The 55550-nt window shown below is 73.1% G+C and carries 59 protein-coding genes and 1 riboswitch (1 of these 60 running past the window's edge); of the genes, 10 read left to right on the forward strand and 49 right to left on the reverse strand.

Annotated features, from left to right (window positions below; translation table 11 throughout):
- Nucleotides 1-341: DNA-3-methyladenine glycosylase (locus tag ABZS66_RS17370; RefSeq protein WP_354758649.1), on the reverse strand; the 341-nt coding region annotated here is incomplete at its 3' end.
- Between the two features lie 24 nt (nucleotides 342-365).
- Entirely contained in the window at nucleotides 366-923 is a 558-nt protein-coding gene (locus ABZS66_RS17375) for an NAD(P)H-dependent oxidoreductase (protein ID WP_354758651.1), read from the reverse strand.
- A gap of 102 nt (nucleotides 924-1025) precedes the next feature.
- On the opposite strand from ABZS66_RS17375, the gene ABZS66_RS17380 reads away from it, so the two are divergent.
- Complete coding sequence (locus ABZS66_RS17380; protein WP_354758653.1) at nucleotides 1026-1379, forward strand: helix-turn-helix domain-containing protein; 354 nt, start codon at nucleotides 1026-1028, stop codon at nucleotides 1377-1379.
- On the opposite strand, the gene ABZS66_RS17385 is transcribed toward ABZS66_RS17380, so the two are convergent.
- The 5 genes from ABZS66_RS17385 to ABZS66_RS17405 all read right to left on the reverse strand — a co-directional run bounded on the left by ABZS66_RS17385 (nucleotide 1366) and on the right by ABZS66_RS17405 (nucleotide 6677).
- Nucleotides 1366-2025, reverse strand: coding sequence for a TetR/AcrR family transcriptional regulator (locus ABZS66_RS17385; RefSeq protein WP_354758655.1), 660 nt, complete (start codon nucleotides 2023-2025; stop codon nucleotides 1366-1368). The genes ABZS66_RS17380 and ABZS66_RS17385 overlap by 14 nt on opposite strands.
- Before the next feature lie 8 nt (nucleotides 2026-2033).
- Nucleotides 2034-3566, reverse strand: a complete 1533-nt coding sequence (locus ABZS66_RS17390; protein WP_354758657.1) for an MFS transporter — start codon at nucleotides 3564-3566, stop codon at nucleotides 2034-2036.
- A gap of 68 nt (nucleotides 3567-3634) precedes the next feature.
- Complete coding sequence (gene menC / locus ABZS66_RS17395) at nucleotides 3635-4741, reverse strand: o-succinylbenzoate synthase (protein WP_354758659.1); 1107 nt, start codon at nucleotides 4739-4741, stop codon at nucleotides 3635-3637.
- The gene (locus ABZS66_RS17400; protein ID WP_354758661.1) at nucleotides 4738-5565 is read right to left on the reverse strand and encodes a GNAT family N-acetyltransferase; all 828 of its coding nucleotides are present in this window, start codon (nucleotides 5563-5565) and stop codon (nucleotides 4738-4740) included. The genes menC and ABZS66_RS17400 overlap by 4 nt, the downstream gene beginning before the upstream one ends.
- Nucleotides 5562-6677 carry a M20/M25/M40 family metallo-hydrolase gene (locus tag ABZS66_RS17405; protein ID WP_354758663.1) on the reverse strand — a complete coding sequence of 372 codons (1116 nt, stop codon included), beginning with the start codon at nucleotides 6675-6677 and terminating at the stop codon, nucleotides 5562-5564. The genes ABZS66_RS17400 and ABZS66_RS17405 overlap by 4 nt, the downstream gene beginning before the upstream one ends.
- A gap of 64 nt (nucleotides 6678-6741) precedes the next feature.
- On the opposite strand from ABZS66_RS17405, the gene ABZS66_RS17410 reads away from it, so the two are divergent.
- A complete protein-coding gene (locus ABZS66_RS17410) occupies nucleotides 6742-7620 on the forward strand; it encodes a hypothetical protein (RefSeq protein ID WP_354758665.1) in 879 nt (292 codons plus the stop codon).
- On the opposite strand, the gene ABZS66_RS17415 is transcribed toward ABZS66_RS17410, so the two are convergent.
- From ABZS66_RS17415 to ABZS66_RS17445, 7 genes are all read right to left on the reverse strand, one after another.
- Nucleotides 7617-8657: an NlpC/P60 family protein gene (locus ABZS66_RS17415; RefSeq protein ID WP_354758667.1), complete on the reverse strand. Its 1041-nt coding sequence runs from the start codon at nucleotides 8655-8657 to the stop codon at nucleotides 7617-7619. The two genes, ABZS66_RS17410 and ABZS66_RS17415, sit on opposite strands and share 4 nt — an antisense overlap.
- Before the next feature lie 12 nt (nucleotides 8658-8669).
- Nucleotides 8670-9155 carry a poly-gamma-glutamate biosynthesis protein PgsC/CapC gene (locus ABZS66_RS17420; RefSeq protein WP_354758669.1) on the reverse strand — a complete coding sequence of 162 codons (486 nt, stop codon included), beginning with the start codon at nucleotides 9153-9155 and terminating at the stop codon, nucleotides 8670-8672.
- A complete protein-coding gene (gene pgsB, locus ABZS66_RS17425) occupies nucleotides 9152-10444 on the reverse strand; it encodes a poly-gamma-glutamate synthase PgsB (protein WP_354758671.1) in 1293 nt (430 codons plus the stop codon). Before pgsB ends, ABZS66_RS17420 begins: the two co-directional genes overlap by 4 nt.
- 4 nt (nucleotides 10445-10448) lie before the next feature.
- Nucleotides 10449-12596: a HAMP domain-containing protein gene (locus ABZS66_RS17430; RefSeq protein ID WP_354758673.1), complete on the reverse strand. Its 2148-nt coding sequence runs from the start codon at nucleotides 12594-12596 to the stop codon at nucleotides 10449-10451.
- A 26-nt stretch (nucleotides 12597-12622) separates the two neighbouring features.
- Nucleotides 12623-13966 (reverse strand): CapA family protein, encoded by a 1344-nt coding sequence (locus tag ABZS66_RS17435; RefSeq protein ID WP_354758675.1) that lies wholly within the window; start codon nucleotides 13964-13966, stop codon nucleotides 12623-12625.
- Between the two features lie 76 nt (nucleotides 13967-14042).
- Nucleotides 14043-14411 carry a PH domain-containing protein gene (locus tag ABZS66_RS17440; RefSeq protein ID WP_354758677.1) on the reverse strand — a complete coding sequence of 123 codons (369 nt, stop codon included), beginning with the start codon at nucleotides 14409-14411 and terminating at the stop codon, nucleotides 14043-14045.
- Nucleotides 14412-14445: 34 nt separating this feature from the next.
- Complete coding sequence (locus ABZS66_RS17445; RefSeq protein WP_354758679.1) at nucleotides 14446-15372, reverse strand: septum formation family protein; 927 nt, start codon at nucleotides 15370-15372, stop codon at nucleotides 14446-14448.
- 109 nt (nucleotides 15373-15481) lie between these two features.
- On the opposite strand from ABZS66_RS17445, the gene ABZS66_RS17450 reads away from it, so the two are divergent.
- Complete coding sequence (locus ABZS66_RS17450) at nucleotides 15482-15661, forward strand: DUF4236 domain-containing protein (RefSeq protein ID WP_190253140.1); 180 nt, start codon at nucleotides 15482-15484, stop codon at nucleotides 15659-15661.
- 22 nt (nucleotides 15662-15683) lie between these two features.
- On the opposite strand, the gene ABZS66_RS17455 is transcribed toward ABZS66_RS17450, so the two are convergent.
- Together ABZS66_RS17455 and ABZS66_RS17460 are read right to left on the reverse strand one after the other, a co-directional pair.
- Nucleotides 15684-16073, reverse strand: coding sequence for a ribonuclease domain-containing protein (locus tag ABZS66_RS17455; RefSeq protein ID WP_354758681.1), 390 nt, complete (start codon nucleotides 16071-16073; stop codon nucleotides 15684-15686).
- 65 nt (nucleotides 16074-16138) lie between these two features.
- Complete coding sequence (locus ABZS66_RS17460; protein ID WP_354758683.1) at nucleotides 16139-16597, reverse strand: hypothetical protein; 459 nt, start codon at nucleotides 16595-16597, stop codon at nucleotides 16139-16141.
- Nucleotides 16598-16681: 84 nt separating this feature from the next.
- On the opposite strand from ABZS66_RS17460, the gene ABZS66_RS17465 reads away from it, so the two are divergent.
- The 3 genes from ABZS66_RS17465 to ABZS66_RS17475 are packed head-to-tail and all read left to right on the forward strand — an operon-like array spanning nucleotide 16682 to nucleotide 18602.
- Nucleotides 16682-17041 (forward strand): GntR family transcriptional regulator, encoded by a 360-nt coding sequence (locus ABZS66_RS17465; RefSeq protein WP_354758685.1) that lies wholly within the window; start codon nucleotides 16682-16684, stop codon nucleotides 17039-17041.
- On the forward strand, nucleotides 17038-17904 hold the full coding sequence (locus ABZS66_RS17470) for an ABC transporter ATP-binding protein (RefSeq protein WP_354758687.1): 867 nt from the start codon (nucleotides 17038-17040) through the stop codon (nucleotides 17902-17904). Before ABZS66_RS17465 ends, ABZS66_RS17470 begins: the two co-directional genes overlap by 4 nt.
- Nucleotides 17901-18602, forward strand: coding sequence for an ABC transporter permease (locus tag ABZS66_RS17475; RefSeq protein ID WP_354758689.1), 702 nt, complete (start codon nucleotides 17901-17903; stop codon nucleotides 18600-18602). The genes ABZS66_RS17470 and ABZS66_RS17475 overlap by 4 nt, the downstream gene beginning before the upstream one ends.
- A gap of 73 nt (nucleotides 18603-18675) precedes the next feature.
- Here the strand turns inward: ABZS66_RS17475 and ABZS66_RS17480 are convergent, their stop codons facing one another.
- From ABZS66_RS17480 to ABZS66_RS17595, 24 genes are all read right to left on the reverse strand, one after another.
- Nucleotides 18676-19581 (reverse strand): NADP-dependent oxidoreductase, encoded by a 906-nt coding sequence (locus ABZS66_RS17480; protein ID WP_354758691.1) that lies wholly within the window; start codon nucleotides 19579-19581, stop codon nucleotides 18676-18678.
- 9 nt (nucleotides 19582-19590) lie between these two features.
- Complete coding sequence (gene argH / locus ABZS66_RS17485) at nucleotides 19591-21030, reverse strand: argininosuccinate lyase (RefSeq protein WP_354758693.1); 1440 nt, start codon at nucleotides 21028-21030, stop codon at nucleotides 19591-19593.
- Between the two features lie 84 nt (nucleotides 21031-21114).
- On the reverse strand, nucleotides 21115-22314 hold the full coding sequence (locus ABZS66_RS17490) for an argininosuccinate synthase (RefSeq protein WP_354758695.1): 1200 nt from the start codon (nucleotides 22312-22314) through the stop codon (nucleotides 21115-21117).
- Nucleotides 22311-22832 carry an arginine repressor gene (argR, locus tag ABZS66_RS17495; RefSeq protein WP_354758697.1) on the reverse strand — a complete coding sequence of 174 codons (522 nt, stop codon included), beginning with the start codon at nucleotides 22830-22832 and terminating at the stop codon, nucleotides 22311-22313. The genes ABZS66_RS17490 and argR overlap by 4 nt, the downstream gene beginning before the upstream one ends.
- A gap of 7 nt (nucleotides 22833-22839) precedes the next feature.
- Complete coding sequence (gene argF / locus ABZS66_RS17500; protein WP_354758699.1) at nucleotides 22840-23760, reverse strand: ornithine carbamoyltransferase; 921 nt, start codon at nucleotides 23758-23760, stop codon at nucleotides 22840-22842.
- Nucleotides 23757-24926: an acetylornithine transaminase gene (locus ABZS66_RS17505; RefSeq protein ID WP_354758701.1), complete on the reverse strand. Its 1170-nt coding sequence runs from the start codon at nucleotides 24924-24926 to the stop codon at nucleotides 23757-23759. The genes argF and ABZS66_RS17505 overlap by 4 nt, the downstream gene beginning before the upstream one ends.
- Nucleotides 24923-25813, reverse strand: coding sequence for an acetylglutamate kinase (gene argB, locus ABZS66_RS17510; protein WP_354758703.1), 891 nt, complete (start codon nucleotides 25811-25813; stop codon nucleotides 24923-24925). Before argB ends, ABZS66_RS17505 begins: the two co-directional genes overlap by 4 nt.
- Nucleotides 25810-26982 carry a bifunctional glutamate N-acetyltransferase/amino-acid acetyltransferase ArgJ gene (gene argJ / locus ABZS66_RS17515; protein WP_354758705.1) on the reverse strand — a complete coding sequence of 391 codons (1173 nt, stop codon included), beginning with the start codon at nucleotides 26980-26982 and terminating at the stop codon, nucleotides 25810-25812. Before argJ ends, argB begins: the two co-directional genes overlap by 4 nt.
- On the reverse strand, nucleotides 26979-27983 hold the full coding sequence (argC, locus tag ABZS66_RS17520; RefSeq protein WP_354758707.1) for an N-acetyl-gamma-glutamyl-phosphate reductase: 1005 nt from the start codon (nucleotides 27981-27983) through the stop codon (nucleotides 26979-26981). Before argC ends, argJ begins: the two co-directional genes overlap by 4 nt.
- Nucleotides 27984-28235: 252 nt before the next feature.
- On the reverse strand, nucleotides 28236-30953 hold the full coding sequence (locus tag ABZS66_RS17525; RefSeq protein WP_354758709.1) for an AAA family ATPase: 2718 nt from the start codon (nucleotides 30951-30953) through the stop codon (nucleotides 28236-28238).
- 458 nt (nucleotides 30954-31411) lie between these two features.
- The gene (locus tag ABZS66_RS17530; RefSeq protein WP_354758711.1) at nucleotides 31412-32437 is read right to left on the reverse strand and encodes an NAD-dependent epimerase/dehydratase family protein; all 1026 of its coding nucleotides are present in this window, start codon (nucleotides 32435-32437) and stop codon (nucleotides 31412-31414) included.
- Between the two features lie 11 nt (nucleotides 32438-32448).
- Complete coding sequence (locus ABZS66_RS17535; protein ID WP_354758713.1) at nucleotides 32449-33255, reverse strand: glycosyltransferase family 2 protein; 807 nt, start codon at nucleotides 33253-33255, stop codon at nucleotides 32449-32451.
- Nucleotides 33256-33334: 79 nt separating this feature from the next.
- Nucleotides 33335-34537, reverse strand: a complete 1203-nt coding sequence (locus ABZS66_RS17540) for a nucleotide sugar dehydrogenase (protein ID WP_354758715.1) — start codon at nucleotides 34535-34537, stop codon at nucleotides 33335-33337.
- A 232-nt stretch (nucleotides 34538-34769) separates the two neighbouring features.
- A complete protein-coding gene (gene pheT, locus ABZS66_RS17545) occupies nucleotides 34770-37244 on the reverse strand; it encodes a phenylalanine--tRNA ligase subunit beta (protein ID WP_354758717.1) in 2475 nt (824 codons plus the stop codon).
- A 1-nt stretch (nucleotide 37245) separates the two neighbouring features.
- The gene (gene pheS, locus ABZS66_RS17550) at nucleotides 37246-38325 is read right to left on the reverse strand and encodes a phenylalanine--tRNA ligase subunit alpha (protein WP_354758719.1); all 1080 of its coding nucleotides are present in this window, start codon (nucleotides 38323-38325) and stop codon (nucleotides 37246-37248) included.
- A gap of 139 nt (nucleotides 38326-38464) precedes the next feature.
- Nucleotides 38465-39250, reverse strand: a complete 786-nt coding sequence (locus ABZS66_RS17555) for an RNA methyltransferase (RefSeq protein ID WP_354758721.1) — start codon at nucleotides 39248-39250, stop codon at nucleotides 38465-38467.
- Nucleotide 39251: 1 nt separating this feature from the next.
- Nucleotides 39252-39614: a 50S ribosomal protein L20 gene (rplT, locus tag ABZS66_RS17560; protein WP_033356865.1), complete on the reverse strand. Its 363-nt coding sequence runs from the start codon at nucleotides 39612-39614 to the stop codon at nucleotides 39252-39254.
- 128 nt (nucleotides 39615-39742) lie between these two features.
- Nucleotides 39743-39937, reverse strand: a complete 195-nt coding sequence (rpmI, locus tag ABZS66_RS17565; RefSeq protein WP_190253217.1) for a 50S ribosomal protein L35 — start codon at nucleotides 39935-39937, stop codon at nucleotides 39743-39745.
- Between the two features lie 144 nt (nucleotides 39938-40081).
- Nucleotides 40082-40699 carry a translation initiation factor IF-3 gene (gene infC, locus ABZS66_RS17570; RefSeq protein WP_354758798.1) on the reverse strand — a complete coding sequence of 206 codons (618 nt, stop codon included), beginning with the start codon at nucleotides 40697-40699 and terminating at the stop codon, nucleotides 40082-40084.
- Between the two features lie 233 nt (nucleotides 40700-40932).
- Nucleotides 40933-41388, reverse strand: coding sequence for a PH domain-containing protein (locus tag ABZS66_RS17575; RefSeq protein WP_354758723.1), 456 nt, complete (start codon nucleotides 41386-41388; stop codon nucleotides 40933-40935).
- A gap of 16 nt (nucleotides 41389-41404) precedes the next feature.
- Nucleotides 41405-42259, reverse strand: a complete 855-nt coding sequence (hisG, locus tag ABZS66_RS17580; RefSeq protein ID WP_354758725.1) for an ATP phosphoribosyltransferase — start codon at nucleotides 42257-42259, stop codon at nucleotides 41405-41407.
- Nucleotides 42260-42304: 45 nt separating this feature from the next.
- Nucleotides 42305-42574 (reverse strand): phosphoribosyl-ATP diphosphatase, encoded by a 270-nt coding sequence (locus ABZS66_RS17585; RefSeq protein WP_354758727.1) that lies wholly within the window; start codon nucleotides 42572-42574, stop codon nucleotides 42305-42307.
- Between the two features lie 108 nt (nucleotides 42575-42682).
- Nucleotides 42683-43699, reverse strand: a complete 1017-nt coding sequence (locus ABZS66_RS17590) for a GerMN domain-containing protein (protein ID WP_354758729.1) — start codon at nucleotides 43697-43699, stop codon at nucleotides 42683-42685.
- Nucleotides 43696-44226, reverse strand: a complete 531-nt coding sequence (locus ABZS66_RS17595) for a SigE family RNA polymerase sigma factor (protein ID WP_354758731.1) — start codon at nucleotides 44224-44226, stop codon at nucleotides 43696-43698. The genes ABZS66_RS17590 and ABZS66_RS17595 overlap by 4 nt, the downstream gene beginning before the upstream one ends.
- Nucleotides 44227-44333: 107 nt before the next feature.
- Between ABZS66_RS17595 and ABZS66_RS17600 the strand changes: the two genes are divergently transcribed.
- The gene (locus tag ABZS66_RS17600; RefSeq protein WP_354758733.1) at nucleotides 44334-44816 is read left to right on the forward strand and encodes a hypothetical protein; all 483 of its coding nucleotides are present in this window, start codon (nucleotides 44334-44336) and stop codon (nucleotides 44814-44816) included.
- Nucleotide 44817: 1 nt separating this feature from the next.
- Here ABZS66_RS17600 and ribH read toward each other — a convergent pair whose 3' ends face one another.
- The 6 genes from ribH to rpe all read right to left on the reverse strand — a co-directional run bounded on the left by ribH (nucleotide 44818) and on the right by rpe (nucleotide 50212).
- Nucleotides 44818-45294, reverse strand: coding sequence for a 6,7-dimethyl-8-ribityllumazine synthase (ribH, locus tag ABZS66_RS17605; protein WP_354758735.1), 477 nt, complete (start codon nucleotides 45292-45294; stop codon nucleotides 44818-44820).
- A 3-nt stretch (nucleotides 45295-45297) separates the two neighbouring features.
- Nucleotides 45298-46638 (reverse strand): bifunctional 3,4-dihydroxy-2-butanone-4-phosphate synthase/GTP cyclohydrolase II, encoded by a 1341-nt coding sequence (locus ABZS66_RS17610; RefSeq protein WP_354758737.1) that lies wholly within the window; start codon nucleotides 46636-46638, stop codon nucleotides 45298-45300.
- Entirely contained in the window at nucleotides 46635-47231 is a 597-nt protein-coding gene (locus ABZS66_RS17615; protein WP_354758739.1) for a riboflavin synthase, read from the reverse strand. The genes ABZS66_RS17610 and ABZS66_RS17615 overlap by 4 nt, the downstream gene beginning before the upstream one ends.
- Nucleotides 47232-47234: 3 nt before the next feature.
- Nucleotides 47235-48254, reverse strand: a complete 1020-nt coding sequence (gene ribD, locus ABZS66_RS17620; RefSeq protein WP_354758741.1) for a bifunctional diaminohydroxyphosphoribosylaminopyrimidine deaminase/5-amino-6-(5-phosphoribosylamino)uracil reductase RibD — start codon at nucleotides 48252-48254, stop codon at nucleotides 47235-47237.
- Nucleotides 48255-48360: 106 nt separating this feature from the next.
- Nucleotides 48361-48506, reverse strand: a riboswitch (FMN riboswitch).
- A 69-nt stretch (nucleotides 48507-48575) separates the two neighbouring features.
- The gene (locus ABZS66_RS17625; protein WP_354758800.1) at nucleotides 48576-49535 is read right to left on the reverse strand and encodes a response regulator; all 960 of its coding nucleotides are present in this window, start codon (nucleotides 49533-49535) and stop codon (nucleotides 48576-48578) included.
- Nucleotides 49532-50212 carry a ribulose-phosphate 3-epimerase gene (rpe, locus tag ABZS66_RS17630; protein WP_354758743.1) on the reverse strand — a complete coding sequence of 227 codons (681 nt, stop codon included), beginning with the start codon at nucleotides 50210-50212 and terminating at the stop codon, nucleotides 49532-49534. The genes ABZS66_RS17625 and rpe overlap by 4 nt, the downstream gene beginning before the upstream one ends.
- 51 nt (nucleotides 50213-50263) lie before the next feature.
- Here rpe and ABZS66_RS17635 point away from each other — a divergent pair, with 51 nt between their 5' ends.
- Nucleotides 50264-50794 (forward strand): hemerythrin domain-containing protein, encoded by a 531-nt coding sequence (locus ABZS66_RS17635; RefSeq protein ID WP_354758745.1) that lies wholly within the window; start codon nucleotides 50264-50266, stop codon nucleotides 50792-50794.
- Here ABZS66_RS17635 and ABZS66_RS17640 read toward each other — a convergent pair.
- Genes ABZS66_RS17640 through ABZS66_RS17650 form a run of 3 tightly spaced genes read right to left on the reverse strand, consistent with a single transcriptional unit; the run spans nucleotide 50774 to nucleotide 54195 of the window.
- Nucleotides 50774-51391: an AAA family ATPase gene (locus ABZS66_RS17640; RefSeq protein ID WP_354758747.1), complete on the reverse strand. Its 618-nt coding sequence runs from the start codon at nucleotides 51389-51391 to the stop codon at nucleotides 50774-50776. The two genes, ABZS66_RS17635 and ABZS66_RS17640, sit on opposite strands and share 21 nt — an antisense overlap.
- On the reverse strand, nucleotides 51388-53118 hold the full coding sequence (locus ABZS66_RS17645) for an ABC transporter ATP-binding protein (protein ID WP_354758749.1): 1731 nt from the start codon (nucleotides 53116-53118) through the stop codon (nucleotides 51388-51390). The genes ABZS66_RS17640 and ABZS66_RS17645 overlap by 4 nt, the downstream gene beginning before the upstream one ends.
- A 3-nt stretch (nucleotides 53119-53121) precedes the next feature.
- Complete coding sequence (locus ABZS66_RS17650) at nucleotides 53122-54195, reverse strand: amidohydrolase family protein (RefSeq protein ID WP_354758751.1); 1074 nt, start codon at nucleotides 54193-54195, stop codon at nucleotides 53122-53124.
- A 47-nt stretch (nucleotides 54196-54242) separates the two neighbouring features.
- On the opposite strand from ABZS66_RS17650, the gene def reads away from it, so the two are divergent.
- On the forward strand, nucleotides 54243-54791 hold the full coding sequence (gene def / locus ABZS66_RS17655; RefSeq protein WP_354758753.1) for a peptide deformylase: 549 nt from the start codon (nucleotides 54243-54245) through the stop codon (nucleotides 54789-54791).
- 7 nt (nucleotides 54792-54798) lie between these two features.
- Nucleotides 54799-55550, forward strand: partial view of a methionyl-tRNA formyltransferase gene (gene fmt / locus ABZS66_RS17660; protein WP_354758755.1) — the 5' portion only. The gene runs 193 nt beyond the window's last position; the window shows 752 of its 945 coding nt (coding positions 1-752); its start codon is at nucleotides 54799-54801; its stop codon lies off the right edge, out of view.

The raw sequence follows: 55550 nt of genomic DNA on the forward strand, positions 1-55550 counted from the left end.
GTGTCCCGGGTGCTCAACGACCATCCGAGTGTCAGCCCGTCGACCCGGGAGCGGGCCTCGCCGGCGCGCAGCAGGACCGCCGCCGCCTCTCCGGTAGCGCCGCACACGATGTTGAGGCACCAGTGGACGCCGAAGATGAAGTAGACGTAGGCGTGGCCGGCCGGGCCGAACATCACCTGCGTGCGCGGCGTCGGGCCGCGGTGGGCGTGGGAGGCGGGGTCCTCACCGGTGCCGGCGTACGCCTCGACCTCGGTGAGCCGGATCGTCACGCCGTTGGCGGACAGTTGCCAGCCCAGCAGCGACCGAGCCGTCTCCGCGATCGACGCCGCTGGGGCCCGCATCCACGCATAATCCACCGGTACAAGCTACTTCCGCAGTACCGCCAAGGCGTCGGACCAGGCGACAAGCTGGTCGAGCGTCGCCGTGAGCGCGTCGAACTGGTGCGCGCCCGGGGTCAGCGTCGTGAACTGCTCGAAGTCGGTGTAGAACGACAGCGCGACCTGCGAGCGGACGGTCGCCAGCTGCAGCTCCGCCGCGATGAGCCGCAGGTGCTCGACGGCCCGGGCGCCGCCGACGACGCCGTAGCTGACGAACCCGGCCGCCTTGTTGTTCCACTCCGCGTAGAGGTAGTCCAGCGCGTTCTTCAGCACGCCGGTCGTGGAGTGGTTGTACTCCGGGGTCACGAACACGTAGCCGTCGAATGACGCGATCCGCGTCGACCACGCCCGGGTGTGCTCGTTGGCGTACTGCCCAGCCGACGCCGGGATCGGCTCGTCCAGGTGCGGCAGCGGGTAGTCGGCGAGATCGACGATCTCGAACTTCGCGTCGCTGCGCTTGGACGCCTCGGCGTGCACCCAGTCGGCGACCTGCCGGCTGTACCGGCCGGGGCGGACGCTGCCGACGACGATGGCGATCTCTGTCATGAAGACGCTCCTCAGGAAACGGGTGGTGCTTGACGAACCGAGGAGCAACGGCGCGATACTGCAAATTCCCTATCGGAAATACGCACTTTAAGGTAACCGGCCATGACCGATACGTGCCAGGACGACGAGCTGCGCGCGGTGCTGCGCGGGCTGCTCACCACCATCGGCGACAAGTGGACGCTCGCGGTGGTCGCCGTGCTCGTGCAGCAGGAACAGCGGTTCACCGCGATCCAGCGGCAGATCGACGGCATCTCGCACCGGATGCTCGCCAAGACGCTGCACGACCTGGAGCGCGACGGGCTCGTGTCGCGCACCGCGCACGCCGAGATGCCGCCGCGGGTGGAGTACGCGCTGACACCGCTCGGGCGCACCCTGCTCGACCCGGTCGACGCGCTCATCCGCTGGGTGGACGAGCACGGTCACACGGTGCTGCGCAACCGGACTACGGCCGGATGAGCGCCAGCCGCCGCACCATCTCGTCGACGGCCTCCTCCACCGGCGGCCACGGGAAGCCCGGCACGAACTGGCGCATGACGACCGCGCCGTGCAGCGACGTCCACAGGGCGGTCGCGTCGGCGAACGGGTCGGTGCTGGCGGAGCGGCCGGCCTGCGCGCAGGCGGTGAGCCCGTCGACCATGACCATGAACGACTCGGTGCGCCGGCGCCACTCCGGCGGGAGGTCGGCGAGGCGCTGGGCCGAGGTGACGACCGGGCGGTTGGCCCGGCGGCGGCCGAAGAGGACGGTGTACCGCGCGGGCTCGTCGAACCCGAACCGGACGTACGCCCGGCAGCCGGCGAGCAGCGACTCGACCGGGTCGTCGAGCTCGGCGACCGCGGCGAGGACGTGCTGGCGCAGGCGCTCGAAGGCGATGTCGAGCACGGCGTCGAGGATCGCCTCGCGGTCGGCGAAGTGCCCGTAGATCGACGGTGCGGCGATGCCGGCCTCGCGGGCGACCGAGCGCAGGGTGAGCGCGTCCTCGTTCCCCTCGCGCTCCAGGATCCGCTCCGCCGCGGCGACGATCTCGTCGCGCAGCAGGCCGCCCTCACCACGACGGTTGCGGGTGCGGCCACCGCTGGCCGCACCCGACGGGTCCGTTGTCATGCGCTTCATCATGCCGTGCTGGCAGCCAGGACAGCCGCGGCGGGAGCAGGGGCGGGAGCCGGGGCGGGAGCCGGGGCAGCGACCCGCGGACGGACCAGGATGACCACCAGCGCCATCGCGAAGGCGATCGCCGCCGCCACCAGCGCCCCGCGGTCCATCGCCGAGGTGAACGCCGCGTCCGCCGTCGACAGCACCCGCTCGGCGGCCGGGGCCGGGAGCTGCGCCGCCACCGCGTGGGCGGTCGGCAGGTCGGTGCCGGCCGGGCCGAGGTCGGTGCCGACGCCGGACCGGTAGGCCGAGGAGACGACCGTGCCGAGGACCGCGATGCCGAGGACCCCGCCGAGCTCGCGGATGACGCTGTTCAGCGCGCTCGCCATCGAGGTGTACTGCACCGGCACCGAGCCGGAGATCTGCAGGCTGGCCGGCGCCATCATCATGCCCATGCCGAGGCCGATCACGCCGGTACCGATGGCGATCTTCCAGAACGGCGTCGTGACCCCGGTGGTGGCCAGGTCGAGCAGGCCGGCCGTGGCCAGTAGCAGGCCGACCGCGAGGGTGGCCCGCACGCCGATGCGGGCGGACAGCGGCGCCGACGTCGCCGAGGTGAGCGCCATGGCGACGGCGAACGGCATCGCGCCCAGGCCGGCGACGAGCGGGGTGAAGCCGTGGACCAGCTGGAGGTACTGCGACAGCTCGAACAGGGTCCCGAAGAGCACGAAGAACACCACCGCGAGGGACAGCGCGGCGACGAGGAAGGTGCGGTTGGCGAACAGGTCGAGGCGGACCAGCGGCGACGCGGCCCGGCGCTGCCGGAGCACGAAGCCGGCGGTGAGGAGCAGCGCCAGGGCGAACTCCCCGAGCGTCAGCGCGTCGGTCCAGCCGCGGGACGGCGCCTGGATGACGGCGTCGACCAGCGCGGCCACGGCCGCGGTGGACAGCAGCGCGCCGATGACGTCCAGCCGCCCGGTCGACACCGCGGGCACGGCCGGCACGAGGTACAACACGGCGATCAAGGCTCCGGCGACCAGCGGCACGTTGATCCAGAACGCGCTGCTCCAGGAGTAGTGCTCGAGCAGGGCGCCGCCGGTGACCGGCCCGATGAGCACGCCGATGCCGGCGGCGGCCGACCAGGCGCCGAACGCCTTCGGGCGCTCCGCGGGCGGGAAGATCCGGGTGATGATCGCGAGGGTCGCCGGCATGACGAACGCGGCACCGAGCCCCATCACCGCGCGCCAGGCGATGAGCTGCCCCGGCGAGTCGGAGAGCGCGGCGATCGCCGAACCGCCCCCGAAGACGGCCAGGCCGCCGATCAGCGCCCGGCGCGAGCCGATCCGGGCGCCGATGGTGCCGGCGAGGATCAGCGCCGAGGCGAAGACCAGCGTGTACGCGTCGGTGATCCACTGCAGGTCGGCTGTACCGGCCCGCAGCGCGTGGGCGAGGGACGGCAGGGCGGTGTTGAGGACGGAGTTGTCGAGGGTGACGGCGACGAGCGTCAGGCTCAGCACCGCCAGCGCGGCCCACCTGCGCGGGTACTCGGACATGACCGGGGCTCCTTACGGACGTTTGTTTACGCCCGTAAGGTTAGGCCCGTCAGTTAACAGCTGTAAAGTCAGTCGAGCTCGATCCATGCTGTGGCCGTGGTCACCTCGTCGAGCAGCTCCGGCACCGGCGTCACGCCGATCCCCGGGCCGCCGGGCACGGCCACGTGCCCGCCGTCGAGGACGAACGGGGCGGTGATGTCCCGGGCGTAGTAGCGGTTCGAGGCGGAGGTGTCGCCGGGCAGCGTGAACCCGGGCAGCGCGGCGAGCGCGACGTTGGCGGCCCGGCCCAGCCCGGTCTCGAGCATCCCGCCGGCCCACACCGGCACCCCGGCGGCGGCGCAGACGTCGTGGATGCGGCGGGCCTCCAGGTAGCCGCCGACCCGGCCGGGCTTGACGTTCACCACCGAGCACGCGCCGAGCGCGATCGCGTCGGCCGCCGCGCGGGCCGAGGTGATCGACTCGTCGAGGCAGACCGGCGTGCGCACGATCCGGGCCAGCTCGGCATGGCCGCGCAGGTCGTCCTCGTCGAGCGGCTGCTCGATGAGCAGCAGGTCGAACGGGTCGAGCCGGGCGAGGTGGCGGGCGTCGCGCAGCGTGTACGCGGTGTTGGCGTCGACCTGGAGCAGCACCGCGTCGCCGAAGCGCTCCCGCACCGCCCGCACCGGCTCGACGTCCCAGCCCGGCTCGATCTTCAGCTTGATCCGCAGGTAGCCGGCGTCGAGGTAGCCGGCGACGGCGTCGAGCAGCTCGCCGATCGAGTCCATGATGCCGACCGACACCCCGGCCGGGACGCGGTCCTTGACCGCCCCGAGGTACGCGCCGAGCGACATCCCGGCCGCCCGCAGCTGGGCGTCGAGGACCGCGGTCAGCACGGCGGCCTTCGCCATCGGGTGGCCCTTGAAGCGGGCGAACCGCGCCTCCAGCACGTGGGCGTCGACGTCCCCGCCGCCGATGACCGGGGCGAGGTACCGCCGGATCACCTCGGCGGCCCCGTCGACGTACTCGGCGGAATAGAGCGGCGCCGACATCGCGACGCACTCGCCCCACCCCTCGGCCTCGCCGCCGACCGCGCGCACCAGCAGCACGTCGCGCTCCCGTTCGACCCCGAACGAGGTGCGGAACGGCGCGACGAGCGGCATCGCGATGCGCCGCAACTCCAGCCCGGTGAGCTTCACGAGGGCCTCCGTAACAGGTAGCGCCCGTCGCGGGTGATGCCCTCGACCCGCCAGCCGCCGGCCAGCCGGTCGGTGAGCGCGGACCGCACGGCGTGCCGCCAGCGCAGCGCCAGCCCGCGGTCATGCCCCCGCAGGGCCTCGACATCCTCCGGTACCGCCACCGATATCTCCTCCTCGTCCACTGTGGACTCGATCGGCCCGCCGTCCGGGCCGGCCGCCACCGCCGCCACCGCCCGCGCCGGGTCGACCTCGGCCGGCGACCCCTGGGCGGCGGCCACCACGTGCGGCGCGTCGAGGCGCCACTCCACGTAGAGGCGGTCGCTCAGGTCGCCGCGGTTGATGCCGTCGGTCATCGGCCCGTAGAACTCCGGCAGGTACCCGGTGACGGTGACGCCGAGCTTCTGCAGGTTGAAGTACGCGTTGCGGAGGATGAGCGGATCGTACGTCCAATGGACCTCGGACACGCCGCGATCCAGCGTCCAGGCGCGCTGATGCTGCTTGAGGGCGAACCCGACGCCCTTGCCCAGCCGGCCGGGCGTCACCCCGGCGACGAACGAGTGCAGGTGCGCCCGGCCGTGGCGGAACCCGAAGAAGCCGGTCGCCGCGCCGATGAGCTGCCCGTCGCGGTAGGCGCCCGCGACGTACTCGCCGGCGTGCGCGTAGGTGCGCAGCAGCGACGCCGCCGCGATCTCGGCCGGGTGCTCGGCCCGCCAGACCTGTTGCAGCAGCGCGGAGGCGGCCTCGCACTCGTCCATCGTGGACAGTTCGGCGACGGTGACCCCGGCGCGGGCGGCGGCCTCGGCCGCGGCGTCGAGGGCGCTCATCGGCCGATCGCGCCGGCGAGCGCGCTCACCAGGGCGGCCCGGTCGGGCAGGCTGGACAGCTCGATCCACTCACCCTCGGCGTGGGCGTTGCCGCCGACCGCGCCGAGCCCGTCGAGGGTCGGCACGCCGATGCCGGCGGTGAGGTTGCCGTCGGAGCCGCCGCCGACCGCCTCGCCGACCAGCGGCGGCAGGCCCTGCCCGGCGACCAGGCCCTGGGCCAGCGCGAACAGGGCGGCCGACGCCGAGTCGGGCATCGCCGGCCGGGCCGGGCCGGGCTCGAGATGGACCTCCGCGCCCGGCAGGACCGGGGTCAGGCCGCGTAAGGCGGCGTCGACCCGGGCCAGCTCCTCCGGGTCGAAGGAGCGGGCGTCGACGCTGACCCGGGCCGACGCGGGGACGGTGTTGCTGGTGGTGCCGACGGTGGCGTCGGTCGGGGTGACGGTGGTGGTGCGCTCCGCGTCGCCGAGGGCGGCGATGCGCACGATCTGGTGGGCGAGCTCGACACCGGCGTTGACGCCGAGGTGCGGGGCAATGCCGGCGTGCGCGGCCCGGCCGGTGACCCGCACGGTGTAGTGCGCGATCCCCTTGCGGGCCAGCTTCAGCCGCCCGCCCGCGCTGCCCTCCAGCACCAGCGCGCCGGCCGCGCCGCGGGCGGTGTCCTCGATGAGCGCCGTCGAGGTCGGCGAGCCGATCTCCTCGTCGCTGTTGGCCAACACCGTGATCCCGTCGAGGTCGCCGCCGAGTGCGTGCAGGGCGTGGAACAGCATGACGATGCCGGCCTTCATGTCCACCACGCCCGGCCCGGTCGCCCGGTCACCCTCGGCGGCGAACGGCCAGCGGGCCAGGGTGCCCAGGGGCCAGACGGTGTCGAAGTGGCCGATGAGCACCACACGCGGCGTCCCGCCCCCGAACCGCCAGCGCAGGTGCGGGCGGCCACCGGTCACGATCCGCTCGGGCGCCTCCCCGGTGCACCGCCGCCCCAGCTCGGCCACCACGTCGGCGCAGCGGCCGACAGCGTCGACGTCGGCCGAGGGCGACTCGACGTGGACCAGCTCGGCGAGGTCGTCCAGCATGACCGGAGCCGCGGACCGCAGCTTCTGCAAGGCGCTCATACTGCCACCGTAGCTGTTGGGTAGTGTCGGCCCAGTGTCGCGCAACTCTTCGGCGGGTGGGCCGGTGCTGCTGCTGACAGCGGTGCTGCTGGCGGCCTGCGGCCACCACGTCGAGAGCTCACCGCCCCCGCCGCCGGCGGCCTCCGCCGACCCGGGCGCGCTCGTCGAGGCGCACACGGCCCGGGTCTCGCGCGACGGGCCCTATCGCGACCCCACCGATCACGAGCGGGCGCAGGCCCGCGACGCGGTCCGGCTGCTGCTCGACCGGCCCGACGACGGGGCGGCCCTCGGCGCGGCGTTCGGCGCGCTCGGCTACACCGCGGCGGAGGGCGCCGACCCGGCGACCGGCCGGCCCTACCGGATGTTCAGCATGAGCCCCACCGAGGAGCCGGCCTGGGGGATCCTCCTCGTCGACCGGTCGGCGCCGCCGAGCGTCGTCATCGAGGTACCGCATCCGGGCTTCGACACCAACACCGACAAGCTCGGCGTGGCCGTGCAGCGGCTCGTCCCCGGGGCCGTCCTCCTGGTGGCCGGCGCCCACCGCGCCGCCGCGGGCGGGGCGGCCGACGTGGCGCACAACAGCGCGTCGGCGTTCCACGTGCTCGCGACGGCGTTCGCGGAGCGCGGCCTGCCGCAGGTCCAGCTGCACGGCTTCGCCGACAAGAACCTGCCCGAGGCGCAGGTCGTCGTGTCGACCGGCGCGGGCGCGCCGACCCGGCTGGCCCGCGACCTGGCGACCGGCCTGGAGCAGGACGCCGGCATGGTCGTGTGCCGGGCCTGGGACCAGCGCTGCGGCCGGCTCGAGGGCACCGAGAACGACCAGGGCAAGGCCGCGGCGGCGCTCGGCGCCCAGTTCATCCACCTGGAGCTCGGCTGGGTGATCCGCCGCGACCCGCAGCAGCGCGCCGCGGTCGCCCGCACCCTCGCCGGGCTGCTCGGCTAGACGCGGCGCGCCGTCCGCCAGCGCAGCGCCCAGTAGCCGGTGCCGTCCAGCACCGACTCGCCGGCCAGGTCGCCCATCGTCGGACCGTTGGCCTGGCTGCGGCTGGAGATGAACCGCTGGTGCCCGCGGTCGTCGACGCCGAGATAGATACCCATGTGCTCGATGTTCGCCCCCTGCACCGGGCCGGCGTTGAAGAACAGCATGTCGCCGGGGAGCAGGCGCTCGAGCTCCCGGGCCCGCTTGCCGGTGTTGGGCATCAGCAGTACCCCTGGGCCCATGCTGGCGATCGCGTGCGCCTGCCGCGGCAGCCCCCCGCCGGGCTGGTTGGCGCCGCGCAGCGGGTAGCCCATGCGGTACCCGTAGACCATCCGCACGAACCCGGAGCAGTCCAGGCTGTACAGGTGGGTCGGCGACGGCTTCTCCTTGACCCCGTCCGGGAACGTCCACGACATGCCCAGGTAGTCGTAGAAGTCGGAGTTCTCGGCCCGGCCGTCCGGGTCGATGTCGGACAGCGGGCCGAAGGCCGCGTCCCCGCTGAACTGCACGCCCTTGTCGTCCTTGCGCGGCGGCGCGCCGTAGGTGTACTCCAGCGCGGTGGCGAGCAGGTCCGGCTTCGGGTCGGTGAGCGCCGCGGCGAACCAGGCGGTGAACCACGGCTCCTTCTCGGCGCCGGCCCGCCACTCCTGCGGGGCCATCCGCACGTACGTGTCGTTCTCGATCTTGGCGTTGGTGAAGCGCGGCTCGGCGAAGACGCGCACCGGCCCGGCCAGGTGCCCGGTCCGGGCGCCGTCGGTCATCACGGCGATGCGCTTGCCGGAGCGGTCACTGATCTCGGTGCGGGGCGGGTCGGTGTACCGCCGGTACGTGTAGCCGTCGGGGTTCGCCTCGGCGGCGGCCGCCGCCTCGCCGCCCAGGCTGATCTCGGCGATGCCCGGCTGGGCCAGCCGGACGGCGCTGTAGGCGATCGCGGTCGCCCCGACGATGAGCACGAACGCGGCGGAGGCGATACGGGCGGCGCTCCTGGTGTACGTCTGCACGGCGGACGCCCCTCAGGTGACCGGGACGAGCCCGGCGACGATGCCGCTGAACGTCACGCCGAACGTGATGGCGGTGACGATCGTCGTGGCCAGGATGGTGGCCGGCGGCGGCTGGCGGACGAGCTGGTAGGCGATGAGCCCGGGGGCCACGAAGCCCAGCGTCTGGTGCGCGAACAGCAGCGGCAGGTCGCGCTGCACGATGACGAAGAGCGTCAGTTGCAGGAAGACGCTGAGCAGCACGATGGCGGCGAAGAGGCGCTTGCCGTACAGGATCACGTACTTGCGCAGCAGCACCGTCAGGTAGTAGGTGACCACGGTCATCACCACCACGATCGCCGCCTGCAGCGGGTCCTCGATGAGCGCGAGCGCGATCCACCCGGGAGTGATCATCCCGCCCGGTGAGAGGTTGGTGGTCAGGTAGCACAGCAGCGCGAACACGAGCCCGATGCCGAGGCATGCGGTGGCGAGCTGGGCGCTCAGCTCCCCTCCGAAGATCATCGATGCACCCTTCTCGGTGGCGGGTTCCGTACGGGCGAGCGCCGCCCCGGCACGGCGGGTGCCTGGGCGGCGACGCGGATCATGGGCGGCAGCTCGCGCCGAACGTCGTCGGGCGACCAGCTCGGCAGGGCGGCGAGCTCGTGGAGGAGCACCTCGCCCTGGCCGTGGATGTTGCCGACGGCGACGATCGACGAGTCGGGGCCGGTCGCGGCCATGACGCCGTCGAGCAGCTCCTGCGGCGACAGCCGGCCGCCGAGGTCGACGACCCGGTCCTGCAGCGCCGGCGGGACGGTGGTGCGGGCGCTGCGGGTGGGCTCGCCGATGATGACGATCCGGTCGGGCTGGATCTCGCCGCACATCGTGCCCATCTGCCCGTTGCGCTCGACGCGGTCGGGCCGGCAGTTGATGACGACGGTGAGCGGGCGGGCGATGAGGCGCTGCCGCTCGAGCTGCCGGATGTTCATGAGCGTCGATTCCGGGTCGTTGGCGGCGAACACGTTGGCGAACCGGATCCGCTTGCTGCCGCCGGCGACCCGGACCACGGAGAGCACGCCCGGGTCGGGCGGCGCGTCCCACATCCCGGCCAGCGCGCTGCGCCGGTCGACGCCGAGCAGCTCGGCGACGGCGAGGGCGATCGCGACGTTCTCCTTGAAGGTGATCCAGCCGAAGCCGGCCATCTCGGCGTCGCTGACCGACTCGGGGTCGACCGCGATGAGGCGGCAGTCGCGCTTCGCGGCCTCCTTGCGCAGGATGGCCAGCCGGTCCCGCTCGGCGGTCACGCACACCCCGCCGGCCGGCATCGACAGGCTCAGCGACCGGGCGACGTCGTCGAGGGTCGGGCCCATCTCGGCCAGGTGGTCCTCGCGCACGTTGCACAGCACGCCGATGGTCGAGCGGATGAGCTTCGTCTGGTTGATCTCCTGGAGGGCCGGCATGACGGCCATGCACTCGATGACGAGCGCGTCCGGGTGGTACGTGGCGGCCCGGCGCACGATGCCGATCTGCTCGACGACGTTGGCGATGCCGAACTTGCGGTGGACCGGCTCCTCGCTGGCGTCGGGGAAGATGAACCGGGCGGCGGTACCGGTGGTCTTGCCCACGACGAGCAGGCCGCCGCCGCGCAGCGCGCCCGCGCAGAGCCGGGTGATCGAGCTCTTCCCGCGGATGCCGTTGACGAGCACGCGGTGCGGAATCTTCGCCAGGTTGCGGTAGTGGTTGCGCTGCTCGACGACGCCGGCGATGACCAGGGTCAGGCAGCACAGGCTGAAGATGACGTAGAGGTACAGCATCGGGTCAGACCTTCGTCCGCTGGCGGGGGAACTTCGGCATGACGGCGGTGTAGTCGTCCTCGGAGCCGCGCAGGCGGATGGCGCCCCCGAAGCGGGCCGACCCGGTGTGCCGGACCTGCCGGCAGATCTCCAGGCACATCGCGATGGCGCCGATGTCGTCGTGGCGCTGCGGCGGGACCGGGTCCTCGAACGAACCCGCGACGATCCGGTCGGCGCGCGCGGCGAGCCGGCGCAGCGGGTAGACGAAGACGAAGTACTGCCAGGCGAGCGTGAGCGCCACGACGCCCACGACGATGCCGGCCATGAGCAGCGTCCAGCGGTTCATGACGGCCTGCGGCAGGCGCAGCGACACCGGGTTGCGCTCGACCACGACGACCCACTCCAGGTGGGCCACGGTCGGCGGGCTGTTCAGCCCGGCCGCGGCGAGCAGGGCCGGCTGCCCGCCGGTGGTCTGCTTCCCGCGGACCGTGCCGCCCGCGAGCGCGTCGATCGCCACCGCGCGGGCGGCGGTGCCGGACAGCGGCTCGAACGCCTTGTAGCCGGTCGAGTCGAGCACGGTGCGCAGGTTGGCGTCGGCGACCCGGGCCCGGCCGTCGACCTGCCGCACGACGCCGAGCAGGTAGTCGATGTCGAACTCGCCGACGACCGCGTAGCCGTTGTCGGCGACCCGGAAGGCGTAGATGACCGGCAGCCGCTGCACTCCCGGGTCGATGCGCACGCCCGCCTCGCCGGGCAGCGGCTGCGCGGTGCGCAGCGAGTCCCGGCCGGCCGAACGCACCACGGCGCCCTTGGGGTCGACGAGGTACAGGCCGCGGAACCGGTACTCCTCGGCGAGGCCCTGCTTGAGGACCGGGTCGAACGCCCCGGGCTCGGTCCGGGCGTTGGCGAGGCTGATCCGCGAGACGGTCTGCATCCCGCTGTCCAGGGCGTTGCCGAGCACGGCGCCGACCGCCTCGGCGCGGCTCTCCTCGTCGTAGTACAGCTGCTCCGGGATGGCCGCCTGCGGGGCGTGCAGGGTGTTGACCACCGCGACGGCCGGCCAGACGAGGGCGACGACGGCGGCCACCGCGAGGCCCTGCATGGCCGTGGGCCGCCAGCGCCGCCCGCGCAGGCCGGCACCGGAGACGACGGCGAGGGCCTGGGCGATGCGGTAGGCCTCGGCGATGCGCAGCGAGCGGCGCTGCACGGTCGGCGCGCCGCACGCGTCGGCCTTGGCCTGGCGCAGCAACTCCTGCAGCGGCCCGACCAGCGACGTGCGCATGAGCGCGAAGCTCGCGACCGCGACGGCCAGCAGGGTCACGGCGAGCAGCAGCCCGTGACCGAGCGACGTGCCCTCGGTGACCACGGCGGTGATGACCGACACGACGACGATGCCGGTGTCGCCGATCGGCGCGGCCGAGACGACGAGCTGCCGGTCGGTCCACTCCTTGACCGCGACGGCCCGGCTCTCGCTGCGCTCGGCGCGGGCGAGGCCGCCGACGGCCTGCCGCAGGTGCGCGGTGTCGACGGCGCCGATGCCCTGCATGAGGGTCATGCTGCCGTCGGGGGTGACCATGAAGACGCCGTGCCGGGCCTCGGGGTTGAGCCGCAGGTTGCGCATGAGCAGCGGCTGCTGCACGACCATGGTCCGGGTCGCGTCGAGGGCCGCGACGCGCAGCAGCGCCGGCCCGTCGCTGGTGGTGACCGGCAGGGTGGCGTCGGCGGGCAGCGGGTTGGGCAGCAGCTCGAGCGGGATCGCGACGCCGTCGGCCGTGACCGGCTGCCGGGTGGCGGTCTGCACGATGGCCGCGCCGTTCCAGGTCGTCCGGTCGCCGACCAGCCGGGCGAGCACGTCGGCGTCGGGCGGGACCGGCGCGCGGCGCACGGCGGCGATGTCCCGGTCGAGCTCGGTCACCGCGCGGCCGGAGCTGATGCTGATCGTGCGGGCGACCTTCACCACGAGGTCGCGCTGCGAGTCGTGGACCGCGGCGGGGACGCCGCGGTGGTCGTAGACGGCGAAGCCGAGCACGCCGGCGGCCGCGACGACCATCATCACGACGAGGAACACCAGGGCGGGCGCGCTCGACCCGGCGGGGAACCCGGCGGCGGGCAGCTGCTGCTCGAGGGCGCGGCGCCGCCAGGCGATGAGCTCCGCGGGTGGTACGTCGCCCACGACGGCACCACCCCAACTCCGCGTCGTCACCGGATTGCCTCAAGATCGCGGCGACTGTACCAGCGGCGGCCGCTCCCGCGCGGACTCGCGGTGCGGCTGCGGCGGGTGGACGGGGCGCTACCGGGTGTGCTGGCCGGCGGCGGCCCGGAGCTGGGGCCGGGGCCGGCGGCCTGCGTCACGGCCGCGCGCACGACGAGCCCGTCGGTGCCGGCGCCGCGGGTCAGCAGGTGGCCCTGGATCCGGTCGACGGCGGCCTCGTAGATGCGCCGGCGGCCGGCGGGCACGCCGGGGTCGGCGAGGGCCCGCTCCAGGTCGACGACCCGGATGTCGGGGTTGAGGTCGACCCAGGTCGGGATGGCCTCGACCGCCGCGACCTTCCACCGCTTGGCGGTGCCGGCCGGGGTGAACGTCACCCGCACCATGGCGCCGTCGCGGTTCTGGTTGACCGGCTCCTCGTGGCGGGCGATCTGGTTGCCCAGGCCGTAGACGATCCACTTGCCGGACTGCTTCTCGACGGGCTGCACGACGTGTGCGTGGTGGCCGAGCACGACGTCGACGTTCGGCAGCGCGACGACCGCGCGGGCCCAGGTCTGCTGCTCGACGTCGGGCTCGTGCTCGTACTCGGTGCCCCAGTGCAGGCTCACGACGACGATCTCGGCGCCGGCGGTGCGGGCCGCGGCGGCATCGGTCTCGATCTTCTTCGGCTCGATGAGGTTCGCGACCCAGTCCTGCCCGGCGGGGCGGCTGAGCCCGTTGAAGCTCTTGGCGTAGCTCAGGTGCGCGACCTTCACGCCCTTGACGTCGTAGATCTTGGGCTTCTTCGCCTCGTCGGCGCTGCGATAGGTGCCGCTGTGGCCGAGTCCCGCCTGGTCGAAGGCGTCGAGGCTGCGCTTGATCCCCTCGTACCCCTGGTCGATCGAGTGGTTCGACGCCGTCGAGCAGCCGTCGTAGCCGATCGCCTTGATCGCGGGCACGACCTGTGGCGGGACGCTGAACTTGGGGAACCCGATGAACGGCCCGTCGGGCGCCGCCAGCGGCGTCTCCAGGTGACACAGCGCCAGGTCGGCGGCGGACACGGCCGCCTTCACACCCGCGAGCATCGGCGCGAAGTCCATCGTGCCGCCGCCGTCGCGGCGGGCCTGGTTCCACAGGTCGGGGTGGAGCAGGATGTCGCCGGCGCCGAGCACGCTGACCGACCGGCCGGAGACGGAGACCGGCGGCCCCATCGGCCGGGGCACGCTCGGCTCCGCCGCGGACGCCGTGGACCAGGGCCCGATGCGGTAGACGGCGGCCCCGGCGACGGCCAGCACCACGACGGCTCCGAGAACTCCCCACAACGGGCGGCGGTTTCCCGTGGGTTCGGTACGCACCGCGACAGGCTAGTGAACGAGTCGACAGCCGTTCGGGCACGCCCCGGTCAACCAATCGGTCATCGTCGCTGCATGGTCACCGTGCGGCGTAATGCAGGATGACATTGTGCACATGCTGGGTCTTCTCGACCCCGCGCAGCTCGACCTCGTAGGTGTGCGTGCCGACGTGCACGGCGATCGATCCACTGCTGAAGAAGCTGCCCGCCCACGACTTGTTGCTCACCACGGACACGGCGGTCACCTTGCCGTAGGGAATCGACGTGATGGCCACCCGTTTGCCCACGAACGAACGGTCCTGCAGGATCACCCGCTTGTCGGTGAGCCCGACGAAGCCGGTGCCCACGCCGACCGCGTCGTAGACCGCGATGACGCTCTCGCCGGGCAGCAGCCCGGACACGATCTGCTCGTACTGTTCCCGGCGGTCGTACTTCACCTGCTGTGCCATGCCCACCAACGTAGGCGGATGCCGCAAACGGCGCTCAGACCGGCAGCTTGCCCTTGCCGAGCCCCTTCAGGCTGGCCTTGACCTTCGTCCGGTACGACACGACCGCGAAGCAGCGCGCCGTGCGGTCGCCGGCCGTCCACTGGGCCTGCGAGATGCCGTCCCAGGTCACGCGGATGTCGCGGCGGGCGCTGAGCTGGTTCTCGGTGAGGCCGAGCAGCGACGCGGCCCGGCCCCAGCACTTGTTCAGCAGGGTGCCCTCCATGACCTGGTCGCTCGGGAACTGCCCGTCCGGCATCGTCGCGAGCCCGGCGTACTCGGTGTCGTGCGGCTGGGCGCAGTCGATCGCGGTGATCGCCGAGATGCCGTCGATGAAGCCCTCCGCACCCTGGGCGCCGACCTGGTCGAGGCAGCGCAGCGCGAGCGGGGCGGCGCCGGACAGCCCGTCGCGCAGGGTGCCGGAGCGGATGATCGTCGAGGCGCGGGTCACGTCGCTGATGACGAACGCCGCGCAGGTGTACGAGCGCAGGCCGCCGTCCCACTGCGCGTCGGTGGGCATGAGGACGTGGATGCCGAGCAGTCCGTTGTGCCAGTCGCCGCCGACGTAGGCGGTGACCGCCCTGCCGCACTCGGCGAACGCGGCGCGGTTCGCCTCGCTGCCCCACTCCGGCGGCTTCGAGCCGGCGGCCGCGGTGCCGGTGACGGTGCCGGTCAGGACGGTCTCGAGGGAGTGGCCCCGGTCGCATTCGATCGGCGTCGTGCGGTACCAGCGAGGCTCGAAGGCGAAATGTGCGCTCGCGTCGAGGCATGTGCCGGCGCTCGGCACGAGGAACGCCGGCTCGGCGAGCGGGGCCCAGTCGTCGACGAGGTTCCCGTCGGCGCCGGCCGGGCGGGCGGTGCAGGCGGCCAGCGCGATGGACGCGCAGGCCAGGAGCGCGGCGACGCGCAGGAGGGCCCGTGACATAGTTGATCAACATCGCAGCACCCCGGCCGGGCGTCAATGGACCCCTCGGACGATGGTGTGGCGCCCATGGGTCATGCTGGATGGCGAAGACCACCCCGAGGAGGACGCAGTGCCGATCCTGTTCCGCAAGGCGATGCGAATCGGCCCGCTCGTGCTGAACTTCACCCCGAAGGGGTTCTCCTCCTGGGGCCTGAAGATCGGTCGCTGGTCGTGGAACTCGCGCACCCGCGCCCACCGCTACGACCTGCCCGGCCCGTTCTCCTGGCGCAGCAAGGGCAAGCGGAGCTGACCCGCCTGCCCCGGCCGGCTGCCTAGAGGCGGTAGAAGTCGGTGTAGTGGTTCGGCGAGTACCAGGTGGCGCCCGTGCTGCGGTTGATGATGATGCGCTTCGCGTCGCGGGCCGCCCCCTGGTTGCGGGGGATCACGTCGTACTCGTAGTAGGTCGCGTTCGCCGGGAGCTCGCCCTCCCGGTTGTAGTAGCGGCCGCCCGCGAAGTTGTACTTGCCGGCGGGCCACTGGTACCAGGCGCGGGTCGTCGGGAAGCCGAGGCTGCTCCAGCCCGAGCGGGCGGCCCGCGCGTCGGCGCAGCCGGAGATGGTGCACGAGGAGTAGACCGACGCCTGTGCGGCGTCGACGGGGCCGGTGAGCAGGCCGGCGACGAGCACGGCGGCGACGGCGAGCCGGGACAGCAGACGGATCACGCAGGCCTCCAAGAGGATCGGTGAGCCTCAATCCTCTTGGAGAGACATCGACGTATGGAAGATTACTAGTTAACAGGTACCGCCGCGATATGTAACGTCGCGACCGGGAGCTTGCGGGGGTCGACGCTCCACTCCTGCGCCTTGGCGAAGACGTCGTGCTCGTCGACCAGGTCGTCCTCGGTGCCGCGGAACACGTCGGAGAGATCGCCGCGGTCGGCTCGCTCCCAGCGCTGCGTCAGGGTCCCGCGGTGCGTGGCGAAGTACTGCACCTCGGTCTCCAGCTTGGCCGACAGGCCGGCGGCGGGGTGCTCGCCGAAGAGCCAGCGGCCGGCGACCAGCACCCAGCCCGCGATCGGCCCGGTGACGACGACCCGGTCGTCGGTGAAGTGGGCCAGGTCGAGGCCGGCCCGCACGTCGACCTCGCCGAGGTCGCGCAGGCCGAGCGCCGCCATGACCGGCTCCGGGTCGTCCGCCCGCACGGCCAGCCAGCTCATCTTCGGCCCGAACCCAGCTGCTGCTGTCATCACTCGAACATAGCGCTTGACAGTGCGGTTCTTCGGTTGCATGGTTAGTTACATGAGTAATGAACCGATGAACCAGGACGACTGATGGACGACGGGCGGCCGATCTTCCTCCAGATCGCGGAGCAGATCGAAAACTCGATCATCGACGGCAGCCTGCCCGAGGAGACCCAGGTGCCGTCGACGAACGAGCTCGCCGCCTTCCACCGCATCAACCCCGCGACCGCCGCGAAGGGCGTCAACCAGCTCGTCGACGACGGCGTGCTCTACAAGAAGCGAGGCATCGGCATGTTCGTCTCCCCCGGCGCGCAGGCCAAGCTCCGGCAACGCCGCCGGGACCAGTTCTCCGAGCAGTTCCTGCAGCCGCTGCTGGCCGAGGCCGCCAAGCTCGGCATCCACCCCTCCGAACTGAAGTCGATGATCGACCGCTACGAGGAGAACCGATGAGCACGATCGTGACGGTGAGCGGCCTGTCGAAGCGGTTCCGGGACGTGACCGCGCTCGACGACGTCAGCTTCTCCCTGCGGCGCAACGGGATCTACGGCCTGCTCGGCCGCAACGGCGCCGGCAAGACGACCCTCATGCAGATCCTGACCGGGCAGCAGTTCGCCACGCACGGCAGCGTCGAGGTCTTCGGCGCCTCGCCGGTCGAGAACCCGGCGGTGCTGCGCCAGGTCGCGTTCGTCAAGGAGAGCCAGAAGTACCCCGAGACGTACCGCGTGCGCGACGCGCTCCTGGCCGGCCGGCTGCTGTTCGCCGAGTGGGACGAGCGGTTCGCCCGGGAGCTCGTGCACGACTTCCAGCTGCCGCTGCGCCGGCCGGTGAAGAAGCTGTCCCGCGGCATGCTGTCGGCCCTGGGCGTCACCATCGGGCTGGCCTCCCGCGCGCCGCTGACCTTCTTCGACGAGCCGTACCTCGGGCTCGACGCCGTCTCGCGGCAGCTCTTCTACGACCGGCTGCTCGCCGACTACGCCGAGTTCCCGCGCACGGTCGTGCTCTCCACCCACCTCATCGACGAGGTCAGCGACCTCATCGAGCACGTGCTGCTCATCGAGCGGGGCCGGATCGTCCTCGACGAGGACGCCGAGACCCTGCGCGGCCAGGTCGTCACGCTGACCGGTCCGGCGCCGGCCGTCGACGCGCTCACCGCCAACGCCGACGAGCTGCACCGGGAGCGGCTCGGCGGCCTGACCCGCGCGACGGTGCGCGGGCAGGTCGAGGCCGGCGACGCGCGGGCCGCCGGGGTCGAACTGCAGCCGGTGTCGCTGCAGCAGCTGGTCGTCCGGATCACGAGGAAGGAAACGTCATGAGCCGAATCCTCGCCATCGCCCGCCTGCAGGCCCTCGGCCGCCGCGACGGCCTGCTGTGGCCGCTGGTCATCGCCGCCATCGCGTTCTCGGTGAACCTGCTGGTCTTCGCCGCGATCGGCGACGAGGCCCTCGACGGCACCGAACCGATCACGGGCGGGCTGGCCAGCATCTACATCGCGGCGCTCGCGTTCGGGGCGGTCGCGATCAGCCAGCAGTTCCCGTTCGCGCTCGGCATGAGCGTCACCCGCCGCGAGTTCGCGGCCGGGCTCGGGGTGTTCGTGTTCGGGCAGAGCCTGCTGTACAGCGTGATCCTGACCGTCTGCCAGGCGATCGAGAACGCCACCGACGGCTGGGGCATGCGGCTGCGGTTCTTCGGCCTCGGCTTCATCGACGAGGTCGGCGTACCCGGCCAGCTGGCCGTCTACGGCGTGCCGATGCTGGCCATGTCGCTCATCGGGGTCACGCTCGGCACGATCCACATCCACTGGAAGGTCAACGGCGTCTTCGCCACGACGGCCGGGCTGATCCTGGTGCTGGGCGGGCTGGCGGCGCTGCTCACCTGGACCCGCAGCTGGCCCGCGATCTGGCGGTGGCTGGGCGACCAGCCGGTGCTGGTGCTCTTCGGGCTGCTGCCGCTGGGACTGGCGCTTGCGCTGACGCTGGCGTCCTGGGCCACGCTGCGGCGGGCGACCGCCTGATCCGATTTTTGTCGTACACCCGTTCTAAGGTGTCGGCATGAACGGGGTGCCGCGGCTGCTTCGCCGGCTGCTTTCATGGTGTCAGGATCAGTTTTCCCGTGGTGTGGCCGGCCTCGCCGACGCGGTGGGCCTCGGCGGCGTCGGCCAGCGGGAAGACCCGGTCGACGTGGACCCGCAACCGGCCCTGCAGGACCAGGGCGGCGAGGGCCTCCAGCCCGGCCCGGTCGGGCTCGGCCAGCAGGAAGACGCCCCCGGCGTCGGTGGCGGCCTGCACGTCGACGCCGTTGAGCGCGACGAGCAGGCCCTCCGGCCCGAGCATCTTCGCCAGGTCGGGCACCTGGCCGGCGACGGTGGCGACGGCCACGTCGATGCCGGTGATGCCGCCGAGGTCGTCGGTGCGGTAGTCGAGGACCTCGTCGGCCCCGAGCGACCGGACCAGGTCGTGCTTCGGGGCCGACGCGGTGCCGATGACGTGGGCCCCGCGGGACTTGGCGATCTGCACGGCGAGATGCCCGACGCCGCCGGCCGCGGCCGGGACGAAGACCCGCTGGCCGGGCAGCACGGCGGCGGTCTCGACGAGCACCTGCCAGGCGGTGAGCCCGGCCAGCGCCAGACCGGCCGCCTCGACGTGGGTCATCCCGTCGGGCTTGCGGGCGAACTGCCGGGCCGGCCCGGTGACGAACTCGGCGTAGGCGGCCGCCTCCCGCGGGAAGCGGGTCATCCCGAAGACCTCGTCACCGACCGCGAAACGGGTCACGCCGCTGCCGGTGGCGGCGACGACGCCCGAGACCTCCCAGCCGACGGTGAACGGCGGCGCGCCGAGGACCCCGCCGGAGGTGCGCACCTTCCAGTCGACCGGGTTGACCCCGATGCCGCGCACCTCGACGAGGATCTCGGTCGGGCCGGGCACCGGCACGTCCGCCTCGACCAGCCGCAGCACCGACGCGTCGCCGAGGACGTCCTGCATGATCTTCCGCACGGGGCCAGGCTACGCCGGGACGACACTCTCCGCGGACCAGTCCCGCCACCGGTCGAGCTTGTCCGAGGCGACCGCCAGCTGGTCGGCGACCGGGCCGGGGCCGGTCGAGCCGGGCGTGACGCGGGCCGCGAGTGCCCCCGGCACGGAGAAGACCTCTCGCACCGCTGGTGTCAGGTGCGGGCTCACGGCGACCAGATCCTCATCCGACACCTCATCAAGGCCGATGTCGCGCGCCGCGCAGATCACGACCAGCTTGCCCGTGATCTCATGCGCTTCGCGGAACGGCACGCCCTGACGCACCAGCCACTCCGCGACCTCGGTCGCGAGGGTGTAGCCGACCGGGGCCTGCGCCGCCAGCCGGTCCACCCGCACGGTCATCGTGGAGATCATGCCGGCCAGCGCGGGCAGCACCAGCTCCAGCGTGTCGACGGCGTCGAAGACCGGTTCCTTGTCCTCCTGGAGGTCCCGGTCGTAGGCGAGGGCGAGGCCCTTGAGCATCGTGAGCACGCCCGTCAGATGGCCGACGAGGCGGCCCGACTTGCCGCGGGCAAGCTCGGCGATGTCCGGGTTCTTCTTCTGCGGCATGATCGACGAACCGGTCGCGAACGCGTCGTCCAGCTGCACCCAGCCGAAGGCCGGCGTCGTCCACAGGACGACCTCCTCGCCCAGCCGCGACAGGTGCACGCCCGTCAGGGCCGCCACGAACAGGAACTCGGCGACGAAGTCGCGGTCGGCGACCGCGTCGATCGAGTTCGGGGCCGCCGAGGTGAAGCCGAGCTCCCGGGCGACCTGGGCCGGGTCCAGCGGCAGCGACGAACCGGCCAGCGCACCGGCGCCGAGCGGGCTCACCGCGGTCCGCGCGTCCCAGTCACGCAGCCGGTCCAGGTCGCGTAGCAGGGCCTGCACGTGGGCGAGCAGCTGGTGGCCGAAGGCGATCGGCTGGGCCGGCTGGAGGTGGGTGAAGCCCGGCGCGGGCGTGTCGACGTGCCGGGCCGCCTGCTCCACCAGCGCGTCGGCCAGCTCGACGATCCGGGCGGCGACGCCGCGGGCGTGGTCGCGCAGGTAGAGGCGCAGGTCCGTGGCGACCTGGTCGTTGCGTGAGCGGCCGGCCCGCAGCTTCCCGCCGAGCGTGCCGAGCCGCTCCAGCAGGCCGCGCTCCAGCGCGGTGTGGACGTCCTCGTCGTCGACCGTCGGGCGGAACTCGCCGGCCGCGCACGCCGACTCGAGGTCGTCGAGCGCGGCGAGCATCCGGCCGAGCTCCTCCGCGTCGAGCAGGCCGGCGCGGGCGAGCACGCGGGCGTGGGCGCGGGAGCCGGCGATGTCGTAGGGCGCGAGCCGCCAGTCGAACTGGACACTCACCGACAGCCGGGCCAGCGCCTCGGCGGGCCCGCCGGCGAACCGGCCACCCCACAGCCGCGTCGGCGTTTCAGAGGTCACCACGAACTCCATCCTTCCACAGGGACGACGAGCGCCGATCATGGCGTGACGGTCGCGGGCCGCCTCCGGCCGATCGGCGCGAGGAACAGTCGGGCATCAGCCCAGCCGGCGGTCCCGGGCCGCGGCGAGCCGCGACGGCAGCCCCCACAGCTCGACGAAGCCGTTCGCGAGCGACGGGTCGAACGTGTCGCCCGAGTCGTAGGTCGCCAGGCCGAAGTCGTAGAGGCTGGCCTCCGAACGGCGCCCCGTCACCACGGCCCGGCCGCCGTGCAGGACCAGACGGACCTCACCCGACACGTGCCGCTGGGTCTCGTCGATGAACGCGTCGAGCGCCTCGCGCAGCGGCGAGAACCACAGGCCGTCGTAGACGAGCTCGGCCCAGCGCTGGTCGACGGTGCGCTTGAAGCGGGCGGCGTCCCGCTCGACGGTGACGTTCTCCAGCTCCTGGTGCGCGGTGATGAGCGCGATCGCGCCCGGCGCCTCGTAGACCTCGCGGCTCTTGATGCCGACGACCCGGTCCTCGACCAGGTCGAGCCGGCCGACGCCGTGCTCGCCCGCGCGGCGGTTGAGCTCCCGGATCGCCTGCAGCGGCGTCACCGTCTCACCGTCGAGCGCGACCGGCACCCCCCGGTCGAACGTGATGACCACCGGGTCGGGGTCGCGCGGCAGGCCCGGGTCCTGCGTGTAGGAGTACACCTCCTCGATCGGCGCGCTCCAGATGTCCTCCAGGAAGCCGGTCTCCACGGCCCGGCCCCACAGGTTCTGGTCGACCGACCAGGGCGCGCGGTGCGTCACGCCGAGCGGCAGGCCGTGCTCCTCGGCGTAGGCCAGGGCCTTGCCCCGGGTCCAGCCGTGGTCGCGGACCGGGGCGACCACCCGCAGCCACGGCGCCAGCGCGCCGATGCCGGCCTCGAAGCGGACCTGGTCGTTGCCCTTGCCGGTGCAGCCGTGCGCGACGTGCGTCGCGTCGTGCCGCAGCGCCGCGTCGACGAGGTGCTTGACGATGAGCGGGCGGGACAGCGCCGACACGACCGGGTAGCGGTCCATGTAGAGCGCGTTGGCCCGCAGCGCCGGCATGCAGAACCCGGCGGCGAACTCGTCCCGCGCGTCGACCACCTCGGCCGCCACCGCGCCGCAGTCCAGCGCCCGCTGCCGGACGGCGGCCAGGTCCTCGCCGCCCTGGCCCACGTCGACCGTCACCGCGACCACCTCGGCGCCGGTCTGCCGCGCGATCCAGCCGATCGCGACCGAGGTGTCGAGCCCGCCGGAGTACGCGAGCACCACCCGGTCCGTCATTTCGCGTTCCCTTCCGCCTGGTCCTCGCCCGGCTGCCCCCACGCCGTCAGCTTCGCCGCCAGCAGCTCACCGGCCGACGGCGGCCGGGCCGGGTCGGGCGCCTCACGCGCGACGACCAGGATCGTGTCGTCGCCGGCGATCGTGCCGACGATGTCGGGCAGGCCGGTGCGGTCGATCGCGCTGGCCAGGAACTGCGCCGCCCCCGGCGGGGTGCGCAGCACCACGAGGTTGCCGGAGCAGTCGACACCGGTGAGCAGCTCCCGCAGCAGCCGGACCAGCCGGGTCGGCGGCTCCTCGGCCGGGCGCAGCACACGCTCGCCGTCCTCCGGGATGAGGTACGCGCCGCGGACCTTCACCGCCCGCAGCTCCTCCAGGTCGCGCGACAGCGTGGCCTGGGTGACCTGGATGCCGTCGCCGGCCAGCAGCTCGGCCAGCTCGGTCTGCGAACGCACGGCCGAGCCCCGGATCAGCGCCGAGATGCGGTCGTGCCGGGCGGCCTTGGTGGCCGGCGCGTTCATGCTGCGCTCACGAGTGATCCAGCAGCCAGGCCAGCAGCGCCTTCTGAGCGTGCAGACGGTTCTCCGCCTCGTCCCAGACCGCGCTCTGCGGGCCGTCCAGGACGTCGTCGGTGATCTCGTCGCCGCGGTGCGCGGGCAGGCAGTGCAGCACAATCGCGCCGGGCTTGGCGTTCATCAGGAGCGCGTCGTTGACCTGGTAGGGGCGGAAGGGCGTGATCCGGTCCAGCCCGTCGGCCTCCTGCCCCATCGACGTCCACGTGTCGGTGGCCACCACGTCGGCGTCCTTCACCGCCTCGGCCGGGTCGGCGACGACCTCGACGACGCCCCGCCTGCGGGCCGCCTCCAGCACCTCCGGCGCGGGGTCGAAGCCGGCCGGGCCGGACAGCCGCACCCGCATCCCGGCGGTCACGCCGGCCAGGGCGTAGGAGTGCGCCATGTTGTTCGCGGTGTCGCCGAGGTACACGAGCGTGCGCCCCTCGGTGCCACCCAGCCGCTCCCGCACGGTCTGCAGGTCGGCGAGCAGCTGACAGGGGTGGAAGCCGTCGGTGAGGGCGTTGACCACCGGCACCGTCGCGTGCTCGGCGAGCTCGCGGACGCGCTCGTCCGAGTTGGACCGGATGACGATCGCGTCGACGTAGCGCGACAGCACCCGGGCCGCGTCGCCGATCGCCTCGCCGCGGCCGAAGTGGGTGGACACCGCGTCGACGATGATCGGGGTTCCGCCGAGCTCGGAGATGCCGGTCTCGAACGACACGCGGGTCCGCAGCGACTGCTTCTCGAAGATGACAGCGACCGACCGCGGGCCCGCCAGGGGGCGGAAGCCGAAGCGGTCGGCCTTCATCGCGGCGGCGAGGTCGAGCACCTCCCGCTGCTCGGCGGCGGTCAGGTCGTCGTCACGGAGGAGATGCCGGGGGGAACGGCGGGTCATGACGGCTGGACGGCGTCGAGGGCGGGGCCGAGGGCGGCCAGGAACGCGTCGGCCTGCTCGTCGGTGAGGATCAGCGGCGGGGCGATCCGCAGCACGTCCGGCTGGGCCGCCTGGGCGAGGAAGCCCCGGTCCCGCAGCACGGCGGCGAGCGCGCCGGCGGCCGGGCCGCGCAGCGTGATGCCGAGCAGCAGGCCCGCGCCCCGCACCCCGGTGACGAGCGGGTGGCCGAGCGCCTCGACGCCGCGGCGGATCCGCTCGCTGAGCTGCTTGACGTGGTCGAGCAGGTCCTCCGACTCGATCGTGTCGATAACGGCGAGGCCGGCCGCGCAGCAGACCGGGTTGCCGCCGAACGTGGAGGCGTGCATGCCCGGGCCGAGCAGGGTCGCGGCGTCGTCGAAGGCGAGCATCGCGCCCAGCGGCAGCCCGCCGCCCAGGCCCTTCGCGAGCGTCACCACGTCGGGGCGCACGCCCTCGGCCTGGTGCGCGAACCAGTACCCGGTGCGGCCGGTGCCGGTCTGCACCTCGTCGAGCGCGAGCAGCGCGCCGTGGCGGGCGGTGATCTCGCGGGCCGCGGTGAGGTACCCGGCCGGCGGGACGACGACGCCCGACTCCCCCTGGATGGGCTCCAGCAGCACCATCGCGGTCCCGCCGTCGACGGCGGCCTCGAGCGCGGCCACGTCGCCGTACGGGACGTGGACCACCTCGCCCGGCAGCGGGCGGAACGGTTCGGCCTTGGCCGGCTGGCCGGTCAGGGCGAGGGCGCCCATCGTCCGGCCGTGGAAACCGGCCTGGGCCGCGACGACCTTGGTGCGGCCGGTGCGCCGGGACAGCTTGAACGCCGCCTCGTTCGCCTCCGCGCCCGAGTTGCAGAAGAAGACCGCGCCCTTGCGGCCGGCCAGCGACAGCAGCTTCTCGGCGAGCGCCACCGGCGGCGGCGACGCGTACAGGTTCGAGACATGACCCAGCGTCGAGATCTGCTGCGTCACCGCGGCCACGACGGCCGGGTGGGCGTGGCCGAGCAGGTTGACCGCGATACCGCCGAGCAGGTCCAGGTAGGACCGGCCGGACTCGTCGACGACCACCGCGCCCGCACCGCGCACCAGGCCCAGCTGCGGTGCGCCGTAGGTGTTCATCACCGACGTCTCGAACCGCTCAACGAGGCTCATGAGCTCACTACCATGGTCCCGAAACCCTCCGACGTGAAGACTTCCAGCAGTAACGAATGCGGCACCCGGCCGTCGACCACATGGGCGGCGGGGACTCCGCCCTTGACCGCCCGCAGGCAGGCCTCCATCTTCGGCACCATCCCGGCCTCCAGCGTCGGCAGCAGGTCCGCCAGCTGGTCGGTGGTCAGTTGCGAGATGAGCGATTCGGGGTCCGGATACCGCGCGTACAGGCCCTCGACGTCGGTAAGGACGACGAGCTTGCGCGCCTTGAGCGCCACGGCCAGCGCGCCCGCGGCCGTGTCGGCGTTGAGGTTGTGCAGCACTCCGTCGGCGTCGGGCGCGACCGTCGACACCACCGGGATCCGGCCGGCCGCGATGAGGTCCGCGACCGCGCCGACGTTCACGTGCTCGACGTCGCCGACCTGGCCGATGTCGACCGGGGCGCCGTCGACGATGGCCGGGCGGCGCACCGCGGTGAACAGCCCCGCGTCCTCGCCCGACATGCCGACCGCGTGCGGGCCGTGCTCGTTGATGAGCCCGACGAGCTCCCGCCCGACCTGCCCGACGAGCACCATCCGCACCACGTCGGCGGTCTCCGGCGTCGTGACGCGCAGGCCGCCCTTGAACTCGCTCGCGATGCCGAGCCGCTTGAGCATGGCCGAGATCTGCGGGCCGCCGCCGTGCACCACGACGGGCTTGATGCCCACGTGCCGCAGGAAGACCATGTCGGCCGCGAAGGCGCGCTTGAGCTCGTTGTCGATCATGGCGTTGCCGCCGTACTTCACCACGATCGTCGATCCCGAGAAGCGCTCCAGCCACGGCAGGGCCTCAATGAGCGTGTTCGCCTTGCCCAGCGCGATACCGAGGTCACGCACCCGCGCGCTCACGAGCTGTAGGCCGAGTTCTCGTGGACGTAGCCCATCGACAGGTCGTTGGTCCACACCGTCGCCTCCGCCTCCCCCGCGTGCAGGTCGACCGACACGGTCACGGAGCGGTCGGCGAGGTCCACCTTGGCCCGGTCCTCCCCCGCGGCGCCGCCCTTGCAGATCCACACGCCGTTGATCGCGACGTCGACCTCGTCCGGCTCGAACGCGGCCGCCGTCGTGCCGATCGCGGCCAGGATGCGGCCCCAGTTCGGGTCGTTGCCGAAGAACGCCGTCTTCACCAGGTTGTTGCGGGCGATCGACCGGCCGACCTCGACAGCGTCGTCCTCGCTCGCCGCGCCGGTGACCTCGATCGCGATCTCCTTCGTGGCGCCCTCCGCGTCGGCGACGAGCTGCAGCGCCAGGTCCCGGCAGACCGCGGTGACCGCCGCGGTCAGCTCCTCCGGCGTCGGCTCGATGCCCGACGCGCCGCTCGCCATGAGCAGCACCGTGTCGTTCGTCGACATGCAGCCGTCGGAGTCCACCCGGTCGAAGCTCTGCCGGGTCGCGGCCCGCAGCGCGCCGTCGAGCGTCGACGCGTCGGCGACCGCGTCGGTCGTCACCACGACGAGCATCGTCGCCAGGCCCGGCGCCAGCATGCCGGCGCCCTTCGCCATGCCGCCGACCGTGAAGCCCTGCCCACTGTGGACCGCGGTCTTCGAGACGGTGTCGGTCGTCATGATGGCCTTGGCCGCGGCCGCCCCGCCGTCGCGGGACAGCCCGCGGGCCGCCGCGTCGACGCCGGACAGCAGCTTCGCCATCGGCAGCCGCTCGCCGATCAGGCCGGTCGAGCACACCGCCACGTCGCCGGCGCCGACCGGGAAGCGCGACGCCCGCCCGGACAGCACGGCCGCCGTGTGCTCGGCGGTGGCGTGCGTGTCCTGGAAGCCGGCCGGCCCGGTGCAGGCGTTGGCGCCGCCCGAGTTGAGCACGACCGCCCGCACGATCCCGGCCCGCAGCACCTGCTGGCTCCACAGGACCGGCGCGGCCTTGATCCGGTTGCCGGTGAACACCGCCGCCGCGGTGGTGTCGGGCCCGTCGTTGACCACCAGGGCCACGTCGAGGGCGTTGCTCGCCTTGATCCCGGCGGCGACGCCGGCCGCCCGGAAGCCCTTCGGTGCCGTCACGCTCACGGTGCCACTCCGTCCACGGCGAGGCCTGCGGTCTCGGGCAGGCCCAGCATCAGGTTCGCGTTCTGGACGGCCTGCGCGGCCGCCCCCTTGCCCAGGTTGTCGATGGCGGACACGACGACGATCCGGCCGCTGTCGACGTCGATCGTCGCCTGCAGGTGCGCCGAGTTCGAGCCGAACGTGGCGCTGGTGTGCGGCCACTCGCCGGCCGGCAGCACGTGCACGAACGGCTCGTCGGCGTACGCGGCCCGCAGCACCTCGGCCGGGTCGGCGTCGCCGGCCGGCCGCGCGGTGACCGTCGCCAGGATGCCCCGCGGCATCGGCGCCAGCACCGGCGTGAACGACAGCGTCCGCGCGCCGGTCGCCTGCTTGATCTCGGGGACGTGCTGGTGGGCGCCGACCTTGTACGGCGACAGCGAGCCCATCACCTCGGAGGCGAGGAGGTGCTGCTTGGCCGCCCGGCCCGCGCCGGTCGTGCCGGACGCGGCCACGACGACGACGTCCTCGGGGTCCGCGACGCCGGCCGCGATGAGCGGCGCCAGCGCGAGCGTCGTGCTCACGGCGTAGCACCCGGTGCTGGCGACCCGGCTCGCGGCCGCGATCAGCTCCCGCTGCCCGGGCAGCTCCGGAAGGCCGTACGTCCAGGTGCCGGCGTGTTCGCCGGGGTAGTATCGCGACCAGGCCGCGGCATCCCGCAGCCGGAAGTCGGCACCGAGGTCGACGACCTTCACCGACTCGGGCAGCTGCGCCGCGATGGCCGCCGACTGCCCGTGCGGCAGCGCGAGGAAGACGAGGTCGAGGTCGGCGAGTGCGGCCGGCTCGGTCCTGGCCAGTACGACGTCGCGGAACGATCGCACGTGCGGATGGACGCTCCCGATCGTGGACCCGGCCTGTGCATGCCCGGTGGCCACCGCCAGCTCCAGATTCGGGTGCCCGGCGACGATGCGCAGCAGCTCACCGCCCGCGTACCCGGACGCACCCACCACAGCGACACGTATTCCCATGCGGTCGACTGTATCTCTATGCATCCGCACGTTTCAAGGAGATTGCGGCCAGGGTCACCCCGGCCGACCGGGATCTCACCCACCCCAGGCGAACCACTCACCCCTGCGAGCCCCCACGAGGCCCCGGCGAGGCCCCCACGAGGCCCCGGCGAGGGCGACGAGGCTCACCCCTCGACCCGCGAAGCTTCCTAGGAACCTAGTCTGTGTCGGCAGGCAAACGGACCGGAGCGCCCCGCACCGGACGGGGCGCGGCTACTCCGGGTCGAGGAAGCGCGCCAGCTGGGAGCGGTTGCGGACGTTCAGGCGGCGGTACAGGCGGGTCAGGTTCGCCTCGACGGCCTTGATCGAGAGGAACAGGGCGCGGGCGATCTCGCGGTTCGTGGCGCCCGCGCGGACCAGCTCCACGATGCGGCGCTCCGTCTCCGAGAGACCGGCGCCGCGGCCGCCGTCCAGGCGGGCCAGGTCGGCGGAGGCCACCTCGCGCCACGGGTCGGCCTCCGCCAGCGCGTAGCGGCGGACCGCCTCCGACAGCGCGGCCCGCGCGGCGCCCCGCCGGTGGGCCCGGCGCTCCAGGCCGCCCAGCGTGTAGTAGGCGCGGGCGACCTCCAGGGGGTACGGGTGGTCCTGCCACTCCTCGATCGCCCGGTGCAACGCCTCGGCGCCCTCGCGGGCCTCGCCCGTCGCGGCGGTGAGGACGGCGCGGGCGCGGGCCAGGCCCAGGAACACCACCCGGCGGTCCAGGTGGCGGGCGTGCTTCTCGACCTCCTCGAGGACCTCGGCGGCCTCGGCCCGCGCGCCCGCGCCGACCAGCGCCTCGATGAAGTCGGCGTGCCAGGGCAGGATGCCCGGGTCGAGGCGGCCCAGGCGGGTGTCGAGCGCGTAGGCCTCGCGCATCGCCTCGGCGGCGGCCACCGGGTCGCCGCGCAGGACGTGGACCAGGCCGCTCGTCGCGTACGCGAGCTTGATCCAGTCCTCGTCGCCGGCGGCCAGGCAGGCGACCAGGCCGCGCTCGGCGTAGCCGGCGGCGGCCGTGGCCGTGCCGCCGACGCTCTCGACGAGGGCCGCGACCAGGTAGCCGGGGCCGGGCGTGGTCTCGACGTCCACGTACAGGCGGACGCAGTCGCGACCTGCGGTCAGGGCGTCGGCGCAGCGGCCGGCGCGCCAGTAGATGCCGGCGACCGAGACGAGCACGGTGGCCAGGTCGCGGACGGTGCCGGCCCGCTCGACGGCGATGCGCAGGGCCTCGATGCGGCGCACGGCCTCGGCGGTCTCGCCCTTGAACAGGCGGCTCATCGCGGCCACCTGCCGGGCCGCGACGGTGGCCGGGGTGAGGGACAGGCCGCGGGCCAGCTTGCCGGCCCGTTCGAGGTACTCGTCGCCCTCGGTGCCGAGCAGGATGTTGCCGCGCCAGCTCAGCACCTCGACCAGGCGCTCCATGTCGCCGCACTGCTCGGCGGCCTCCTCGGCCCGCTTGAGCTCGGCGAGCGCGGCCTCGCTGTCGCCGTCGTAGTAGGCCTTGACGCCCTTGTACAGCCGCACGTGGGCGAGCAGGTCCGGGGTCTCGACGGCCTCGACGAACGCGGCGTCGAGCAGCGGGCCGGAGTTCGAGTGGTCCTCGCCGGACATCTCGACCAGCAGCAGCCGGGCGCCGACGCGGGTGCGGCGGTCGGCGGCGTCGCGCAGCGCGGCCGACGCGTGGCGGCGGGCGTCGACCGGGGAGCCGGCGGCGTAGGCGTACTGCGCCGCGCTCAGCCGGCGGACCGCGGCCACGCCTGGCGTGTCACGCGGGGTGCGCTCGGCGGCGAGGGCGGCCAGGTCGGCGGCCATCGCCGGGGCGCCGCGCAGGCGGGCGGCGGACGCGGCGTCGGCGAGGCACTCGGCGAGCGCCTCGTCGGGCTCGGGGCGGGCCGCGGCCAGGTGCCGGGCCCGGTCGACCGGGTCGGAGACGGTCTCGGCGAGCCGCTCGTGGGTCTCCCGCCGCGCGGGCACCGTGGCGTCGGCGTAGACCATCTCGCGCAGCAGCGGATGGCTGAACCTGATCGCCGTGTCCGGCTCGACCTGCAGTACACCGGCCGCCACCGCCGCCTCCAGGTTCGCCTCGGCGAGGCCGCACCGCTCCAGCAGGGCGAGGCTCGGGCGGGCCGCCGCGGCGACCGTGAGCAGCACCGGCCAGTCCTCGGCCGGCAGCGTGGCCAGGCGCGCCGCGAGCAGCTCGCGGAGGCGCTCCGGGACGGGGAGCGGGTCGGTCGCCGGGTACGGCGAGTTGCCCAGCGCCCGGCCCAGCTCGACGGCGTACAGCGGGTTGCCGGCGCTGGCGTCGTAGATGCGCTGGACGTGCGCCCGCCCGGCCTCGGCGCCGTAGCGGGCCCGCAGCAGGTCGGCGATGTCGCTCTGCGGCAGCGGCGGCACCGGCAGCGTGATGCTCGGCGGCGGGCACAGGTCCAGCCGCGTCGGGGCGCCGCCGTCGGGCAGCCGCTCGGCGGCGAGGACGCGCACCGGCACGTCGCCGAGGCGCCGCGCGACGAACCGCAGCACGCCGGCGCTGGGCTCGTCGATCCACTGGACGTCGTCGAGCACGAGCAGGACGGGCCGGTTGGCGGCCAGGCCGCGGAACAGCTCCAGCACCGCCAGCCGCACCGCGAGCTGGTCGTGCGGGGTGGCCGGCAGGGCGCTGCGCAGCAGGGCGCCGTCGAGCGCCGCGCGCAGATGGGGCGGCAGGTGCTCGGCCGCGTCGGGCGCGCCGTCGAAGAGGTCGACCAGCGCGAGGTACGGCAGGTCCGCCTCGGCCTCGGCGGCCGCCGCGCGCAGGACCAGCGCCTCGGTCTCGCCGGCCGCGAGCGCACCGAGGATTGTCGACTTGCCGATGCCCGCGGGCCCGCAGACCACCACGCTGCCGCCGCCCGCGAGCCGCTCCCGGGCGTGGGCCAGCAGGTCCGCGCGGCCGATCGGCGCGGCCGCACCGTTGCTCACCACGACCGTCTCACCACGACGCCGAGTCTCTAACGAACGCTTCCTCACCGCAACGGCTGACGAACGTCACCCGGCCGTCCGATGACAGCGGGGCGACGAGCGGTCAGCGAAAACGATCGCATGGGAGGACGGCCTGCCGGCCGATCTCCGGCCACTGCACGATGTGGACGGTTACCCAGGTCAATCCGGGCGCAGCACGGCATTCCGCCCGTGTCGCCGCCACCGCCGGGCCCCGCTCCGGGATGCCGTCGCGCGGGCCCGGGAGCCGCAGGTTCGCCGCGCACACCACGCACAGGAGTGTCGCGAACACGACAAGTGGCGTTCTGCCGGTTTCCGCATCTGTCGGCAAGTCCGCCACGCGGAGAACGACAAGCGCCCCGCCACGGGTCGTGGCGGGGCGCCGCTTGGCAACGCTGCTTGGATCGGGTCCAGAGCCGACAGGCCCCGACCAGAATCAGCTAGAGACGGCCTTCCTTGACCGCCTCGGTCACCCACGGGATGACCTCGTCGAGCATCTCGTCGAGCGACGTGGTCGCCTCGTAGCCCAGGACCGCCTTGGCCTTCGACACGTCCGGGACGCGCTTCTGCACGTCGTACTCGTACGGGTCGTCGGACACGACGCTGAACGGCACGTCCGGGCCCTTGATCTTGCGCCAGATCACCTCGGCGAGCTCGAGCACGTTGGTCGACTCGGCAGTGGAGATGTTGAAGTCCTCGTTGAAGGCCTTCTCGTGCTCCATCGCGGCGATGATGCCCTTGGCGAGGTCGCCGCCGTAGGTGTAGTGGCGGACCTGCTCGCCGGAGCCCAGGATGTGCAGCGGGTCCTGGCCCTTGACGATCTTCTGCACCAGGTCGGGCACGACGTGGGACATCGCCAGCTTGACGTTGCCGGAGAGCACCTCGACCTCGCCCAGCGCGCGGCCCTCGCCGACGCCGACGCAGTTGAACGGCCGCACGATCGTGTAGGGCAGCTTGTACTGGTCCCAGGCCGCCTTCGCGTAGTACTCGACGGCGAGCTTCTGGAAGCCGTAGGAGGACAGCGGCGGCGCGACCGTGCGCTCGTCGCCCTCCTTCGAGGGCCAGTGCGTGGTCGACTCGAACACCATCGAGGACGACAGGTACGTCATCTTCTTCAGGGTGCCGGACTGGTGCGCCTTGATCGCCGCGTCGCAGGACGAGGCCATGATCCGCTCGTTGGTGGCGAGCAGGTCGTAGGCGTAGGCGTGGAAGTAGGAGATGCCGCCGATCATCGCCGCGCCGGCGATGAAGTGGTCGCAACCGTCCAGCAGCTCGGTGACGAGGTCGACGTCACGCGCGTCGCCCTCGACGAAGCGGTAGTCGGGGTGGGAGTCGTAGCTCCGGGTGACCGGACCGTACTTCGAGTAGTTGTCCAGGCCGACCACCTGGTAGCCGCGGGACAGCAGCTCCTCGACGACGTATCCACCGATGAAGCCGGCCGAGCCGGTGACCAGGACCTTTGCCACAAACGCTCCTTCTAGCTCTGGACTGTCTGATTCTCGGACAAGTTGGCGCGTGCCGTCTGGGCGTCCGACCGGGCCGCCGAGGACGCGGGCCGCTTGGCCAGCTGCTCCATCGTGAGGCGGCGGCCGAAGGCGAAACGGAACCACTTCAGGTAGCTCGGCATGAACCGGCCGATGTCGAACCGGGACTCGCCGAGCTGGCGGTCGAGCCAGATCGTCGGGATCTCGGCGACCGGCAGGCGCAGCCGGGTGGCCTTCGCGGTGAGCTCGATGCCGATCTCGAAGCCGGTCTTCGACTCGATGCCGACCTGCCGGACGAAGTTCGTGGAGTAGGCCTTGAAGCTGTTCGTCGCGTCACGCGTGCCGACCCGGGCGAACATGTGCAGCGTGCGCCCGGCGGAGCGGGACAGCAGCCGCTTGAAGCGCGGGCCGCCGACCTGCTGCCCGCCCGGCATGTACCGCGAGGCCGCGGCGACGACGACACCGCGGTCGACGAGCCGGGCCAGGTCCTCGATCTGGCGCGGGTCGTCGGACCCGTCGGCCATGGTGACCACGGCGACGGGCGCCCGGGCGACGTCGATGCCGAAGCGGATCGCGTTGGCCGGGCCGCGGCCGTAGGTGTTGAGCACCGGGCGGACCCGCGGGTCGCGGGCCTGCACCTCCAGCGCGAACGGGACCGTCGTGTCCTCGGGCATGTCGTGCACCACGAGGACCTCGGCCGGCATCATGACCGCGCGCAGGATGCGCTCCAGGCACGGGACGATCGCGTCGCCCTCGTTGTACACCGGAATGACCACAGAGATCTGCGGCGTCAGGGTCATGCCGCCTCCGCTTCGCTCCGTCGGCACGCCTGCACACTGAGCCGATGATGAGCGGCCCCTCCGCTGCGCTCCGGACCGCTCATATGCGCACGCCCTTGTTGGTCACACCCCACATGTCCGCGACCGGGATGTCGGTCTGCAGGTCACGGTACTCCGGGTGCGGGGCGGCCACGATGAGCAGGTCGGCCCGCTGGAGCACCTCGTCGAGCGGGACGAACCGGTCGTCCTTCACGTACGGGTCGGTGCAGAGCGTCTCCTTGGCCCGCAGCATGACGACCTTGCGCAGCTTGTAGGCCAGGGACTCGCGGATGTCGTCGCTGCCGCCCTTGAACGCCATGCCCAGGATGCCGATCGTCATCTCCGACAGGTCGAAGCGCTCCTGCAGCTTCGACACCACGTAGAGCGGCAGGCCCTCGTTGATGAGCATCGCGCTGTGGCCCAGCACGAAGTTGTTGTTGTTGAACGCCGCGAGCTGCATCGTGTCCTTGAGCAGGCACGGGCCGGCGGCGAAGCCGGCGCCGGGCATGTCGGCGGCGCGCGGGTACTCGAACCGGATCGCGTGGCGGATCCGCTCGAAGTCGAGGCCGAAGTCGTTGGACATCATCCAGAACTGGTTCGCGGCCGCGAACTTGATGTACCGCCAGGTGTTGGTGAAGAGCTTGGCGAGCTCCGCCTCCTCCGGCTCCAGCACGACGATCTGGCTCGCGAGGTTGCGGAACAGCTTCTCGGCCCGCTGGGTCGCCTCGGGGGTGCGGGCGGCGACGATCTGGGGCAGCTCGAACAGCTCGGTCATGGCCTTGCCCTCGGCGATGCGCTCCGGGCAGAACGCGACGTCGGCGTTGACCCCGAGCCGCTTGAGCAGCTTCTCGGTCAGCGCGGTGACGCCCGGGTGAACGGTGCTGCGCAGGACGATGAGCTGTCCGTCACGCAGGAAGTCCGCGCAGCGCTCGATCGCCGCCGGCACCGCCGCGATGTTCGGGTTGAGGTGCTCGTCGACCGGTGTGCCCACGATCACGATGAGGTGCTCGGCCGTCGCGACGCTCGCCGGGTCGGTGGTCGCCTTGAGGCGGCCCTCCGCGACCGAGCCGGCCAGCGGCGCCGCCGCGCCCTCCTCGTCGAAGGGCAGCCGGCCCTCGTTGACCACGGCGACCGCGGCCGCGTTGATGTCGTACAGCGTCACCTGCAGTCCGCGGGAGGCGAGAGCGATGCCCAGGGGCAGCCCCACCCGGCCACACCCGCCGATCACCACGACGTCGGTGGTGAACCCCGCCGATGCACTCACTTCTGACACGCGCTGCCCCTCCAGGAAGCCGAGATTCGATACCGGCGCTTGGCGCGGGCCGAGCCTCTCATCGGGTCACGCCGCAGGTGCACGGCGGAAGTACGGCTCGGCGCCGTGACGGTACCACTTCCGCGACACCCGGACCGGACGGAGACGAAGGCCAACGGTCTGATATCTGACGCACAGCGACGGCGGCCAAACCCCCAGGGAATGGCCGCCGTCGATGCATTGATCAGGCCCCGCGCAGGGCCGCGCCGTGCCGTTCGGCGGCAAGGGCGACCGCGGCGTCACGCGCCGCGAGCGTCTCCTCACCGGTGAGCGTCCGGTCGGGTGCCCGGAACGTGAGTTTGTACGCGAGCGACCTGCGCCCCGCGCCGAGCTGCGCACCGGCGTAGACGTCGAACAGCCGCACCGATTCCAGCAGCGGGCCGGCCCCCTCGGCGAGGGTCGCCTCGACGTCGGCGGCCGGCGTCGTGACGTCGACGTCGAGCGCCACGTCGATGAGCGCGGTCGGGAACGACGACAGCCGCGGCGCCGGCCAGGCACCGGGGATCGGCAGCTGGTCGAGGTCGAGCTCCATCGCGACGGTGCGCCGCGGCAGGTCGAGATCGGCACAGACGGCCGGGTGGAGTTCACCCGCGTGGCCCACCACCGTGTCACCCACCAGGAGGGCGGCGCATCGCCCGGGATGCCAGGGTGCCTCGGCCGCCGGGCGGACGGTCAGCTCGACCCCGGCGGCGTCCGCCGCGAGGCGGGCCGCCTCGACCGCGTCGGCCCAGTCGGCCGGGCGGCCGGCGCCCCACCAGCCGGCGGGCTGGGCATCGCCGGCGATCACCGCGGCGACGTGCCACGGCTGGTGCGGCAGCAGCGCGTCGGCGGCGGCCAGCTCCTCGGCCGGCGGCGGGCCGGCGACCCCGGCGGCGGGCGCCACCGCGATCGGGCCGGTCGGCAGGAACACCATGCCGACCTCGAACAGCGCGACGTCGCGCTGACCGCGGCCCAGGTTACGGCGCAGGGCGGCGAGCAGCGGCGGCAGCAGCGTGGTGCGCATGCCGGGCTCCTCGTCGGACAGCGGGTTGCGCAGCAGCACCAGGTCGCGGCGCGGGTCGCCGTCGGGGATCCGCATCGCGTCGAGCGTCGTGGTGCCCACGAACGGGTAGTTCAGCGCCTCGACGAAGCCGGCGTCGGCGAGCGCCCGGCCGACGGTGCGGCGACGGCGCTGGGTCGCGCTGAGCCCGGTGCCGGGCGGCGCGATCGGCAGCTCGCTCGGGATCCGGTCGTAGCCGTCGAGCCGCAGCACCTCCTCGACCAGGTCGGCCGGGTCGTTGAGGTCGTGCCGCCAGCTCGGCGGGGTGACGGTGACCGTGCCCCCGCTGACCTCGGCCTGGGTGCCGATCATCGCCAGGACCTCGAGCACGCGCTCCGGCGTGTAGTCGATGCCGGCCAGCTCCGACGGGCGCGTCAAGGCCATCGTGATCGACGCGGGCGGCTGTACCGCATAGACGTCGGTAACCCTCGGCTCGATCGTCCCGCCGCCGTACTGCGCCAGCAGGGTCGCGGCGCGCGCGCAGGCCGCCGCGGTGATCTGCGGGTCGACGCCGCGCTCGTACCGCTTGCCGGCCTCGCTCGGCAGCTTGTGCCGGCGGATCGTGCGCGCGACCGACAGCGGGTCCCAGTGGGCCGCCTCCAGCAGCACGTCGACGGTCGTCGGCGACACCTCGGTCGTGGTGCCGCCCATGACGGCGGCGAGCGACACGACGCCGGTGTCGTCGGCGATGACGATGTCCTGCGGGTCGAGGGACCGCTTGACGCCGTCGAGCGTGGTGAGCTTCTCCCCCGCCGCCGCGCGGCGCACCACGAGCGGGCCGGTGAGCTGCTCGAGGTCCCAGGCGTGCATCGGCTGGCCGAGCTCGATCATCACGTAGTTGGTGATGTCGACGGGCAGCGAGATGGACCGGATGCCGGCCACCGCGAGCCGGTCCTTGATCCACTTCGGCGTGCCGGCGGCCGGGTCGACGCCGCGCACGGCGACGGCCGTGAACCGGTCGCAGGCGATGCTGTCGCGCACGTCGATGCGGTACGCCTCGGTGCCGTCGCCCTCCAGCGGGAGGATCGCCGCGACCGGGTCGCGGTAGGCGCCGCCGAGCGAGTGCGACAGCTCCCGCGCGATGCCGCGCACGGAGAAGCAGTACCCCCGGTCGGGCGTGACGTTGATCTCGACCACGACGTCGTCGAGCCCGACGAGCGGCCGCGCCTCGTCACCGGGCTTCGCCGTGTCTGCGGGCAGCACGATGATGCCGTCGTGGTCGTCGGAGACGCCCAGCTCGCGGCCGGAGCAGATCATGCCGTTGGAGACGTGGCCGTAGGTCTTGCGGGCCGCGATCGCGAACCCGCCGGGCAGCACGGCGCCGGGCAGGGCGACCACGACGAGGTCACCCTCGGCGAAGTTGCGGGCGCCGCAGATGATGCCCTGCGGCTGCTCCCCGCCGACGTCGACCAGGCAGTACCGGATCGGCTTCTTGAGGCCGGTCAGCTCCTCGATCGACTCGACCCGCCCGACGACGAGCGGGCCCTCGACGGCCGCGCCGGTGTCGGCCATCTCCTCGACCTCGAGGCCGACCTTGACGAGCGCCTTCTCCAGCCCGTCGGCGTCGAGGTCGGCCGGCAGGTCGACGTGCTCACGCAGCCAGGACAGCGTTACGCGCACCTCAGGCCTCCCATCCGAACGCCCGCGCGTACCGCACGTCGCCCTCCACCATGTCGCGCATGTCGCTCGCCTCGTTGCGGAACATCAGCGCGCGTTCGATCCCCATGCCGAACGCGAAGCCGGAGTACTCCTCCGGGTCGATGCCGCAGGCACGCAGCACCCGCGGGTTGACCATGCCGCAGCCGCCCCACTCGACCCAGCGCGGGCCGTCGCGGTGCTGCGGGAACCACAGGTCGATCTCGGCCCCCGGCTCGACGAACGGGAAGTACGACGGGCGCAGGCGGGTCCTCGCCTCGGGGCCGAACATGCCCTTGACGAAGTTGTCGAGGGTGCCCTTGAGGTGGCCCATCGTGATGCCCTTGTCCACGACCAGGCCCTCGACCTGGTGGAAGACGGGCGTGTGGGTGGCGTCGAGCTCGTCGGTGCGGTACACCCGCCCGGGGCAGATGACGTAGATCGGCGGCTTCCGGGTCGTCATCGTGCGCGCCTGCACCGGCGAGGTGTGGGTGCGCAGGACGATCCGCGAGTCCTCCTCGACCCCGGTGGCGGCGACGAAGAACGTGTCCATCATCGAGCGCGCCGGGTGGTCGGGGTGCATGTTGAGGGCGTCGAAGTTGTACCACTCCCACTCGACCTCGGGACCCTCGGCGACCTGGTAGCCCATGCCGACGAACAGGTCCTCGACCCGCTCCATGATCTTCGTCAGCGGGTGCTGGGCGCCGCGGGGCCGGCGGTCGGCCGGCAGCGTGACGTCGACGGCCTCCTCGACCAGGACCCGCTCCTCGCGCTCGGCGGTGAGGGTGGCGAGGCGCCCGTCGAAGGCGGCCTGCACGGCGACGCGGGCCACGTTGACCCGCTTGCCGGCGTCGGCCTTCGCGGCCGGCGGGAGGCTGCCGATCTCGCGGCGCGCCAGGGACACCGGGGCGCGGTCGCCCAGGTGCTGGTGCTTCAGCGCGGCGAGCGCGTCGAGGTCGCCCGCTCCCGCGAACGCCTTCTCGGCCGCGGCGACGGCGTCGTCGAGTGCGCCCTGGTCCAGCAGCGCGGCCTGTTTCGGATCGTACGGATCATTGCGGTACGTCATCAGACTCTTCCCACGCGAGATTGGCCTCGGACAGTGTAGTGAGGTCCGCCCGCCGGGTCGTGGGAGGCTTCAGGAGGCGTGCGAGAGCGCCTGTCGCCCACCGTCACCGGCGGGCCGCATAAACAGGACGCTCACGGATCTACTCCCTCATCGCTTTCGCGGAACTGTACAAGCATACCGCCGCCGCAGCAGCCAGATTGAGGCTCTCGGCGCCGCCCAGGAGGGGCACCCGGACGCGGGCGTCGGCGCGGGCCTTGGCGTCGTCGGGCAGGCCGTGGGCCTCGGAGCCGAACAGCCACGCGGTCGGCGCGGCCAGATCGTCCAGGTCGAACAGGTCGGTGTCGCCGTAGCCGTCGGCGGCGAGGATCCGCAGGCCGGCGGCGCGCAGCCCGGCGATCGCCACGGCGGTGTCGCGGGCACGGACGACGTCGACGTGGAACAGGCTGCCGGCGGAGGCGCGGACAGCCTTGCCGTTGTACGGATCGACGCTGTCGCCGGCGAGGACCACGGCGGCCGCGCCGGCGGCGTCGGCGGTGCGCAGGACGGTGCCGGCGTTGCCGGGGTCGCGGATCTCGACGCAGACGGCGACCAGGCGGGGCCCGCGCTCCAGCGCGGTGCTCAGGGGCACGTCGCGCTGCTTGCAGACGGCGACCATGCCCTGCGGGTTCACCGTCTCGGTGAGCGCGTCCAGGGCGGCGTCGTCGACGAGGCTCGCCTCGCCGGTCAGCTCGGGGTGGCGTTCCCGCGCGTCGGCCGTGCAGAACAGCTCGACGACGGCGCCGGCCCGCAGGGCCTCGCGGACCGCCTGCGGCCCCTCGGCCAGGAAGCGACCGGTCTCGTCGCGGTCGCGGCGGCGCTGCAGGCGCCGGGCAGCAACAACCCGGGGGGTCCGCGTGGTGAAGACCGCCCCGGGTTGCCGGATCACGTCAGGCTGCGGCAACGGCCGTCTTCGCCACCTGCACGAGACCGCTGAACGCCTTGGCGTCACTGACGGCGAGCTCGGCGAGGATCTTGCGGTCGACCTCGACGCCGGCGAGGCGCAGGCCCTGGATGAGCCGGTTGTAGGTCAGGCCGTTGGCGCGGGCCGCCGCGTTGATGCGCGTGATCCACAGCTGGCGGAAGTCGCCCTTGCGGTCACGGCGGTCACGGTAGGCGTACTGCATCGAGTGCAGCACCTGCTCCTTGGCCTTGCGGTAGAGCCGGGAGCGCTGACCACGGTAGCCGCTGGCGGTCTCCAGGACGGTGCGGCGCTTCTTCTGGGCGTTCACTGCCCGCTTCACGCGTGCCACGGTTCGTACTCCTCATGCGAGACCGGCCCGGGACAAGGGGCCGGCCGGAAAGAAACGGTCAAGGTCGGGGGGTTGTGGCGCAGCGGGTCGGGTCGGGTCCAGAGCCGAGAGGCCCCGACCGAACCGGGCTAGAGGCCGAGCAGCTTCTTGATCTTCCGGGTCTCGGTGCCGGCGAGCTCGACGTTGCCGCTCAGGCGGCGGGTGCGCTTGGTGGGCTTGACCTCGAGCAGGTGGCGCTTGCCGGCCGGCTCGGCGAGGAACTTGCCCTTGCCCGTGATCTTCACGCGCTTCTTCATCCCGGAGTGCGGCTTGAACTTCGGCATGCTGGTGTTGCCCTTCATGAGGTGCGCCGGCACCCTGATCTTGCAATGGTCAGGGTGCCGTGACGCGCCGGCGCGCAGCCGAGAGCCCCGCGTGGTGCAGGTCCCGCCCGCACGACGCGGTTGGTTGATATGTGACGGTGCTGGTTATGCCTGATCTGCGGTGACGACCTCGGGCACGGCGGCTGTTTCGCCCTCCGAGCTCGTGCCGCCGTCCGCCTTCGGCTCGCGCGACTGGGTCGCCGCGGCCTTGACGTTACGGTGCGGTGCCAAGACCATGATCATGTTGCGGCCGTCCTGCTTGGGCGCGGCCTCGACGAAGCCCAGCTCCTGGATCTCCTCCGAGAGCTTGCGCAGCAGCCGGAACCCCAGCTCCGGGCGGCTCTGCTCGCGGCCTCGGAACATGATCGTTACCTTGACCTTGTCGCCCGCCTTCAGGAACCGCACCACGTGACCCTTCTTGGTCTCGTAGTCGTGCGGATCGATCTTCGGGCGGAGCTTCATCTCCTTGATGACGGTCTGCTGCTGGTTACGCCGGGCTTCCCGGGCCTTGAGCGCGCTCTCGTACTTGAACTTGCCGAAGTCCATGAGCTTGCAGACGGGCGGGCGTGCCATGGGCGCAACTTCGACCAGGTCCAGGTCCACGTCGGCGGCCAGCTGCAGAGCGCGCTCCAGGGGGACGATGCCCACCTGCTCACCCTCCGGGCCGACCAGCCGGACCTCACGTGCCCGGATCTGCTCGTTGACGCGTGGCTCGACGCTGATGTGGCCTCCTCGATCGGTGGTTCAACTCCGGTGGTCGACCTGGGCCCAGCGGCGCTGGGTCTCCAAAACGGAAAAGCCCCGCCGCGCTATGCGCATGCGAGGGCCCTTCGACCGCCGCCAGCCTCTCGGCCGAGACGGTCAGACCGGACCCGGCCGCCTTGCGCCGCACGGGTGGGAGCCTGGTGCGCTCCGCTTCGAACATCCGCCCGAGAGCAGGATGCGGTCGACGTCGCCTACTCTACCACGCTCTTCGCGCGGCTCGCGGTGTGCAGGGCCCGCAGGCTGCGGGCGGCCTGCACCGCGTAGTCCTTGTCCGCCATCTGCACCGCCATCACCGCGATCCGCTCGTCGTCCTCCAGGTCGAGGGTGAGCCACGGGGTGCCCCGGCCGAACGTCACGGCCCGGACCACCTCCCAGGGCAGGTCGTACGACCCGATGATGTTGCGGACCCGCACGCCCCGCGCGTCGGCCACGACCCGGGGCCGGGTCATCAGCAGGATGCCGGCGGCGGCGCACAGGCCCAGGCCGATCATCGCGGCCTGGTCGCCGCGCTGGAAGTAGCCCGGGCCGTCGCCGGTCTTGCCGTGCAGGCCGAATGCGATGAGGGTGAAGACCACGACGACGACCGCCGCCAGGACGTAGGCGATGATGCGGGCCCGCTGCGGGCGTGCGGTGACGGTGCTGTTCACGGGATCGAGTGTGCCACTACAGCCGGCACGCGTGGATGTCGGTCACCAGGATGGCGCGCGCGCCCACCTCGTACAGCTCGTCCATGATCCGGTGCATCTCGTCCCGCAGGACCATCGCCTGCACCGCCACCCAGCCCTCGCGGTGCAGCGGGGAGATGGTCGGCGACTCGATGCCGGGGGTCAGCGCGACCGCGGCGTCGAGCGCGTCGGCCCGCACGTCGTAGGCGAGCATCACGTAGCGGCGGGCCACCAGGACACCCTGGAGGCGGCGCAGGAGCTGCTTGTAGCCGGCACCGTCGGTGTCCGAGCCGGCCCGGCGGATGAGCACGGCCGACGAGCGCAGGATCGGCTCGCCGAGCGTCTCCAGGCCGGCCTGGCGCAGCGTGGCGCCGGTCTCCACGACGTCGGCGATCACGTCGGCGACGCCCAGCCGGATGGCGTTCTCGACCGCGCCGTCCAGCCGGATCACCTCCGCGGTGACGCCGTGCTCGGTGAGGTACCGCTGCATCACCCCGGGATAGGCGGTGGCCACCCGCAGGCCGGCGAGGTCGCCCGGCTCCGACCCCTTCAGCGAGCCCGCCACCGCCGCGAAGCGGAACGTGGCCCGGCCGAAGCCGAGGTCGAGCACCTCCTCGGCGTCGCTCTCGGCGTCGATGAGCAGGTCCCGGCCGGTGATGCCGAGGTCGAGGTCGCCCGAGCCGACGTACGTGGCGATGTCGCGGGGGCGCAGGTAGAAGAACTCGACGTCGTTGGCGACGTCGCGGCAGAGCAGGTCCTTGGGGTCGCTCCGCTGGCGGTAGCCGGCCTCCTGCAGCATCTGGGCGGCGGGGCCGGAGAGGGTTCCTTTGTTGGGGACGGCGATGCGCAGCATCAACGGGCTCCTATGTTCTGTCGTGGGGAACGGGCGGGTCACCGACTAGAGATGTCGGTACACGTCCTCCAGCGACAGGCCGGTGGCCAGCATCAGGCACTGCACCTGGTAGAGCAGCTGGGACAGCTCCTCGGCGGTGCGCTCCGGCCCCTCGTGCTCGGCCGCCATCCAGCTCTCGGCGGCCTCCTCGACGACCTTCTTGCCGATGAAATGGACGCCCTTCTCCAGCGCCGCGACGGTGCCGGATCCCGGGGTGCCCGCCGCGGCCTTGGCGGCCAGCTCGGCGAACAGCTCGTCGAAGGTCTTCACGGGCACGCATTCTCGCAGGCTCCGACCCCGGGGCGGAATCCATATCTCGACAGGCGTGTCGTGCCTCACGCCACCGCTTCGACCGGCGCGTGGGCCGGCGCTTCAGCCGGCGCTTCAGCCGACCGTGAACTCGTGGTCGTCGACGGCCTGGATGCTGCCGTCCTTCATCGAGACGTACCACGACTCCACCGTGTAGCGGCCCGGTGGCAGCGTCACCGGCACCCGCGCCTCGCCGAGGGCCGGCGCGCCCGCGGTGAGCTGGACGGTCTGCTCGAACACGACCTTCCCGCCGGCGCCGCGGATCCGCAGCTGGACCGTGCCCTCGTGGACCACGCCGGCGAGGTACACGACGAAGCTGCGCCCGGCCTGCTGGTCCTGCTGCGGGTCGATCACCCAGACGGGGCCCTGGACGTCGGCCATCGGCGCCTGGCGCAGCGGGCCGCCGGCGTCGACGCTCCCCCACAGCTTCGCCACGGGTGCCCCGTCGACGACGACCCGGATCGCGTCGGCCTTCTTGATCGAGGTGTACGTGCCTGCGGCCGCGACCGTGTACACCAGCTGCTGCACGGCGAGGGCCCGGGCGCCGTCCCGCGCGTCGGTGCCGACGCTCCCGAGGTCGACCGCCACCGATTTCCCGTCGATCGACACGCCGTGGACCGTGACCCCCGGCGGCCAGGCGGTGCCGTAGTCGGGGTCGCGGGCCCGGCCCGACAGCGACTCCCGGACGGCGGCGGCGATGCGCTCGGCGTCGGTGTCGGCGGTGAGCGGGACGGCGTGGAACTCGCGGTACAGCATCCCGTTGCGGATGAAGTAGACCGGCAGCTGCACGCTCACCGGCGGCGACGGGGCCGCCGACGCGCTGGGGCCCGCCGGCGACGGCGTGGTGGGGCCGGCGGTGGCGGCCGGCTGCGGGCCGGGCTGCGGGCCCTGCTCCGGCGCGAACACGACGACGCCGGCCGCGATGGCGGCGGCCACCGCGGCGGCGGCACCCATCATGGCCCAGCCGTTGCGGCGCCGCTCGGTAGTGCGCATGCGGATGAGGGCCAGCGCGTCGGGCGCCGGCTCGACCTCGACCGCGCGGGCCCGCAACGCGTCGCGCAGCCGGTCCTCGGGCGTCTCGCCTGGTCTCATGGCGCGTGCTCCAGAATCTCCCGCAGGGCCGCCATGCCCCGCGCGGCGTGGCTCTTGACCGCGCCCCGGCTGACCCCCATCGCGTCGGCGATCTCGGCCTCGGACAGCTCCGCGTAATACCGCAGGACGATCGCCTCCCGCTGGCGGGCCGGCAGGCGGCGGACCGCCTCCAGGATCTCCCGGTGCCGCAGCAGGCTCAGCGCCCCGGTCTCGGCGCTCGCCACGGTCTGCTCGTCGGCGCTGCTGCGGGCGACGTACCGGTCGGCGACCCCCCGCTTCCGCAGCGCCGAGCGGGCCCCGTTGACGACGCTGGTGCGCAGGTAGGCGAGCGCCTTGTCCGCGTCGCGCAGCCGCCACCAGTGCCGGTGCAGCGCCACGTAGGCGTCCTGGACGACGTCCTCGGCCAGGGCCTCGTCGTGCAGCAGCAGCACCCCGAGCCGCACCAGCCCCCGGTAGTGGGCGGCGAACAGCATGGTGACGGCGTCGTCCGCGGTCCACGGCTCCTCCCGGGCGGCCTCACCCACCATGGGCCTACGGTCCCATGCGGTCGTCCCGGCATTGGCCATCACGCATCACTGACGCGCGAACGTGCCCGTCGGTTTACCTGATCGGCACCGCGGATAATCTGTCGCTCGTGGATGTGGATTACAGCGACGAAGAGTGGGGCCTCCTCGTGGGCCTGCCGCAGTCCGTGCTCATCGCGGCCTCCCAGGCGGAGGCGGACGGCAGCCGGCGCACCCGCGACGAGTGGACGGTCGGCATGACGGCGATCGCCGACGGCCGCGGGTCGTCGTCGTCGCTGGTGCAGAAGGTGGCCGCCGAGGTGGTCGCCCGGCAGGGCGACATCGAGGAGGGCGAGGAGCCCCCGGTCATCGAGTTCCCCGACCGCGAGGCGGGCATCGCCGACGTGCTCACGCGCGCGGGCGAGGCGCACGAGCTGCTGATCGCCAAGGCCGACCCGGAGGACGCCGAGGCGTACCGCTTCTGGCTCGTCACCGTCACCGACGCGGTGGTCAGCGCCTCCCGCACCGGCGGCGTGCTCGGCCTGGGCGGCGAGCAGGTCACCCCGGCCGAGCGCTCGTTCCGGGACTCCCTGGCCACCGCCCTGGCCGTCTGAGCTACGACTTGGCGACCTGCCGGAGGGCATGGGCGGCGTCGAGCGCGGCCAGCGTCGCGGCGTAGCCCTTGTCCTCCGCCGAGCCCGGCAGGCCGGCCCGGTCGCGGGCCTGGTCGAAGTTGTCGACCGTGAGCACGCCGTGCGCGACCGGGGTCGACGCGTCCAGGGCGACCCGGGTCAGCCCGTCGGTGACCGACTGGCAGACGTACTCGAAGTGGGCGGTGTCGCCGCGGATCACCACGCCGAGCGCCACCACGGCGTCGAAGCGGTGGGCCAGGGCCTGGGCCAGCACCGGCAGCTCGACCGCGCCGTCGACCCGGGCGACCGTGATGTGGTCGACGTTCGACGCCTCCCCGGCCTCGATCGCCCGGTTGAGCATGTGGTCGACGAGCTCGGCGTGCCAGCGGGTGGCCACGATGCCCAGGGTCAGTCCGGTGCCGTCCACGCGCTGCAGGACGGGCGCTCCACTACCAGCCATCTCTTACGCAAGTCCTTCCGCGACCTCGTCCAGCTCGTCCAGCAGGTGCCCCATCCGGTCCCGCTTGGTGCGCAGGTAGCGCACGTTCTCCGGGTGCGGCCGGGTCGGCAGGGGCACGCGACCCAGCACGGACAGACCGTACCCCTCCAGGCCCGCCCGCTTGGCCGGGTTGTTCGTCAGCAACCGCATCGTCTTGATGCCGAGGTCGACCAGGATCTGCGCGCCGGTGCCGTAGTCGCGGGCGTCGGCGGGCAGGCCCAGGTCGAGGTTGGCGTCGACGGTGTCCCGGCCGAGATCCTGCAGCTGGTACGCCTGCAGCTTGTGCATCAGGCCGATGCCGCGCCCCTCGTGCCCGCGCATGTAGAGCACGACGCCCCGGCCCTCCGCGGCGACCATCCGCATCGAGGCCTGCAACTGCGGGCCGCAGTCGCAGCGCACCGAGGTGAACACGTCGCCGGTGAGGCACTCCGAGTGGACCCGGACCAGCACGTCCTCGCCGTCGCCGAGGTCGCCGTAGACGAGCGCGATGTGCTCGCCGTTGTCGAACATCGTGGTGTACCCGACGGCGCGGAACACGCCGTGCTCGGTCGGCAGCCGGGTCTCGGCGACCCGCTCGATCTGCTGCTCGGTGTGCCGGCGGTACGCGATGAGGTCGGCGATGCTGATGAGCGAGAGGTCGTGCTCCTCCGCGAAGCGGCGCAGGTCGGGCAGCCGCATCATGGTGCCGTCGTCGTTGACCATCTCGCACAGCACGCCCGCGGGGCGCAGCCCGGCCATGCTCGCCAGGTCGACCGCGGCCTCGGTGTGGCCGGCCCGGCGCAGCACGCCACCGGCCTTCGCCCGCAGCGGCACGACGTGGCCCGGGCGGGAGAGGTCGGTCGGGGCGGTGTCGGGCGAGGAGAGCAGCCGGATGGTGTGCGCGCGGTCGGCCGCCGAGATGCCCGTCGAGACGCCGAACCGGGCGTCGACGGTCACCGTGTAGGCGGTGCCGCGGCGGTCCTGGTTCGTGCGGTACATCGGGGGCAGGTCGAGGCGGTCCGCCTCCTCCTCGGTGATCGGGACGCAGATGTAGCCCGACGTGTAGCGGACCATGAACGCCACCAGCTCGGGCGTCGCGTGCTCGGCGGCGAAGATGAGGTCGCCCTCGTTCTCGCGGTCCTCGTCGTCGACGACGATGACGGCCTTGCCGGCGGCGATGTCCTTGATCGCCCGCTCGATCGGGTCCAGGTCCGTGACCGGCGCCGTCGGCCCACCGCCTCCGCTTCGCTCCGGCGCCGGTCCGAGACCGAAAGCGCGCTGAGCCTCCTGATGAGCGCCCCCTCCGCTCCGCTGCGGGGCGCTCATGACCGCACCGAACCGAGCAGCTTCTCCACGTACTTGGCCATGATGTCGACCTCCAGGTTGACCCGCTCGCCGACGCTGCGCGCGCCGAGGGTGGTGAGCTTGAGCGTGGTCGGGATGAGCCCGACCGAGAAACTGTCGTCATCGACGGCGGTGACCGTGAGGGAGATGCCGTCCACGGTGATCGAGCCCTTCTCGACGACGTACCGCGCCAGCGCCGACGGCAGCGAGAACGTCACCGTCTCCCACTGGTCGCCGGGCTCGCGGGCGAGCACCTCGCCGACCCCGTCGACGTGGCCCTGGACGATGTGCCCGCCGAGGCGGGTCGCGACGGTGGCGGCGCGCTCCAGGTTGACCGGCGCGCCGGTCCGCAGCGACCCGAGCGTGGAGCGCCGCAGCGACTCGCCCATCACGTCGGCCGTGAAGACCCCGTCGGCGTTGTCGACCACGGTCAGACACACCCCGTTGACGGAGATCGAGTCGCCGTGCGCGGCGTCCGAGGTGACGGTGGCGCCGCGGATGGCCAGCCGCGCCGAGTCGCCCAGCTCGTCGATCGAGACGACCGTCCCGAGCTCTTCGATGATGCCCGTGAACACTGGTCACACACCTTTCACAGTTGCCGTCAGGCGGACGTCGGGTCCGATCCTGGCGAGGTCGACAACGTCGAGCGTCAATGCTTCGGTGATCGTGGAAATTCCCGCCGGGCCGAGCGCGGCCGGCCCGGCTCCGAGCAGCTTGGGGGCCAGGTAGGCGACGACGCGGTCGATCAGGCCCTCGGCGAGGAACGCGCCGGCGAGCGTCGGCCCGCCCTCCAGCAGCGCCGAGCGCACGCCCCGGCGGTACAACTCCTGCAGCATCGGCCGCAGCTCGACCGGTCCGCCGTTCCCGGTCACGACCCAGGTCGACGCACTGTCATCGAGCACCTTCGCGGTCGCCGGCGCACTGCGGGTGCCCGCCACGACCACCCGGAGCGGGTTGCGCCGCACGTCCGGCAGGCGCACGGTGAGCTGCGGATCGTCGGCCAGCACGGTCCCGATGCCGGCGATGATGGCGTCGACGCCGGCCCGCAGCCGGTGCACGTCCTCCCGGGCCTGCGGGGAGGTGATCCACATGCTGGTGCCGTCGGCGGCGGCGGAGCGCCCGTCGAGCGTGGCCGCGAACTTCCAGATGACGTAAGGGGTGCCGCGATCGACGGCGGTCAGCCAGCCGACCATCGCGTCCCGGGCGAACTCCGGCAGGACCGTGCCGATCTCCGCCCGGAGGCCGGCCGCCCGCAGCCGCTCCAGGCCACCCGCGGCGACCGGGTTGGGGTCGCGCACACCGGCGACGACCCGGGCCACCCCGGCGGCGATGAGCGCCTCGGTGCAGGGGCCGGTGCGGCCGGTGTGGTTGCAGGGCTCCAGCGTGACGTACGCGGTGGCGCCGCGGGCCCGCTCGCCGGCCTGCTCCAGGGCCCTGACCTCGGCGTGCGGCCCGCCGGCCGGCGCCGTGCGCCCCTCGCCGACGACCGTGCCGTCGGGCGCGGCGATGACGGCGCCCACGTTGGGGTTGGGACTGGTCTCGCCGAGGCTCAGGCGCGCGAGCTCCACGGCTCGGCGCATGAGGTCCTGCTCGTCCATGCCAACTCCCGCGCGGTCAAGGTCACGCGAAGGAGGGCTGATGGGGACACGACGGCGGCAGGGGGCGACAGCTCACGCGCGGACGCGCGGGCCGGCCCCTGCTTCCGCGCGCTGAACTCCCATCCGGACTTTCACCGTCGGCCCTGGACTCACACCAGGTCCACCGGCCGATGGCTTCGGCCGGGTCGCGGGCTTCCGGCCTCTCGGCCGGTCACCGCCGGTTCGGAATTGCACCGAGCCCCGCCAGCGCGTGGTGGGTACGTAACCCGAGTCTGCCACACGAACGCGGTCCTTACCGCCGTCCCGGGGGAGGGACATGCGTCACAGGCCGACGATGCCCCGCCGGTCGACGGCGACGTAGTTGCCGTGGTGCTTCTTGGCGACCGACTTCATCTCGGTGGCGACGGAGATGATGTCGCGCGGGTCGCTGAGCGACCCGCCCGCCGACGGGGTGCCGATCGCCACGCCGATCGACAGGGTGACCAGGTTGGCCTGCTGGACCTCGCCGTTGCGCTGGACGACCTCGATGTAGCCGCGCTCGGCGTCGATCGGGTCGTAGAGGGCGTCGGCGGCGTTCTGGAACTCCAGGATCGCCCTGGTGGTGAGGTCCTTGAGCTGCTCGGGGGCGCACACGACGAGGTAGTCGTCGCCGCCGATGTGGCCGAGGAACGCCGGCGGCAGGCCGACCGCGACCACCGCCCGGTGCAGCGCCCGGGCCAGCGCGGTGATGAACTCGTCGCCGCGGGCGAACCCGTAGACGTCGTTGACCGGCTTGAACCGGTCGATGTCGACGTGCGAGACGGCGAAGTCGCTGCCGGCCCGGGCCCGGTCGGTGATCTCGCGCAGGATGCGGCTGTTGCCGGGCAGCCCGGTGAGCGGGGAGACCTCCCGGTTCTCCTGGTTGCGCCGCAGCGTCGAGCGCACCCGGGCGACCAGCTCCATGGTGTCGAACGGCTTCACCAGGTAGTCGTCGGCGCCGGCCTGCAGCCCGATCACCTTGTCGGCGGTCTGGCCGCGGGCGGTGAGCAGGATGATCGGCATCGGGGCGGTCATCGGGTCGGCCCGCAGCCGGCGGGTCAGCTCCAGGCCGTCGAGCTGCGGCATCATCCAGTCGACCACGGCCAGGGCCGGCTGGTGCCGGGCGATCATGTCGAGCGCGGTCTCGCCGTCGTGCGCCAGCAGGACGTCGAAGCCCTCCAGGTCGAGGTTGACCTTGATGAAGCGAGCGATGTCGACGTCGTCGTCGACCACGAGGATGACGTCCGGCTCGCCCACATCTATCCCGTCTGTGCGCTGGCCGCTGCGGCCGTGGCGCGGAGCTTGCGCACCGCGGCGGCCGGGTCGTCGGCGCCGTAGACCGCGGTGCCCGCCACGAACGTGTCGGCACCCGCTGCAGCGCAGGCCGCGATGGTATCTTCGGCCACCCCGCCGTCGACTTCAATGCGCAGTTCCAGGTGGCCGGCGTCGGCGTGCCGGCGGGCGGCGCGGACCTTGTCGAGCAGGTGGGGCAGGAACCGCTGGCCGCCGAAGCCCGCCTTGATCGTCATGATCAGCAGCAGGTCGAAGTGGGGCAGCACGTCGAGATACCCCTCCACGGGGGTGTCGCGGTCGATCGCCAGCCCGGCCCGGCTGCCGGCCGCGCGCAGGTCCTTGGCGATCGCGACCGGGTCGGTGGCCGCCTCGGCGTGGAACGTGACGTTGTACGCCCCCGCCTCCGCATACCCCGTGGCCCAGCGGGCCGGGTCGGCGATCATGAGGTGGCAGTCGAACGGCAGCGTGGTCGCCTTCCGCAGGCTCTGCACCACCGGCAGCCCGATCGTGAGGTTGGGGACGAAGTGGTAGTCCATGACGTCGACGTGCAGCCAGTCGGCCGCACCCTCCACGACCCGCGCCTCGTCAGCCAGACGGGCGAAGTCCGCGGCGAGAATCGAGGGCGCGATCAGCACGTTCTCCTGCACCCGCTCACTGTACTGTGCGCCCGCCGCCGCCCAACTGCGACAATGGCCGACATGGATGTCGTCGACGCGATCATCGCCGACCACGTGCGGTTCGAGACCCTGCTGCGCCGGCTCCGCACCCGCGACACCGACCGGGACGCCCTGCGGGCCGGCCGCGCCTCGACGCGCGCCGAGCTGGCCGACCTGCTGGTGGCGCACGCCCTGGCCGAGGAGTCGGAGGTGTACCCGAAGCTGCGTGAGCTCTTCGGCGGCGAGGACCACGTGGAGCACGGCGAGGACGAGCACGCCGACGGCCACCGTAAGCTGCTGGCGCTCCTCGACGTGGCCGACGTGACGTCGAAGGACTTCGACCGGGCGCTGGGGAAGCTGGCCAACTCGCTCGCCCACCACCTGGACGAGGAGGAGCGGACCCTGCTCAACGACGCCCGCCTGAACCTGGACGCGGACACCCGCGCCTCCCTGGGCGCGGCCTGGCTGGCGGAGCGCGACCGCCTGATCGCCGCCGGCTGCGGCGCCCGCGACGCGGTGGCCGCGCTGCTCCCCGACCAGCCGGGGCGGGGTTCAGCGACGTCCGGGGGGTGACGCGGACCCGGACCACCCTGGCGTGCGCGGCCCGTCCCTGAGCGTCTCGGCCAGCGTCTCCGCCAGGGGCGGGGCGTCGCGGCGGTTGTCCACCGCGAGGTGCGGCACCGCCGGGGCACGCTCCGGCGGGATGGCGGCCAGGAACTCGTCCCAGTGGGCGAGCTTCTGACCGTCGCGGTGCGAGCCGCGGGCGATCAGCCGCTCCCGCAGGGTCGCCGGGTCGGAGCGGACCCAGACCAGCCGGACCGGGTCGCCGCCGAGCGCGGCGACGAACGCCGCCCACCGGGCCGGGTCCCCGATCTGGCCGGTGAACGGGCCGGACAGCAGGACCGGGCAGCCGTGGGCCCGGATCTCCCGGGCGGTCGCGGCCAGGCCGGCGTACTCGTGGACCTTGACGTGCTCGTCGTACCACGGGCCCTCGCGCTCGTCCGGCGGCCGGCCCCCGGCGGCGAGGGTGGCCGCCACGAAGTCGCCGTAGACGGTGTCCTTGTCGAGCAGGGCCGGCACCGGCGACAGCATCCCGAGCAGCAGGCCGGCGACCGTCGACTTGCCGGCCCCCGGCGGCCCGGCGACCACCCAGACGTCGGCCGGGGTCATGCGACGAGGAGCTGGTTGGTCGCGAGCTCGCGGTACAGCGCGTTGGTCTCGGTCAGCTCCTCGTGCCGGCCGGTCGCGACCACCCGGCCGCCGTCCATGACCACGATCTGGTCGGCATCGACGACCGTCGACAACCGGTGAGCGACGACGATCATCGTCCGGTTGCGGGCGACGGTGTCGATCGCCTGGCGCAGCGCCACCTCGTTGCGCGCGTCGAGGTTCGACGTCGGCTCGTCGAGCAGCAGGATCGGCGGCGCGGCCAGCAGGGTGCGGGCGATCGCGAGGCGCTGCCGCTCGCCGCCGGAGAGCAGCACGCCGCCCTCGCCGACCTGCGCGTCGAGGCCCTCCGGGGTGCGGCCGACGATGTCGGCGAGGTTCACCGCGTCGAGGACCGCCAGCATCTGCGCGTCGGTCGCGTCGGGGACGGTGAGGCGCAGGTTCTCCCGCAGCGTGCCGGCGAGCACCGGCGCCTCCTGCTCGACGTACCCGAGCATCCCCCGCAGCGCCGTGCGCGGCAGCTCCCGCACGTCGACGCCCGCGACCCGCACGGCGCCGCCGGTGACGTCGTAGAAGCGCTCGACCAGCTGCAGCAGCGTCGACTTGCCGGCGCCGGACGGCCCGACCAGCGCGGTGCGCGTCCCGTACGGCACGGTGAACGACACGTCGCGCACGACGGGCTCGCCGGTGCCGCCGTAGCCGAACGTCACGCGGTCGAAGGCGACCGCGACCGGGCCGGGCGCCGGCGTGCGGGTGCCGTCGTCGGCCTCCAGGGGTACGGCCAGCACGTCCTCCATCCGCTGGAGCGCGCCGAGGCCGGTCTGCAGCTGGGTGTACGCGTGGATGGCCTGGCCGAGCGGCATGACCAGGAAGAAGAGGTAGAGCACGAACGCCACGAGGTCGCCGACGGAGATCGTGCCGGCCGCGACCCGGGCCCCGCCGACGCCGAGCAGCAGCAGGAACGCGCCCTGGATCGCGGCGAGGCTGGCCGGCCCGACGAGCGCCTCCAGCTTCGCGATGCGCACGCCGGCGCGGTACGCCTCGGTGGCGCTCACGTCGACGGCGGCGATCTCCCGGGCCTCGGCGTTGCTGGCCCGGATCGTGCGGGCGGCGGTGAGCGCCCGCTCGACCGCGCTGGTCATCTCGCCGATGCGCGCCTGGGCCGCCTCCGAGGCCGGGCGGACCCGGCGGGCGAACACCAGCGCGATGCTCAGCCCCAGCGCCAGCCCGGCGCCGGCGGTGAGGAACAGCACGGGGTCGAGCAGCACCATCGCGACCGCCGCGCCGGCCACCATGACCACGCCGGTGACCGTCTCGAACAGCCCGGCGGTGACCACGGCCCGCAGCAGCGTCGAGTCGGCGCCGACGCGGGACAGCAGGTCGCCGGTGCGGCGCCGGTCGTACTCGCTGATCGGCAGCCGCAGCAGGTGCCGGGTCAGCCGCCGCCGCGCGGTGAGCACCAGGCCCTCGGCGGTGCGCTGGAGCAGGAAGTCGCGCAGGGCGTTGAGCAGCGCGACGCCGGCCAGGACGGCCACGAGGACCGCCACGGTGCCGCCGACGGCCCGGGAGGCCTGGAGCCCGTCGAGGACCTGCCGGGTGAGCAGTGGTTGGGCCAGGGTCGTGACCGACCCGGCGAGGGAGAGGACCCCGACGACCACGAGGGTGCCGCGATGGTCCCGCAGGTAGGGCAACAACGACCGCAGTCCGACGGCCGCCCGTTCATCCGCCACGGGTCAACGGTAGCCAGTCCCCGCTGTGGTACCGCTGAGCAGCACGAGCGAGGGGTGACGCAGGACACCCGGGAAGCGGCGCGGGTCGTCCGGGACGGCGACCAGGTCGGCCGGTGCGCCCTCGGCGCCGGCCCCGCTCAGGCCCGGGAAGCCCAGGTAGCGGCGGGCGTCCCAGCTCGCCGCGCCGACCGCGGCCGCGCCCGGGAGGCCGGCCGCCACCAGGTGCTCGATCTCGGTCACCACGTCGCCGAAGGCCAGCGAGTCGGTGCCGGCCAGCACGGTCACGCCGGCCTCGTGGGCGGCGACGGTCGCGGTGCGCAGGCTCTCGACGCCGCCGAGGAACCAGTCCTTGCGCGGGCCCTCGGGCTTGGTGCGCACGTCGGCGACGTGCGGGAGGAAGCCGGACCAGGTCGGCGTGACCGCCCCGCCGCGCCGGGCCAGGACCTCCAGGAGGTCGGCGGTGAGGTACCAGGCGTGCTCGATCGAGTCGACGCCGGCGAGGACCGCGTTGCGGGTGCCCTCCGCGGTCTGGCAGTGCGCGGCGACCCGGCCGCCGGCCGCGTGGACGGCCGTGCACAGCTCCCGCAGTACACCTGCTGGAACCGCGGGCGTGAACGGCTCCCAGTCGCCGTAGGTCTTGCACCACCCGTCGTTCGCCCGGGCCTGCGCGACCGCGGCCGCGGTCAGGTCGCCGGGCGCCGACTGGGGACCGTCGAGGTCGTGCAGGCCGCTCCAGGCGAGCCACTCGCCGGCGGTCACCAGGCGGGGCAGGCGGGGGTCGGCCCGCAGCTCGGCCGGGATCGGCGCGCGGTGCCCGGGCACGCGCAGCAGGGTCGTGCCGGCCTCCGCGTAGGCGAGCGCGGCCGCGGTGAACATCCCGGCATCGAAGGCCATCGTCGCCGGGTCGTGGCCGAGGTGCGCGTGGGCGTCCACCAGGCCGGGCAGCAGGTAGCCGCCGTCCACCACGGTCACCGCGCCGTCGCGCGGCCGGGTGAACGTCAGCCGGCCGCCCACCACCCAGATGTCGCGGAGCTCACCCTCCGGCAGCACGGTGCCACGCAGGTGCAGGCTGGTCACCCGGTCACACTAGACTTGATTGACTCGGATCAGATATGAGGTGCCGCTTGACCGTCCAGTCCGTCCGCCTGTTCGGCGACCCCGTGCTGCGCACGGCGGCCGATCCCGTCGTGGACTTCGACAAGGAGTTGCGCAAGCTGGTCAAGGACCTGCTCGACACGATGGCCCAGCAGAACGGCACCGGCCTGGCCGCCCCGCAGATCGGGGTGGGCCTGCGGGTGTTCTCGTTCGACGTCGACGACGTGGTCGGTCACCTGGTCAACCCGGTCCTGGAGTTCCCCGACGAGGAGGAGCAGGACGGGCCCGAGGGCTGCCTGTCGATCCCCGGGGTCTACGTCGACACGAAGCGCCGGCAGAACGTCATCGCCAAGGGCTTCAACCAGCACGGCGACCCGATCCAGATCGTCGGCACCGGCCTCATGGCGCGCTGCGCGCAGCACGAGACCGACCACCTCGACGGCGTGCTGTTCGTCGACCGGCTCGACGCCGACCGCCGCAAGCAGGCGATGAAGGAGATCCGCGCGGCCGAGTGGTACAACCCCGACGCCCCGCCCGTGGTCAAGTCCAGCCCGCACGGCCTCTTCGGGATCCGGTGAGGCGCGGATGAGGCTGGTCTTCGCGGGCACCCCGGCGGTCGCGCTGCCCGCCCTCGACGCCATCGCCGCCTCGGAGCACGAGCTCGTCGCGGTCGTCACCCGGCCCGACGCGCCGTCCGGCCGGGGCCGCCAGCTCGTGCCGTCGCCGGTCTCGGCGTGGGCGGCGGAGCGCGGCATCCCGGTGCTGACCCCGGCCCGGCCGCGCGAGCCGGAGTTCCTCGACCGGCTCAAGGCCCTCGAGCCCGACTGCGCGCCCGTGGTCGCCTACGGGGCGCTCGTGCCGCGGACCGCCCTCGACATCCCCCGCCACGGCTGGGTGAACCTGCACTTCTCGCTGCTGCCCGCCTGGCGCGGCGCGGCGCCCGTGCAGCACGCGGTGCTGCACGGTGACGACATGACCGGCGCCAGCGTCTTCCTGCTCGAGGAGGGCCTCGACACCGGCCCGGTGTACGGCACGCTGACCGAGCCGGTGGGGCCGCGCGACACGTCGGGCGACCTGCTGGAGCGCCTCGCGGTGTCGGGCGCGGAGCTGCTGGTGCGGGTCCTCGACGGGATCGCGGCAGGCTCGCTCGCCGCGGTGCCGCAGCCGCACGAGGGCGTCTCGCTCGCCCCCAAGCTGACCGTGGAGGACGCCCAGGTCCGGTGGACCGACCCGGCGTTCGCCGTCGACCGGCGGCTGCGGGCCTGCACCCCGGCGCCCGGGGCGTGGACGACGTTCCGCGGCGAGCGGCTCAAGCTGGGGCCCGTCACGCCGCTGAC

The sequence above is a fragment of the Dactylosporangium sp. NPDC005572 genome, from assembly GCF_040605515.1.
GTDB lineage: Bacteria > Actinomycetota > Actinomycetes > Mycobacteriales > Micromonosporaceae > Dactylosporangium.

Coding starts and splice junctions, on each gene's coding strand:
- ABZS66_RS17375 (WP_354758651.1), bottom strand. CDS start 923: ATGACAGAGATCGCCATCGTCGTCGGCAGCGTCCGCCCCGGCCGGTAC.
- ABZS66_RS17380 (WP_354758653.1), top strand. CDS start 1,026: ATGACCGATACGTGCCAGGACGACGAGCTGCGCGCGGTGCTGCGCGGG.
- ABZS66_RS17385 (WP_354758655.1), bottom strand. CDS start 2,025: ATGACAACGGACCCGTCGGGTGCGGCCAGCGGTGGCCGCACCCGCAAC.
- ABZS66_RS17390 (WP_354758657.1), bottom strand. CDS start 3,566: ATGTCCGAGTACCCGCGCAGGTGGGCCGCGCTGGCGGTGCTGAGCCTG.
- ABZS66_RS17400 (WP_354758661.1), bottom strand. CDS start 5,565: ATGAGCGCCCTCGACGCCGCGGCCGAGGCCGCCGCCCGCGCCGGGGTC.
- ABZS66_RS17405 (WP_354758663.1), bottom strand. CDS start 6,677: ATGAGCGCCTTGCAGAAGCTGCGGTCCGCGGCTCCGGTCATGCTGGAC.
- ABZS66_RS17420 (WP_354758669.1), bottom strand. CDS start 9,155: ATGATCTTCGGAGGGGAGCTGAGCGCCCAGCTCGCCACCGCATGCCTC.
- pgsB (WP_354758671.1), bottom strand. CDS start 10,444: ATGCTGTACCTCTACGTCATCTTCAGCCTGTGCTGCCTGACCCTGGTC.
- ABZS66_RS17440 (WP_354758677.1), bottom strand. CDS start 14,411: ATGGCACAGCAGGTGAAGTACGACCGCCGGGAACAGTACGAGCAGATC.
- ABZS66_RS17445 (WP_354758679.1), bottom strand. CDS start 15,372: ATGTCACGGGCCCTCCTGCGCGTCGCCGCGCTCCTGGCCTGCGCGTCC.
- ABZS66_RS17460 (WP_354758683.1), bottom strand. CDS start 16,597: ATGACAGCAGCAGCTGGGTTCGGGCCGAAGATGAGCTGGCTGGCCGTG.
- ABZS66_RS17465 (WP_354758685.1), top strand. CDS start 16,682: ATGGACGACGGGCGGCCGATCTTCCTCCAGATCGCGGAGCAGATCGAA.
- ABZS66_RS17470 (WP_354758687.1), top strand. CDS start 17,038: ATGAGCACGATCGTGACGGTGAGCGGCCTGTCGAAGCGGTTCCGGGAC.
- ABZS66_RS17475 (WP_354758689.1), top strand. CDS start 17,901: ATGAGCCGAATCCTCGCCATCGCCCGCCTGCAGGCCCTCGGCCGCCGC.
- argH (WP_354758693.1), bottom strand. CDS start 21,030: ATGGAGTTCGTGGTGACCTCTGAAACGCCGACGCGGCTGTGGGGTGGC.
- ABZS66_RS17490 (WP_354758695.1), bottom strand. CDS start 22,314: ATGACGGACCGGGTGGTGCTCGCGTACTCCGGCGGGCTCGACACCTCG.
- argR (WP_354758697.1), bottom strand. CDS start 22,832: ATGAACGCGCCGGCCACCAAGGCCGCCCGGCACGACCGCATCTCGGCG.
- argF (WP_354758699.1), bottom strand. CDS start 23,760: ATGACCCGCCGTTCCCCCCGGCATCTCCTCCGTGACGACGACCTGACC.
- ABZS66_RS17505 (WP_354758701.1), bottom strand. CDS start 24,926: ATGAGCCTCGTTGAGCGGTTCGAGACGTCGGTGATGAACACCTACGGC.
- argC (WP_354758707.1), bottom strand. CDS start 27,983: ATGGGAATACGTGTCGCTGTGGTGGGTGCGTCCGGGTACGCGGGCGGT.
- ABZS66_RS17535 (WP_354758713.1), bottom strand. CDS start 33,255: ATGACCCTGACGCCGCAGATCTCTGTGGTCATTCCGGTGTACAACGAG.
- pheS (WP_354758719.1), bottom strand. CDS start 38,325: ATGACGTACCGCAATGATCCGTACGATCCGAAACAGGCCGCGCTGCTG.
- rpmI (WP_190253217.1), bottom strand. CDS start 39,937: ATGCCGAAGTTCAAGCCGCACTCCGGGATGAAGAAGCGCGTGAAGATC.
- hisG (WP_354758725.1), bottom strand. CDS start 42,259: ATGCTGCGCATCGCCGTCCCCAACAAAGGAACCCTCTCCGGCCCCGCC.
- ABZS66_RS17590 (WP_354758729.1), bottom strand. CDS start 43,699: ATGAGACCAGGCGAGACGCCCGAGGACCGGCTGCGCGACGCGTTGCGG.
- ABZS66_RS17595 (WP_354758731.1), bottom strand. CDS start 44,226: ATGGTGGGTGAGGCCGCCCGGGAGGAGCCGTGGACCGCGGACGACGCC.
- ribH (WP_354758735.1), bottom strand. CDS start 45,294: ATGGCTGGTAGTGGAGCGCCCGTCCTGCAGCGCGTGGACGGCACCGGA.
- ABZS66_RS17610 (WP_354758737.1), bottom strand. CDS start 46,638: ATGAGCGCCCCGCAGCGGAGCGGAGGGGGCGCTCATCAGGAGGCTCAG.
- ribD (WP_354758741.1), bottom strand. CDS start 48,254: ATGGACGAGCAGGACCTCATGCGCCGAGCCGTGGAGCTCGCGCGCCTG.
- ABZS66_RS17635 (WP_354758745.1), top strand. CDS start 50,264: ATGGATGTCGTCGACGCGATCATCGCCGACCACGTGCGGTTCGAGACC.
- ABZS66_RS17640 (WP_354758747.1), bottom strand. CDS start 51,391: ATGACCCCGGCCGACGTCTGGGTGGTCGCCGGGCCGCCGGGGGCCGGC.